The 57,108-nt window shown below is 38.0% G+C and carries 63 protein-coding genes (1 of these 63 only partly in view); 41 read left to right on the plus strand and 22 right to left on the minus strand.

The window, feature by feature from the left end; genetic code table 11:
• Nucleotides 1-95: 95 nt before the first annotated feature.
• Nucleotides 96-1,058 carry a helix-turn-helix domain-containing protein gene (locus OMU_RS01090; protein WP_016178125.1) on the minus strand — a complete coding sequence of 321 codons (963 nt, stop codon included), beginning with the start codon at nt 1,056-1,058 and terminating at the stop codon, nt 96-98.
• A 116-nt stretch (nt 1,059-1,174) separates the two neighbouring features.
• Between OMU_RS01090 and OMU_RS01095 the strand changes: the two genes are divergently transcribed.
• The 22 genes from OMU_RS01095 (at nt 1,175) to OMU_RS01210 (ending at nt 24,303) form a co-directional block, all read left to right on the plus strand.
• Nucleotides 1,175-3,568: a glycoside hydrolase family 2 TIM barrel-domain containing protein gene (locus OMU_RS01095; RefSeq protein WP_016178126.1), complete on the plus strand. Its 2,394-nt coding sequence runs from the start codon at nt 1,175-1,177 to the stop codon at nt 3,566-3,568.
• 136 nt (nt 3,569-3,704) lie between these two features.
• Nucleotides 3,705-4,928, plus strand: coding sequence for an MFS transporter (locus OMU_RS01100; protein WP_016178127.1), 1,224 nt, complete (start codon nt 3,705-3,707; stop codon nt 4,926-4,928).
• A 215-nt stretch (nt 4,929-5,143) separates the two neighbouring features.
• On the plus strand, nt 5,144-7,453 hold the full coding sequence (locus OMU_RS01105; RefSeq protein WP_016178128.1) for a GH39 family glycosyl hydrolase: 2,310 nt from the start codon (nt 5,144-5,146) through the stop codon (nt 7,451-7,453).
• A gap of 163 nt (nt 7,454-7,616) precedes the next feature.
• Nucleotides 7,617-8,531, plus strand: coding sequence for a sugar phosphate isomerase/epimerase family protein (locus tag OMU_RS01110; protein ID WP_016178129.1), 915 nt, complete (start codon nt 7,617-7,619; stop codon nt 8,529-8,531).
• 18 nt (nt 8,532-8,549) lie between these two features.
• Nucleotides 8,550-8,981, plus strand: coding sequence for a C-glycoside deglycosidase beta subunit domain-containing protein (locus tag OMU_RS01115; RefSeq protein ID WP_016178130.1), 432 nt, complete (start codon nt 8,550-8,552; stop codon nt 8,979-8,981).
• Between the two features lies 1 nt (nt 8,982).
• Nucleotides 8,983-9,969 (plus strand): sugar phosphate isomerase/epimerase family protein, encoded by a 987-nt coding sequence (locus OMU_RS01120; RefSeq protein WP_016178131.1) that lies wholly within the window; start codon nt 8,983-8,985, stop codon nt 9,967-9,969.
• Between the two features lie 11 nt (nt 9,970-9,980).
• A complete protein-coding gene (locus OMU_RS01125; RefSeq protein ID WP_016178132.1) occupies nt 9,981-10,328 on the plus strand; it encodes a nuclear transport factor 2 family protein in 348 nt (115 codons plus the stop codon).
• The gene (locus tag OMU_RS01130; protein WP_016178133.1) at nt 10,325-11,407 is read left to right on the plus strand and encodes a Gfo/Idh/MocA family protein; all 1,083 of its coding nucleotides are present in this window, start codon (nt 10,325-10,327) and stop codon (nt 11,405-11,407) included. The genes OMU_RS01125 and OMU_RS01130 overlap by 4 nt, the downstream gene beginning before the upstream one ends.
• Nucleotides 11,408-11,435: 28 nt before the next feature.
• Nucleotides 11,436-12,539, plus strand: a complete 1,104-nt coding sequence (locus OMU_RS01135; protein ID WP_016178134.1) for a Gfo/Idh/MocA family protein — start codon at nt 11,436-11,438, stop codon at nt 12,537-12,539.
• A 57-nt stretch (nt 12,540-12,596) separates the two neighbouring features.
• The gene (locus OMU_RS01140) at nt 12,597-12,989 is read left to right on the plus strand and encodes a C-glycoside deglycosidase beta subunit domain-containing protein (RefSeq protein ID WP_016178135.1); all 393 of its coding nucleotides are present in this window, start codon (nt 12,597-12,599) and stop codon (nt 12,987-12,989) included.
• A 13-nt stretch (nt 12,990-13,002) separates the two neighbouring features.
• The gene (locus OMU_RS01145) at nt 13,003-13,980 is read left to right on the plus strand and encodes a sugar phosphate isomerase/epimerase family protein (RefSeq protein ID WP_233421608.1); all 978 of its coding nucleotides are present in this window, start codon (nt 13,003-13,005) and stop codon (nt 13,978-13,980) included.
• Between the two features lie 11 nt (nt 13,981-13,991).
• Nucleotides 13,992-14,849, plus strand: a complete 858-nt coding sequence (locus tag OMU_RS01150) for a Cof-type HAD-IIB family hydrolase (protein WP_016178137.1) — start codon at nt 13,992-13,994, stop codon at nt 14,847-14,849.
• Nucleotides 14,850-14,878: 29 nt separating this feature from the next.
• Nucleotides 14,879-16,225 carry a PTS sugar transporter subunit IIC gene (locus OMU_RS01155; RefSeq protein WP_016178138.1) on the plus strand — a complete coding sequence of 449 codons (1,347 nt, stop codon included), beginning with the start codon at nt 14,879-14,881 and terminating at the stop codon, nt 16,223-16,225.
• Nucleotides 16,226-16,243: 18 nt separating this feature from the next.
• On the plus strand, nt 16,244-16,555 hold the full coding sequence (locus OMU_RS01160) for a PTS sugar transporter subunit IIB (protein WP_016178139.1): 312 nt from the start codon (nt 16,244-16,246) through the stop codon (nt 16,553-16,555).
• 101 nt (nt 16,556-16,656) lie between these two features.
• The gene (locus tag OMU_RS01165) at nt 16,657-18,084 is read left to right on the plus strand and encodes a DHA2 family efflux MFS transporter permease subunit (RefSeq protein ID WP_016178140.1); all 1,428 of its coding nucleotides are present in this window, start codon (nt 16,657-16,659) and stop codon (nt 18,082-18,084) included.
• A 22-nt stretch (nt 18,085-18,106) separates the two neighbouring features.
• The gene (locus OMU_RS01170; RefSeq protein WP_016178141.1) at nt 18,107-19,039 is read left to right on the plus strand and encodes an ROK family protein; all 933 of its coding nucleotides are present in this window, start codon (nt 18,107-18,109) and stop codon (nt 19,037-19,039) included.
• 51 nt (nt 19,040-19,090) lie between these two features.
• The gene (locus OMU_RS01175) at nt 19,091-19,411 is read left to right on the plus strand and encodes a PTS lactose/cellobiose transporter subunit IIA (RefSeq protein WP_016178142.1); all 321 of its coding nucleotides are present in this window, start codon (nt 19,091-19,093) and stop codon (nt 19,409-19,411) included.
• A 667-nt stretch (nt 19,412-20,078) separates the two neighbouring features.
• Nucleotides 20,079-20,486, plus strand: coding sequence for a DUF4430 domain-containing protein (locus OMU_RS01185; protein ID WP_016178143.1), 408 nt, complete (start codon nt 20,079-20,081; stop codon nt 20,484-20,486).
• The gene (locus OMU_RS01190; protein WP_016178144.1) at nt 20,473-21,033 is read left to right on the plus strand and encodes an ECF transporter S component; all 561 of its coding nucleotides are present in this window, start codon (nt 20,473-20,475) and stop codon (nt 21,031-21,033) included. The genes OMU_RS01185 and OMU_RS01190 overlap by 14 nt, the downstream gene beginning before the upstream one ends.
• Before the next feature lie 178 nt (nt 21,034-21,211).
• Nucleotides 21,212-22,570: an FAD-dependent oxidoreductase gene (locus OMU_RS01200; RefSeq protein ID WP_227131901.1), complete on the plus strand. Its 1,359-nt coding sequence runs from the start codon at nt 21,212-21,214 to the stop codon at nt 22,568-22,570.
• A gap of 504 nt (nt 22,571-23,074) precedes the next feature.
• A complete protein-coding gene (spx, locus tag OMU_RS01205) occupies nt 23,075-23,500 on the plus strand; it encodes a transcriptional regulator Spx (RefSeq protein ID WP_016178147.1) in 426 nt (141 codons plus the stop codon).
• A gap of 191 nt (nt 23,501-23,691) precedes the next feature.
• Entirely contained in the window at nt 23,692-24,303 is a 612-nt protein-coding gene (locus OMU_RS01210; RefSeq protein ID WP_016178148.1) for a hypothetical protein, read from the plus strand.
• Nucleotides 24,304-24,346: 43 nt separating this feature from the next.
• Here the strand turns inward: OMU_RS01210 and OMU_RS01215 are convergent, their stop codons facing one another.
• Together OMU_RS01215 and OMU_RS01220 are read right to left on the minus strand one after the other, a co-directional pair.
• On the minus strand, nt 24,347-24,979 hold the full coding sequence (locus OMU_RS01215) for a pentapeptide repeat-containing protein (protein WP_016178149.1): 633 nt from the start codon (nt 24,977-24,979) through the stop codon (nt 24,347-24,349).
• A gap of 86 nt (nt 24,980-25,065) precedes the next feature.
• The gene (locus OMU_RS01220) at nt 25,066-25,593 is read right to left on the minus strand and encodes a GNAT family N-acetyltransferase (protein ID WP_016178150.1); all 528 of its coding nucleotides are present in this window, start codon (nt 25,591-25,593) and stop codon (nt 25,066-25,068) included.
• 138 nt (nt 25,594-25,731) lie between these two features.
• On the opposite strand from OMU_RS01220, the gene OMU_RS01225 reads away from it, so the two are divergent.
• Both OMU_RS01225 and OMU_RS01230 read left to right on the plus strand, forming a co-directional pair.
• Nucleotides 25,732-26,160, plus strand: coding sequence for a MerR family transcriptional regulator (locus OMU_RS01225; RefSeq protein ID WP_016178151.1), 429 nt, complete (start codon nt 25,732-25,734; stop codon nt 26,158-26,160).
• Nucleotides 26,161-26,173: 13 nt separating this feature from the next.
• Nucleotides 26,174-26,572, plus strand: coding sequence for an FMN-binding protein (locus tag OMU_RS01230; protein ID WP_016178152.1), 399 nt, complete (start codon nt 26,174-26,176; stop codon nt 26,570-26,572).
• 89 nt (nt 26,573-26,661) lie between these two features.
• On the opposite strand, the gene OMU_RS23270 is transcribed toward OMU_RS01230, so the two are convergent.
• From OMU_RS23270 to OMU_RS01245, 4 genes are all read right to left on the minus strand, one after another.
• A complete protein-coding gene (locus OMU_RS23270) occupies nt 26,662-26,826 on the minus strand; it encodes a hypothetical protein (RefSeq protein ID WP_016178153.1) in 165 nt (54 codons plus the stop codon).
• The gene (locus OMU_RS01235) at nt 26,823-27,407 is read right to left on the minus strand and encodes a DUF1700 domain-containing protein (RefSeq protein WP_016178154.1); all 585 of its coding nucleotides are present in this window, start codon (nt 27,405-27,407) and stop codon (nt 26,823-26,825) included. Before OMU_RS01235 ends, OMU_RS23270 begins: the two co-directional genes overlap by 4 nt.
• Nucleotides 27,404-27,718 (minus strand): PadR family transcriptional regulator, encoded by a 315-nt coding sequence (locus OMU_RS01240; RefSeq protein WP_016178155.1) that lies wholly within the window; start codon nt 27,716-27,718, stop codon nt 27,404-27,406. The genes OMU_RS01235 and OMU_RS01240 overlap by 4 nt, the downstream gene beginning before the upstream one ends.
• Before the next feature lie 137 nt (nt 27,719-27,855).
• Nucleotides 27,856-28,224 (minus strand): DUF6713 family protein, encoded by a 369-nt coding sequence (locus OMU_RS01245; protein ID WP_016178156.1) that lies wholly within the window; start codon nt 28,222-28,224, stop codon nt 27,856-27,858.
• A 180-nt stretch (nt 28,225-28,404) separates the two neighbouring features.
• Between OMU_RS01245 and OMU_RS01250 the strand changes: the two genes are divergently transcribed.
• The 5 genes from OMU_RS01250 to OMU_RS01270 all read left to right on the plus strand — a co-directional run bounded on the left by OMU_RS01250 (nt 28,405) and on the right by OMU_RS01270 (nt 33,753).
• Nucleotides 28,405-29,085: a response regulator transcription factor gene (locus OMU_RS01250; RefSeq protein WP_016178157.1), complete on the plus strand. Its 681-nt coding sequence runs from the start codon at nt 28,405-28,407 to the stop codon at nt 29,083-29,085.
• Nucleotides 29,078-30,067 carry a sensor histidine kinase gene (locus OMU_RS01255; protein ID WP_016178158.1) on the plus strand — a complete coding sequence of 330 codons (990 nt, stop codon included), beginning with the start codon at nt 29,078-29,080 and terminating at the stop codon, nt 30,065-30,067. The genes OMU_RS01250 and OMU_RS01255 overlap by 8 nt, the downstream gene beginning before the upstream one ends.
• Before the next feature lie 82 nt (nt 30,068-30,149).
• On the plus strand, nt 30,150-30,836 hold the full coding sequence (locus OMU_RS01260; RefSeq protein ID WP_016178159.1) for an ABC transporter ATP-binding protein: 687 nt from the start codon (nt 30,150-30,152) through the stop codon (nt 30,834-30,836).
• On the plus strand, nt 30,833-33,400 hold the full coding sequence (locus OMU_RS01265; protein WP_016178160.1) for an ABC transporter permease: 2,568 nt from the start codon (nt 30,833-30,835) through the stop codon (nt 33,398-33,400). Before OMU_RS01260 ends, OMU_RS01265 begins: the two co-directional genes overlap by 4 nt.
• A 44-nt stretch (nt 33,401-33,444) precedes the next feature.
• Nucleotides 33,445-33,753 carry a carboxymuconolactone decarboxylase family protein gene (locus tag OMU_RS01270; RefSeq protein WP_016178161.1) on the plus strand — a complete coding sequence of 103 codons (309 nt, stop codon included), beginning with the start codon at nt 33,445-33,447 and terminating at the stop codon, nt 33,751-33,753.
• 33 nt (nt 33,754-33,786) lie between these two features.
• On the opposite strand, the gene OMU_RS01275 is transcribed toward OMU_RS01270, so the two are convergent.
• Nucleotides 33,787-34,158 (minus strand): YxeA family protein, encoded by a 372-nt coding sequence (locus OMU_RS01275; protein WP_016178162.1) that lies wholly within the window; start codon nt 34,156-34,158, stop codon nt 33,787-33,789.
• 217 nt (nt 34,159-34,375) lie between these two features.
• Between OMU_RS01275 and fsa the strand changes: the two genes are divergently transcribed.
• Nucleotides 34,376-35,029, plus strand: a complete 654-nt coding sequence (fsa, locus tag OMU_RS01280) for a fructose-6-phosphate aldolase (RefSeq protein ID WP_016178163.1) — start codon at nt 34,376-34,378, stop codon at nt 35,027-35,029.
• A 50-nt stretch (nt 35,030-35,079) separates the two neighbouring features.
• Here fsa and OMU_RS01285 read toward each other — a convergent pair whose 3' ends face one another.
• From OMU_RS01285 to OMU_RS01295, 3 genes are all read right to left on the minus strand, one after another.
• Complete coding sequence (locus tag OMU_RS01285) at nt 35,080-36,090, minus strand: LPXTG cell wall anchor domain-containing protein (protein ID WP_016178164.1); 1,011 nt, start codon at nt 36,088-36,090, stop codon at nt 35,080-35,082.
• Between the two features lie 93 nt (nt 36,091-36,183).
• Nucleotides 36,184-37,107 carry a DNA/RNA non-specific endonuclease gene (locus OMU_RS01290; RefSeq protein WP_016178165.1) on the minus strand — a complete coding sequence of 308 codons (924 nt, stop codon included), beginning with the start codon at nt 37,105-37,107 and terminating at the stop codon, nt 36,184-36,186.
• Nucleotides 37,108-37,153: 46 nt separating this feature from the next.
• Nucleotides 37,154-37,423, minus strand: coding sequence for a hypothetical protein (locus OMU_RS01295; protein ID WP_016178166.1), 270 nt, complete (start codon nt 37,421-37,423; stop codon nt 37,154-37,156).
• 205 nt (nt 37,424-37,628) lie between these two features.
• Here OMU_RS01295 and OMU_RS01300 point away from each other — a divergent pair, with 205 nt between their 5' ends.
• From OMU_RS01300 to OMU_RS01320, 5 genes are all read left to right on the plus strand, one after another.
• Nucleotides 37,629-39,668 carry a BglG family transcription antiterminator gene (locus tag OMU_RS01300; protein ID WP_016178167.1) on the plus strand — a complete coding sequence of 680 codons (2,040 nt, stop codon included), beginning with the start codon at nt 37,629-37,631 and terminating at the stop codon, nt 39,666-39,668.
• The gene (locus OMU_RS01305) at nt 39,662-39,934 is read left to right on the plus strand and encodes a PTS sugar transporter subunit IIB (protein WP_016178168.1); all 273 of its coding nucleotides are present in this window, start codon (nt 39,662-39,664) and stop codon (nt 39,932-39,934) included. Before OMU_RS01300 ends, OMU_RS01305 begins: the two co-directional genes overlap by 7 nt.
• A gap of 11 nt (nt 39,935-39,945) precedes the next feature.
• Entirely contained in the window at nt 39,946-41,226 is a 1,281-nt protein-coding gene (gene ulaA / locus OMU_RS01310; protein ID WP_016178169.1) for a PTS ascorbate transporter subunit IIC, read from the plus strand.
• Nucleotides 41,226-41,918 (plus strand): tryptophan synthase subunit alpha, encoded by a 693-nt coding sequence (locus tag OMU_RS01315; protein ID WP_016178170.1) that lies wholly within the window; start codon nt 41,226-41,228, stop codon nt 41,916-41,918. Before ulaA ends, OMU_RS01315 begins: the two co-directional genes overlap by 1 nt.
• 115 nt (nt 41,919-42,033) lie before the next feature.
• Complete coding sequence (locus OMU_RS01320) at nt 42,034-42,750, plus strand: DUF5131 family protein (protein ID WP_016178171.1); 717 nt, start codon at nt 42,034-42,036, stop codon at nt 42,748-42,750.
• A gap of 35 nt (nt 42,751-42,785) precedes the next feature.
• Here the strand turns inward: OMU_RS01320 and OMU_RS01325 are convergent, their stop codons facing one another.
• Nucleotides 42,786-44,357 carry an Nramp family divalent metal transporter gene (locus OMU_RS01325; RefSeq protein ID WP_016178172.1) on the minus strand — a complete coding sequence of 524 codons (1,572 nt, stop codon included), beginning with the start codon at nt 44,355-44,357 and terminating at the stop codon, nt 42,786-42,788.
• A 163-nt stretch (nt 44,358-44,520) separates the two neighbouring features.
• On the opposite strand from OMU_RS01325, the gene OMU_RS01330 reads away from it, so the two are divergent.
• Nucleotides 44,521-44,961, plus strand: a complete 441-nt coding sequence (locus OMU_RS01330) for a hypothetical protein (RefSeq protein WP_016178173.1) — start codon at nt 44,521-44,523, stop codon at nt 44,959-44,961.
• Nucleotides 44,962-45,066: 105 nt separating this feature from the next.
• Here OMU_RS01330 and OMU_RS01335 read toward each other — a convergent pair whose 3' ends face one another.
• A complete protein-coding gene (locus OMU_RS01335) occupies nt 45,067-46,596 on the minus strand; it encodes an ABC-F family ATP-binding cassette domain-containing protein (RefSeq protein WP_016178174.1) in 1,530 nt (509 codons plus the stop codon).
• 504 nt (nt 46,597-47,100) lie between these two features.
• Nucleotides 47,101-47,247: a hypothetical protein gene (locus OMU_RS23275; protein ID WP_016178177.1), complete on the minus strand. Its 147-nt coding sequence runs from the start codon at nt 47,245-47,247 to the stop codon at nt 47,101-47,103.
• Between the two features lie 130 nt (nt 47,248-47,377).
• On the opposite strand from OMU_RS23275, the gene OMU_RS01340 reads away from it, so the two are divergent.
• Together OMU_RS01340 and OMU_RS01345 are read left to right on the plus strand one after the other, a co-directional pair.
• A complete protein-coding gene (locus OMU_RS01340) occupies nt 47,378-47,782 on the plus strand; it encodes a nuclear transport factor 2 family protein (RefSeq protein WP_016178178.1) in 405 nt (134 codons plus the stop codon).
• A 101-nt stretch (nt 47,783-47,883) separates the two neighbouring features.
• Nucleotides 47,884-48,549 carry a helix-turn-helix domain-containing protein gene (locus tag OMU_RS01345; protein WP_016178179.1) on the plus strand — a complete coding sequence of 222 codons (666 nt, stop codon included), beginning with the start codon at nt 47,884-47,886 and terminating at the stop codon, nt 48,547-48,549.
• Nucleotides 48,550-48,633: 84 nt separating this feature from the next.
• Here the strand turns inward: OMU_RS01345 and OMU_RS01350 are convergent, their stop codons facing one another.
• From OMU_RS01350 to OMU_RS01360, 3 genes are all read right to left on the minus strand, one after another.
• The gene (locus OMU_RS01350) at nt 48,634-49,182 is read right to left on the minus strand and encodes an ECF transporter S component (RefSeq protein ID WP_016178180.1); all 549 of its coding nucleotides are present in this window, start codon (nt 49,180-49,182) and stop codon (nt 48,634-48,636) included.
• Nucleotides 49,172-49,990, minus strand: coding sequence for a bifunctional hydroxymethylpyrimidine kinase/phosphomethylpyrimidine kinase (thiD, locus tag OMU_RS01355; protein ID WP_016178181.1), 819 nt, complete (start codon nt 49,988-49,990; stop codon nt 49,172-49,174). Before thiD ends, OMU_RS01350 begins: the two co-directional genes overlap by 11 nt.
• 109 nt (nt 49,991-50,099) lie before the next feature.
• Nucleotides 50,100-50,636: a PadR family transcriptional regulator gene (locus OMU_RS01360; RefSeq protein WP_034876033.1), complete on the minus strand. Its 537-nt coding sequence runs from the start codon at nt 50,634-50,636 to the stop codon at nt 50,100-50,102.
• Between the two features lie 107 nt (nt 50,637-50,743).
• Here OMU_RS01360 and OMU_RS01365 point away from each other — a divergent pair, with 107 nt between their 5' ends.
• Nucleotides 50,744-51,277: a phenolic acid decarboxylase gene (locus OMU_RS01365; RefSeq protein ID WP_016178183.1), complete on the plus strand. Its 534-nt coding sequence runs from the start codon at nt 50,744-50,746 to the stop codon at nt 51,275-51,277.
• 42 nt (nt 51,278-51,319) lie between these two features.
• Here OMU_RS01365 and aspD read toward each other — a convergent pair whose 3' ends face one another.
• Nucleotides 51,320-52,915: an aspartate 4-decarboxylase gene (gene aspD, locus OMU_RS01370; protein WP_016178184.1), complete on the minus strand. Its 1,596-nt coding sequence runs from the start codon at nt 52,913-52,915 to the stop codon at nt 51,320-51,322.
• A 335-nt stretch (nt 52,916-53,250) separates the two neighbouring features.
• Here aspD and OMU_RS01375 point away from each other — a divergent pair, with 335 nt between their 5' ends.
• Nucleotides 53,251-53,505 carry a hypothetical protein gene (locus OMU_RS01375; protein WP_016178185.1) on the plus strand — a complete coding sequence of 85 codons (255 nt, stop codon included), beginning with the start codon at nt 53,251-53,253 and terminating at the stop codon, nt 53,503-53,505.
• A gap of 160 nt (nt 53,506-53,665) precedes the next feature.
• On the opposite strand, the gene OMU_RS01380 is transcribed toward OMU_RS01375, so the two are convergent.
• On the minus strand, nt 53,666-54,400 hold the full coding sequence (locus tag OMU_RS01380) for a YdcF family protein (RefSeq protein ID WP_016178186.1): 735 nt from the start codon (nt 54,398-54,400) through the stop codon (nt 53,666-53,668).
• 99 nt (nt 54,401-54,499) lie between these two features.
• Nucleotides 54,500-54,760 carry a DUF6442 family protein gene (locus tag OMU_RS01385; protein ID WP_016178187.1) on the minus strand — a complete coding sequence of 87 codons (261 nt, stop codon included), beginning with the start codon at nt 54,758-54,760 and terminating at the stop codon, nt 54,500-54,502.
• 327 nt (nt 54,761-55,087) lie between these two features.
• Between OMU_RS01385 and OMU_RS01390 the strand changes: the two genes are divergently transcribed.
• The gene (locus OMU_RS01390; RefSeq protein WP_227131908.1) at nt 55,088-55,702 is read left to right on the plus strand and encodes a histidine phosphatase family protein; all 615 of its coding nucleotides are present in this window, start codon (nt 55,088-55,090) and stop codon (nt 55,700-55,702) included.
• A 503-nt stretch (nt 55,703-56,205) separates the two neighbouring features.
• On the opposite strand, the gene OMU_RS01395 is transcribed toward OMU_RS01390, so the two are convergent.
• Nucleotides 56,206-56,700 (minus strand): GyrI-like domain-containing protein, encoded by a 495-nt coding sequence (locus OMU_RS01395; RefSeq protein WP_016178190.1) that lies wholly within the window; start codon nt 56,698-56,700, stop codon nt 56,206-56,208.
• Nucleotides 56,701-56,776: 76 nt separating this feature from the next.
• Nucleotides 56,777-57,108, minus strand: partial view of a GIY-YIG nuclease family protein gene (locus OMU_RS01400; RefSeq protein ID WP_016178191.1) — the 3' portion only. It continues 625 nt past the right edge of the window; only the last 332 of its 957 coding nucleotides appear in the window; the start codon falls outside the window, past its right edge — the gene reads right to left on this strand; the stop codon is at nt 56,777-56,779.

The raw sequence follows: 57,108 nt of genomic DNA on the forward strand, positions 1-57,108 counted from the left end.
TCGGCAATAAGCAAAAATATTTCGAAATTTGAGAAGCAATTTAGAAATATTTTGGTCTTATTGCTCAAAAGCTGAGCGAGTTCGCGAAGCCTTTCTTAGAGCTTAAATTTTTGTCGATACTGATTGGGTGAACATCCAGTTTGCTTTTTAAAGAAATGATAGAAATATGCCTCACTAGAAAAGCCTAGTCGTTCTGCAATAAGCTGAATGGTCAAATCAGTCGTATTTAATAGCTGTTGAGCTTTCTGAGTTCGAATCATTTGAGCATAATTGGCCAGAGTCATTTTTGTTTGCCGTTTTAAGAGTCGATTCAGGTATTCAGGATTGTAGTGCAGTGTGGCTTCGATTTCTTTTCGAGAAATATTACCAAAGCGGCTTTCAATCAGATGAATCACGCGATTAACAAGATAATCTTCTTTGGATAAATCCAGATCAATCCGCTGAAGTGAAAATTGGTTGGTGTTTTCCAATGCATCCAACAGGCGTAAAATCAATCCTCGTTGAAAATAAGCACGACCGATTTTGGAGGTAGCTACCTCCAGCTGCAAAGAATCAATAATGACATGAAAGCCTTCGCTTTGATAAGGCAAGCAGGGAGTAAACTCAATATAGCTGCGTTTCCACTGCGCATCAGATTGAAGATTTTGCTGTAAAAATTGAAAGATCGGACCTTCGCCAGAATCAATAGACAGTAATTCCTGAAGCAGCGCAGGCGATAAATTTAGAAAGACGACATTGCAGCCATCTGAAAGAATCTCCCGATGCAGAATCTGTGTATTCAATAGACAGCCTTCTCCTGCTTGAAAAGTGTATTCCTTCTCCTCAATATAATTTGTTAGTTCTCCCTTTAAAACATACATTAATTCAAAGTTTTGATTTTTATGCAACGCTTGATATTCTTCATTTTCAAAGGCGATGATTTTACCATCCTGCACTTTGGTATAAAGAATTTTTTCACCGATTTTTTGTTTATAGAAGATGGCGATTGGTGAATGGGTTCTGATTTGCGGAATGTCGGCATCGCCAGAATGGAGCTCAGAAAAAGGATCTTTTGCCATAAAGTACCTCCGAAAGGTCGGGAAATTGTAGTAAACGGTTTCTTGAAGTCGGTATTTTTCATTATATCACAGAGACAAACGAACTAGAATAATGGATATCAGAGGAGGAAAGGCAGATGCGAGAAAAGAAAAAAATAAATCAGCAATGGCTGTTTCATTATGGAGAAATCGGTATGCCTAAAAAAACAGCTAAAAAAGCCCACGCTTTAGGTGGATTGACCGCACCGCTAATAGAAGAGGCTGGAGAATCTGTAACATACGGTGCAGGAGGTGAGCATTTTTTAAAACTGATTGCTAGAGGAGATGAGATTCAAGGATTAAAAAATTTAGCCGGAACCGATTTTGATTCTGGATTGGATCAAGAATGGCAAACTATTACGATTCCCCACGACTGGAAAATCAGCCAACCCTATAAACAAGCTCCAGAATTACTTATGTCTGGATCAAAGGAAGATGGAGTTGGTTATTATCGGAAAACATTTTCTTTAAACGATGAGCTGATGAATCAAAAGCGCGTTATTCTACATTTCGATGGAGTGATGCGTTCAGCAGATGTTTGGCTAAATGGTGCCTATCTAGGTCAGAACACTAGTGGATACACAAGTTTTTCTTATGATATCTCTGAGATGGCTAGATATGGCAATGAAGGAACTAATGTATTGCTGGTAAGAGTGGATACAACGACAGGAGCAGAAGGCTGGTGGTATGAAGGCGCTGGAATTTATCGTGACGTTTGGTTAGAGTTTGTACCATTGATTGCTTTTGATAGAGAAAATGCTTACGTCTATACACAGGAGCTTCAAGAAACACAAGCAGTTATGGGAGCTGAGGTTTGTATCGAGAATTACTCACAGGAGATAGTCGAGGTCTCGCCAGTAATCAGAATCAGTGAACAGCTGATCACGTTAGAAAAACAAACGTTACAGCCTTTTGAAAAGCGTGTTCTTAAAGAAACATTTATTTTTCCTGCTCCAATACCCTGGTCACCTGAAAATCCTCATTTGTATGAAGCAGTTTTTCAAATGGAAACGGATGAGTGCCGTAAAAGTTTTGGCATTCGAACGTTCGCTTATGATTCACAAGGTTTTTATTTAAATGGGAATTTGTATGAACTGCGAGGTGTTTGCGAGCATCAAGATTTTGCTGGAGTAGGTGTAGCACTGAATCAGGATATCGTTGATTATAAAATTAAAACGATGAAGGAAATGGGTGTCAATGCCTGGCGCAGTGCTCATCATTATGCTTCTGAGGAACTTATGGAGGCTTGCGATCGTTTTGGCATTCTTTTAATGAATGAGAATCGGTTGTTAGAGAGCACACCTTGGCGAATTGCTGATTTGGAAAAAATGGTTCGAAAAAGCAGGATGCATGCTTCGATTGCGTTTTGGTCAGTAGCGAATGAGGAGGTCATCGGGAATACCAATCTCGGGAGCCGCATCGCTTATAAATTAGTTCGGTGTATCAAACAAAATAACTATGAATGTCTAGTTGTTTCAGCAGAACTACTAAATCCTGATGGTATAGTTAATGAAAGCTATCTAGCAAATTATGACGTGCTTGGAGTAAACTATCCAGAAGCGGATGCAATGGGACCTGGTGCGATTAAAATCAAAGAGCAGTATCCAGAGCTTGCGATCATGAGTACGGAAAGTGCCTCTTATTTTTCAACACGAGGAATTTACAAAGATAATGAAGAAAATTGTCAGTGCTCCAATTTTGGTTCGTTATTTTCAATGATTTTACCTGGAAAGCGTCAACCTGGTGATCCCGGAGCAGGAGGTACCGCAACACCTGAAAAAGTTTTAAATTATTTGACTAAGCACCAGTATATGGGGGGAGTTTTTCTTTGGACAGCGTTTGATTACTATGGCGAACCTTCTCCTTTTGGTTGGCCAGCTATTTCTTCTCAATTCGGTATCGCTGATTTGTGCGGCTTTCCTAAGGATTATTATTACTATTATCAAGCGAATTGGAAAAAAGAACCTGTACTTCATATCCTGCCTCATTGGAATGAAGAAGGCCTCGAAATCAATACGGATGGGATGATTGCTGTTCGTGTCTTCAGTAATGCCGATGAAGTTGAGATTTTTGTCAATGGAATAAGTTTTGGTAAGAAAATTATTATTGGTTGTATCGCTAATTGGGAAATTCCGTATCAAGCTGGGGAATTAAAGGCTGTAGCCTATGATGGAAACCAAATCATTACCGAAGCCAAGCATCAAACCAGTTCAACGATTCACGCGATTCGAAGTAAAAGAATTTTTGAAGGAAAAGAATACAGTCTTTTTGCCCTAGAAGCAGTCGATGATCATCAACGATTTGTTCCTACGGCAAATAATCAGGTAACAATTTCTGTCGAAAATGGAGAAATCGTTGGATTAGCAAATGGAAATCCAACGAATCAAGCTGCGTACAGTCTAGATCATGTTCGATTGTTCCAAGGAAAAGCATTGGCTATCGTTCGAACAAGTGAAGCAAGTGTTCAAATCAAAGTGATCATTCAAAAATAAAGTCAAGGCAGAAAAAGTATCTATGAAAAGACCACAAAGCGCATGAATTTTGCATATGGCTGTAGTACTTTTTCTAGCCTATACTTTAACTATCATTTGAAAGCGGAAACAAAAAATATAAAGGAGCGCAATTATTATGAATAAGAAAAAATTATCTCTAGCCTTAGGTATTTTAAGTATGAATCTTTTGTTGATGTCAGGCTCGGTTGTGGGTGCAGCAATTGCCGCAATTTCAAAATCATTCCCTCAAGAACCTATTTCTAAGGTACAAATGCTTAGTTCCATTCCTCAGCTTGGTCAGCTGATAGCCACGTTACTTTTTACTTGGTTAACCTATAAAATGACCAGAAAAAATATTGGGGTCGTTTCAGTAGCTATCGTAGCAATCAGCGGTTTACTGCCAGTTTTTTATAACAGCAGTCTGAATATTATTTTAGCATGTATGATCGCTCTAGGTTTTGGGTTAGGATTAATCAGTAATGTTGGACCAGTTTTACTGCAAGAACATTTTGATGGTGAAGAGCGTGCGGCGGTCATGGGTTGGGCGGTAGGCTTTAACAATTTAGGAATGATGGGCTTTACTGCGATCGGCGGTGTGTTAGGCAGTACGAATTGGCAAAATCTATTCTGGGTTTATGGGGCAGCGATTCTTATTTTAGTCGTTGTGTTAGTTTTAGTGCCCAAAGATCGAAAATTATCTGAAGAGGAAGTCTCTAACCAACGTTCAATCAGTTTTGGTAAAACGGTAAAAAGCTTGAATGGCTATGTTTATGTGATGCTGATCGTGACTTTTGTGACTTCGCTTTGCTTAATGATCTTTATGGCAAATCAATCAATTCTGCTAGCTTCAAAAGGGAACGGTACAGCGTATACGGCAATGGTCACAGCATTAGGAAATGTCGGAGGAATTTGTACCGCTTTTGGATTGAAATATATCCGCAAAATTACTAAAACAGATACGATGGCCTGGGGCTTTGTGGCTTTCGCTTTATCTTATATTTGTATCGTCTTTTTCAATAATCCTGCGTTGCATATTGCTGGAAATATGTTCTCAGGAATGGGGATTGTTATGGTCAATGCGACGATTCCATTTGAATTATCCATTTTAGCTAATCATCAACAATTTCCGGTCGCTATTGCGATGAATACACTGATTTCTTCTTTAGCCGGTTTCGCAGCACCGATGCTGCTTGCGGCAACCAAGATTTCAGCAGGGGCAAACTCTTATCTGGCTGGGATTGCCATCAGCGGCTTGATGGCTATCGTATTATTGATTACTCGCTTAGGAAACCGCATCGAAAAAAAGTCCGGTGAGGCAACAGTAAGCAATGTACAAAATGAAGGGGTGCAAGAAGCTTAAAAATATTTGTTCTCAAAATAAGTATAAGAATAAACAGACTTTATTCGTAAGAAGAGGTCTGTTTTTTTAGTGTCTAAAATACTGATCAAAATCCAAGAAAGAGCGCAAAACAGATTTTTTAAAAAATATAGGCTCTCTTTTTGTGGTACCATCAAAAGAAAGGGCTATCAATAAAGCTATTGTTCTTAAAAACGACTATAAGGAGGGATGTTGTTATGGGAAAAATAATCAATTATCTGGATACGCAAAGTGATATTCAGTTGGTGACTACTTTGCACTTTTTTAATAATGATTTGAGAACAATTGAACTGTTTTTCTTGCTTAAAGGAAAGGCAGAGGTTCGAATAGATGACCAATCATACATAATGAAAAGAGACGATATTCTTGTTGTTAATAAGCATGAATGCTGTTTTATCGAAACAACAGGAAATGAAGACTTGCTTTTTCATTTTTCAATTTCTGATTTTTTACTATCTCAGGCACTCGAGGCTGAATATGTTGGATTTAATTGCAATTCAGTTGCGAATCCGAATATGAATTATAGTCCACTTCGGCAAATTATTATTGAGATTATTGATTTATTTTTATTTGAAAATGCTAAAACGAACTTTTTACAGATAAGCAAAGTCTATCAACTATTAAACGAACTGAGCAGTTTTTATCTTGAGCAGAGTGCACAAATGAGGAATCAGGATGAACGAATCCGAGACATTACAAGAGAAATAAAAGAACGCTATTATGAAAATATCACATTGTCAGAAATGGCGGATTTGGTTCATATGGATACGGCTTATTTTTCCAAATTTTTTAAAAAGAATTTAGGGATGAATTTTAAAGACTATTTAAGTGAGATAAGAATGAACCACGCAATCCGTGATCTGTTGACTTCAGACAAAACGATTACAAGAATCGCGGTGGATAATGGTTTCTTTAATACGAATAGTTTCAATAAAAAATTCAAAGAGAATTATGCTATGACACCATCAGTGTATCGAAAACAAAATAGTATGGAGAAAACTGAAAGGAATAGCCAGTCGACTTCTCACGTGAAAGCTACCTTTACGAAATATAAGGAGAATCAATCGGAACAAGAGGTATCAAAAAGGACTTCTCTTCAAATAGATGTAAGTAAAAAAGAAGTGATCCCAATCAAGGAAACTTGGAATGCAATATTAAATGTCGGAGAAGCTGAGATTGTTTTGAACAATAATCTCAGGCAGCATCTTACCTATTTGCAAGAAAACCTTGATTTTAAGTATGGCAGGATTTGGGGAGTCTTTACGAAAGGAATTCTCGAGGACTCTTTGATGGAATACGAAGCAATAGATGAAATTCTTGATTTTCTGTTGGAGATAGGTGTGCTTCCATGGATTAGTGTGAATAAGCTGATTGGTAAATTTAAGGAAAGTCATTATTCCATAGAGGATTGGGAAAAAATTATTGAAGGCTTTTGTCGCCATATTTTAAATCGGTACGGAAAACAAAATGTGGAGCAGTGGAAGATCGAGCTTGTCGCAAATGATCTAAAAGATTCTGAGCTGGTTACTAGATACATCACTTTTTACAAATCTACTTATGCGATCTTGAAGCGAATGATTCCCAATATTTCAGTTGGTGGTGGGAACTTTGTGGTTACAAATGAAATGGATCTGGCATCCTTTTTTCACAACGAACTTGCTGAATGTAAGTTTGATTTCTATTCCTTTGTTCTGTTTCCTTATTCTGATCGATTAGTTCGAGAAAAGCGAAATTTTCAACGTGTGACTGACGCGCATTTTTTAATAAATCAATTAAAAAATATAAAAAAAATCGGTATTTCAAAGCCTTTATACATTTCTGAATGGAGTAATACAGTTTCGCGAAGCAATCTCCTAAATGACACGTTGTACAAAGGAGCGTTTATTATAAAAAGTTTGAAGGATCTTTTTGACCAAGTAGATGGATTAGGATATTGGTTAGGAACGGATCTTTCGCAAAAAGGCCCGAAGCATCACGCATTTTTGAGTGGGGGAAATGGGCTGATCAACAAAAACGGTTTGTCGAAGCCGGCCATGCATGCGATGAAGTTTTTTAATCAATTAAAAGGATTGGACATGCTCTTTAAAGATGAGCGGCACCTCGTTGCTTTTTCAACGAATGATGAATTTTTTATCTTGGGTCATCAGTATGTACATCCGAATAGTCTTTATTTTTTAAAAGATGAAGCACATTTAAAATTAGTAGAGGTGGATAATTTTTTTGAAGAGCATGACTCTGAAGAACAACTGATTCTTTCTGGAATTTCTAACGGTGATTACGAGTTGAGAGTATTTTCTTGTTTGGAGGGCTATGGCGATCTCTTTAACGAATGGAAAAAGTTCTTTTTCACAAAGCATCTTCGTGATTCAGATTTAGTTTATTTAAATAAACGGAATACACCGCTCCAAAATTTGGAGGAAATCCATGTCTCCAATCATCAGCTTAAGATCAAGAAGAAGCTGACAACAAACGAATTCTATGTGATAAACATTAAAAAAAGGCAGTAATAATTCTATCGGAAGACAAAAATGAACTTATCATTTTTGTCTTTTTTTGTTTGGTAATTTCTAAACAGCAAAAAGAGACAGAGAAGTTCACAAATATTTGAAGTTTTATTTTCAGAAAGCGCTTTATACTGCAAGTGTAGATAAAAGAAATAGAGGTGGAATCATGAAACTAGGAATTGTTAGTGCAATTTTGGATCAAAGCGATTTTAAAGAAATGATCGATATCGTCGCAGATAACGGGTTAGATTGCGTGGAAGTGGCATGTTGGCCAAAGGAAAAAGCGGCTCGCAGATATGCGGGAGTTTCCCATATTGATGTAAACAATCTAAACCAAGAAAGTGCGCAAGAAATTCTTTCCTATGCAGCGAGCAAACAAATTGAGATTTCCGCACTGGCGTATTATCCGAATCCATTAGATGAGGATTTGGAAAAAAGAGAAAAAGCTATTAAGCATTTGTATCGGCTGATTGATGCTGCCAAATTATTGAAGGTGAATCTAGTAACCACTTTTATTGGACGGATGCAGACAAAATCTCTTTCAGAAAATCTCGAGGAGATGGAAATTGTCTGGAAACCGATTTTAGCCTATGCGGAAGAAGCTGGTGTAAGGATTGGGATTGAAAATTGTCCCATGCTATTTACCGATGATGAATGGCCCGGCGGTCAAAATCTAATGACTACTCCTGCTGTTTGGCGAGAAGTTTTCAAACGCTTAGACAGTAAAGCGCTAGGGTTGAATTATGATCCTTCTCATTTTGTCTGGCAGCAGATTGATTACATCAGTCCACTTTACGAATTTAAAGACAAAATTTTTCATGTTCATTATAAGGACATCAAGTTGTATCCAGAAAAGCTGAAGGACGTAGGAGTAATGGCTACACCTTTGCAATATATGTCGCCTAAACTTCCAGGTCTAGGAGATGTTGATTGGAGTAAATACGTTTCTGCTTTGACCGACATTGGGTTTGGGGGATATAGCTGCATCGAAGTAGAAGATAAATCTTTTGAAGAAACATACGAAGACGTAAAAAAATCAGTGAGTTTAAGTACCAGATATTTGAGAAATTACGTTATTTAGGTGAAGGAGAAAAAGAAAATGTTTGCAATGCGAATGAAGCTCAACGACCAAATAATTAAAAAAGATTCTATTAAAGAGATCTACATCAATGGGAAAAAGAACGGTTTTAGCTTTGAGGTTCAACTGGCTTATTATCGTGGCCATTATTTGTCTGATATTGACTTGCTTGAAGTCTATGTAGATGGCGAGAAAATTTCTGATGAATCAGTGACCTTTGAGTTACATGGAAAAGAGCTGCCGATTTACAAATTGAAACATGCGATCACAGAATTTTGGAGTCAAGTTGATTTAGCAAAAGTCCATGTGTTGAAGCCAGGTGGTTTAATCGGAGAGCATGAGGTTGAGTTGAAATTATTGCTTCGCATTCCTTACATGCAGATCGGACCGGAACATGACTTTATGCCGTTGGATTCAGGTGAGAAAGTTACAATCAGCTTTGGAGGAGAGTAAGATGGGCAACTTAAAATTAGGCGCAACATTATTTTGTTACGGAACGGAATATGCACGGTATCAGTATGATTTTGAGGAGTGTGTGAAGCAGGCATACTTAGCTGGAGCTGAAGGATATGAGATTGTCGGTACTCAAATGATTCCGTCATATCCTAACGTCAGTGATGATTTTCTAGGATTGATTCAGCGATTAAAAGCCAAATATGGGATTGGACCTGTTGGGTATGGGGCTAACAACGACAAAGGGATGATGCATGATCGAAATCTATCCGACAATGAGATGCTGGCAGACGCCGTCATTGATTTAAAAGCAGCTCATAAATTGGGCTGTAAGGTTATGCGTGTTCAATATATGCTATCACCGGCTGCATTTGAAAAACTCGCATTCTATGCAGAACTTTTCGATATCAAAGTTGGCATTGAGATCCATAATCCAGAGTCACCCGCGTCACCGTTGATGCAAGATTATCTGGAAGTAATTAAAAAGACTGGTTCAAAACATCTTGGATTTATTCCCGATTTTGGCTGTTTCGCAATTGCTCCGAATAAACCCCATTGGATGAAAGCTTTAAAGGCAGGAGTAGAGGAAAGTCATTTAGAATTGGCGGCGAATTTGCGCAGACAAGGAGTTCCATTGGAAAAAGCACGTGAAGAATTATTGAGCTTAGGTGCTCATCCAGCGATCAATGCTACTTTGCAAGGAATGTATGGCTTTGTTCAATTTAAATCAAAAGATGAGTTGCCGAAAATGTTGGAAGAATTGAAAACGATTCTGCCTTATTGCTTCGAATTTCATGGGAAGTTCCATTATTTAGATGAGGATCTAGTGGAGCCTAGTATTCCATATGCGGAAATATTATCAATTATTAAAAATTCAGATTTCGATGGTTACTTAATTAGTGAATATGAAGATGAATTGTATTGCGGCGGTACAGAATTTACTCGAAGACAGCTCCAAATGACTAAGCAGCTACTAGGGAAAGAATAGAAGGGAAAACAATGGCTATTACCAAACAACAGATAGTTGATTTCTATGAGGGATTTTTTAATCAGCAGCAGTTAGAAAGAGCAAATCAATTAATCGCAGTTGATTATTGTCAACACAATCCTGGCGTTGAGCAGGGGAGAAACGGATTGGTGAAGGCCTTTTCTGCAAAATTCTCTTCGGATGAGTATTTTCGATTAGCTGTTGATCGCGTCGTTCTAGATGAAGAATACGCAGTAGTCTTTTCACGAAGCATTGATAGCAAAGAAGAAACAAAGGCTCATGTTGTTGATTTGTATCGGATAAAGGATGAACAATTTGTAGAGCATTGGGATTATTTTGATAGGAGGAAACTAGGATGAGCAAGAAATTAACTATTGGAATTCTTGGGTTCGGCTTTATGGGTCAGACCCATGCAGAAACCATCAAGAAACTTGATTATGCGCAGTTAGCAGCAGTTTGTGATGTGAATGAAGCGCAATTGAAATACGCTCCGCAAGGGGTCAGCACATACCTAATAGCCGAGGAGCTATTAGCAGATACTTCGATTGATACGGTTATTATCGCGGTTCCAAATCAACTTCATTTGGAAATGGTAACTAAAGCAGCCGAAGCAAAGAAGGATATTATCTGTGAGAAGCCTCTTGCTATGAACGCCGCTGAAGTAGAGCAGATGTTAGAAATCGTAGAAAAAGAACAGGTTCGTTTTACCGTCCATCATCAACGTCGTTGGGATCACGACTATCGTGTAGCCAAGGAAGTCTATGATCAAAAACTGATAGGAGAGATGTATACCATCAAAAGCTCTCTTTACGGCTTTAATGGAAATATGCATGATTGGCATATTTATCCGGAATTTGGCGGTGGAATGCTTTATGACTGGGGTGTTCATTTGATTGACCAGATTCTGTGGATGGTATCCTCACCATTAAAAACTGTTTATGCCAATGTGCGTAACGTCATTAACGAGCAGGTGGATGATTATTTTAACATCCAGCTGTATTTTGAAAATGGTGTAAACGCTCAGATTGAATTAGGAACGTATTTTTTAAATAGTTCAGAAAACTGGTTTGAGCGTCATTGGTTTATTGGTGGCAATCAAGGAAGTGCCAAAATAGACGGTTTCAATCCTAAAGGCGAAATCACCAGAACATCGGCCTTGTTGAGCAATGTGCCAGGGCAGATCACAATGACTCATGCCGGACCGACGCGCAGTTTTGGACCGGCTCCAGAAGGCAGAATTTTGAAGGAAGAATTACCTGAGGTTTCTGTCAACCATCAAATGTTTTTCGATAACTACTATCAATATGTTCAAGGAAAAGCGGAATTAGTGGTTCAGCCGGAGCAAATTTTCGACTTGATGAAGGTCTTAGATGCCATCCGTATTTCAGCGAGATATCACCAAAGTGTCAACTTGGATATTGATTATTCAAGTAACTAATAGAAAGAAATGGAGAGGAAGAACAGACATGAAAAAAGTAAGAATCGGAATTATCGGGTGCGGTGGGATTGCGAACAATAAACATTTTCCAGCACTAAAAAGTCAAAGTGATAAATGCGAGATTGTCGCATTTTGTGACACTAAGATAGATCGGGCAAAAAAAGCGGCGGAAGAGTTCGGCTCTGCTGATGCAAAATATTATGAAGATTACAATGAGCTGTTGAAAGACGGATCAATCGATATCGTACATGTTTGTACCCCAAATGTCAGTCACAGTCCTATTACTGTAGCAGCTTTTGAAGCTGGTAAGCACGTGCTTTGTGAAAAACCAATGGCTCATACACCAGAAGCCGCACAATTAATGATGGATGCCTGGAAAAAATCCGGCAAGAAATTTACCATCGGCTATCAAAATCGTTTTAGAAGTGAAGTTACAGCCCTTCACGAAGCCTGTGCAAATGGCGAACTAGGAGAAATCTATTTTGCCAAAGCCCATGCGATCAGACGAAAAGCAGTTCCTACTTGGGGTGTTTTCCCAGATAAGTCACAGCAGGGCGGTGGTCCATTAATTGATATCGGGACTCATGCGCTAGATATTACCTTGTGGATGATGGACAACTATGAGGTTGAATCGGTAACTGGTTCTGTCTTCAATAAATTAGGAAACCTTCCTGGCGCAGAGGCAGGGAACTTGTTTGGACCTTGGGATACTGAAAGCTTTGAAGTAGAAGATTCGGCTTTTGGGTTCATTAAGATGAAGGACGGTTCGACAATTTTCCTAGAAGCCTCTTGGGCATTAAATGTCTTGGAATCAAAGGAAGCGGCAACAACCTTATGCGGAACCAAAGCCGGTGCACAAATCGACGCGGGTATGAGTTATCCAGTTAATCAATTGACCTACAATCGTTCGAAAAATGGCTTGTTGACGGAAGAAAATATCAGTACTGCCGGCAACATCGCATTCTTTGAAGGCGGCGACTCTGATCCAGAAAAAATCGAAGCCAAACAATGGTTGGAGGCGGTCATCAATGATACTGAACCATTGGTAAAACCGGAACAAGCATTTAAAGTAACGCAGATTTTAGATGCCATCTATAAAGCTGCTGAAACAGGCAACGAAGTAAAACTATAAATCAAATGTCCTGCTGTAAGACCAATTTACGGCAGGACTTATAAAGGAGGCAAAAGAATGTTTGAAAAATATTTAGTGAATCCTGAAGGGTTTCGAAACGTGCGCGAGAATAATCAAATCACCGGGTACGAGGTTCAATTAAGAGTTCCTTATTACCGAGGGATTCCCATGAGTTGTGTGGAAGTTTTGGATCTAACAGTTGATGATGAAAAAGTCGCTAACGAAGATATGCTGATTACAGTAAAAGGTGAAACCTTTACATTTGAAGAATTGCCGACGGTCATCAATCATCGTTGGGAAATGATTGAGACGATCACTGTTTTTGTGAAAAAGCCCGGTGGTTTATCGGAGGGCGAGCACAAGGTACATGCCTTTGTAAGTTTGAGGATTTCTTACTTACCATTTAATAATACCGGCGATGATGAAAAAGTATTGGTGCTAGAAGCATAGAGGAGATGAAATGATGAGTACAATCAAACGCGGAGTATCACTTTACAGTTACCAAGATGAGTTTTATACCGGCAAAATGACCCTTGAGGATTGTATCCGGGAAGCCGCAAAAACAGGTGCTACAGGAATTGAATTTTTGCCAGAACAAATGCTGCCGACTTTCCCGAATATTTCTGATGATTTTGTCAAACAATGGCACGAATGGCTTGAAAAGTACGGAGTAGAGCCGGTCGCCTATGATGCTTTTTTAGATAATAAATTATTTGCCAATCGGATGTTGACGACTTCGGAAAATGTTGACATGATGAAGAGAGACTTAAAAATTGCGAATCGTTTAGGCTGTAAAATACTAAGAACCTTAGTATCAACTCCTTTAGAAGTGGTAAAACAAAGCTTGCCTTATGCAGAGGAAGCCAATGTCAAGATTGCCTTAGAGGTTCACGCACCCTTTACCTTTGGCACTCCTTGGTTTGAAGAACGCTTGGATTACATTAAGGAAAGCGGAACGAAATGGTTCAGCATTATGCCGGACTTTGGCATCTTCACGAAACGGATCGGATCGATTTTCCAAGATGCTTATATTCGTAAAGGCGGGACACCAGAAATTATCAAATTAGTGAGCGATAACTATGAAAAAGGTATTCATCGCGATGAAACTTTTGAAAGCGTATCAAAAATGAAAAATGCGACGGAAGCTGACAAAGCCTTCGCAGAGTTCTGCCGACACTTTGTATATACAGACCCAGAAATTCTAGTGAACAATATGCCATATATTTCTCACATTCACGGAAAATTCTACGATATTACAGAGGACCTTCAAGAAACTAGCATTCCTTACCATGACGTAATTACTACATTGAAAAATGCCGGGTATAACGGCTATATCTGCAGCGAGTATGAAGGCAATCGTCACATTCAGGATTACATGGAAGTGGACAGTATCGAACAGGTCAAAAGACATCAAGCATTATTAAAGAATGTGATCGGATAGCAGGTGAGAAGATGATTAAACTGATCGCATCTGATATGGATGGCACACTGGTCAGCAACGATCACGCTATTTCTGAAGCTAATTCTAAAGCAATCAAAATGGCTCAGAATAAAGGGATCGAGTTCATCATCACTACAGGAAGGTCCTACGAGGATGCGCATTCGCAAGTAGCAGAGGCAGGAATTGAGTGCAACTACCTGGTGATGAACGGTAGCGAGTTGCGAAATGCTCAAGGAGAAATCGTTCAGAGCTTGTATCTTGATAATTTCGTCGTAAAACAGATTGTTGAAGAATTGATGAGTAATGGATTATTTGTCGAATTATACACAACAGGCGGCTCTTTTTCCTTAAGTGATGAAGAAATATGTAAAGATGCAGTAGCGACAAAAATCATTAATTTTCATCCTGAGATTTCCTATGAAGAAGCTTATGCAAGTGCAGAGGATCATTTCCTATACAAAGAAATAAAACGTATTGAATCAGTAGATGATTTAATTGAGAAAAACTACAAGGTTGGAAAAATCATCAGTTTTTCAACGAAGAGAGAACTCATTGCAGACCTGCGGATGAAGCTGGAAAAAAAATATCCAGTGAATGCTACCGGTTCTTTTGATATTAATCTGGAGATTACTAATCCACTAGCTGACAAGGGAAAAGCAATTATGCAGTATGCCACTAGTAAGGGAATCAATTTGGATGAAGTGATGACAATCGGAGATAGCTACAATGATTTGGGAATGTTGAGTGATTCGTTTGGCTATACAGTTGCAATGGGGAACGCGATTGAAGCAGTAAAGGCACAAGCGAAATATATGACAGACACGAATGACGCAAATGGTGTTGGGAAGGCAATCGCACGCTTTGTATAGGACAAACTAAATGAAAAGGAGACTTGATTATGAGTTTTATCGACAACCTTGGGAAATTACAGTTGGCAGCTGAAAAGGTTTCTGATAATCGCTATTTGAAAGCAGTAAGTAAAGGGATGGTTATGACAATCCCTGCAAGTATCACTGGCGCAATGTGCACACTAATCGCTAATTTACCCTTTGCTGGGTATCAAAGCTTCATTGAAGGTAATGGATTGAAGACATTGTTGTTACTACCGGGAGTATTCACAAGCAATATCATGGGGTTAATCGTCGTTTACTTTATTGCTTACAATTTGGCGAAATCCTACGATATTGAGGGCATGTTTCCAGGAGTATTAGGAATCATCTCATTCCTATTGTTGACTCCGCTTTCGACAATTGAGCAGCAGGTTCATGATACTGTTCGTCCCGTTGATTTTATTAGTTTCGATTATATTGGTTCCAAGGGAATGTTTGTTGGGATTATTGTTGGGCTGCTAGTAGCGAAAATTTATAGTTGGTTTATTAAAAATAATATCACTATTCATATGCCGGACAGTGTTCCTAGCTTTGTAGAAAAATCTTTTAGTTCTATTATTCCATTTTTTGTTATTACTTTTATTATGTCATTGATTTCATGGGGCTTTACCTTCACTAGTTTTGGTAGCGTTCATAATTTAGTTTATAGTGTTCTCCAGGTACCGATCCAACAAATCGGCGGTTCTGTTGGAGGAGTCATGCTGGCATATGCCTTGATCGGTTTATTCTGGTGGTTCGGTATCCACGGCAAGGCGATCATTTTCGGAGTGTATGCACCAATCCTTCAGACAATGACGATTGAGAATATGAATGCCGCAGCAGCGGGAACAACACCGCCTAATTTGGTTGATTTTGGTTTTACTTCTGTCTTTTTAGAAATTGGTGGGGGCGGCTGCGTCTTAGGACTCGCTATCTGCTTTATCTTTTTCGCTAAGAGCGATCAGTACAAGAATATTGGTCGAATTACAAGTGTACCGACCTTTTTTGGAATCAATGAGCCAATTACTTTTGGAACGCCGATTTGTTTGAATCCAACTTTCTTGATTCCAACAGTTGTGACACCTTTGGTTACAGGATTAATAGGTTATTTAGCGATTACAACTGGATTTGTTCCACGCATGATTGGCGCGCAGCTACCAACGGGAACACCGACTTTTGTTAACGCAATTATTGCAGGTGGTTGGCGTATGATGCTGGCGCAACTTCTGTGTGTCGTTGTAGCCACAGGTATTTATTTCCCATTCTTCAAAATGGCTGACAATCTTGAATATAAACGCGAACAAGAAACGCTTCAAGCCAAAGAAGAGCATGTAGAAGAAATCGATATCGAGAACCAAACTTCGATTGTAGAATAGTGTAAAGGAGAACGAATAATGAAGAAAATCAATATTCTGTTAGTTTGTAATGCTGGAATGAGTACAAGTCTTCTAATTGAAAAAATTGAAAAGGCCGGTGCTGAGCAAGCAATCGAAGCAACCGTGGATGCGCGACCTGTAGATGATCTGAAAAATCATCTAGCAGACAAAGATGTGGTTTTATTAGGTCCTCAAGTCCGTTTCAAGGAAAAGCAGGTGAAAGAAATGGTTGAGGGGAAAATTCCTGTTTCCATTATTGATATGTCGGCTTATGGAACAATGAACGGTGTGAAAGTGCTGCAGCAGGCAATTTCATTAGTGGAAAATTAAGTAAAGCGGCGACTGGATCAGTCGTCGTTTTTATAAATGTATTTTTTAGTAAGCTATCTTTCAAATAGATGTTTTACTGATTTTTAGAAATGGAGAAAAAAATGAAACAACAGAAATTAACAGCAAAAGTCGTTGGTGCTGTCATCTCTACAGGAATTTTATCCTTTTGCGGGGTTTTGGTAGAAACTGCAATGAATGTGTCGTTTCCAACATTAAGTCGAGAGTTCAACGTAAATACTGCGACAGTTCAATGGATGATTACTATTTACTTATTAGTTCTTGCTATCGTCATTCCCTTATCTGGATTTTTGAAGCGCTCCTTCAAAAATAGAACTTTATTTTTAATGGCCCTTTGCTTTTTTACGGTTGGGATAATCATTGATGCGGCAGCACCAACTTTCTCAGTATTGCTGATCGGACGTGTGCTGCAAGGAATTGGTACAGGAATCGGCTTACCATTAATGTTCAATATTATTTTGGAGCAAGTTCCAGCTTCAAGAATGGGCACGATGATGGGCGTAGGCACGATGATTCCAGCAATTGCACCAGCGATTGGCCCTACGTTTGGCGGTTTAGTCGTTACAGGACTAGGTTGGCGATTTATTTTTATCCTGATCATTCCCGTTATGATTCTCACTCTTATTGTAGGAATAATGACAATCGAACAAAAAAGCGAAGTCAGACGATCTTCTTTTGATTTTTTCAGTTTGATCGCGATTGCAGTCTTCTTTATCGGTTCAATTCTCGGTTTTAGCAATATGGGAAATTACAGCTTCTTAACTATTCAAGTTATCGGAGCCTTCATTATGAGTATTTGCGGCTTAACTGGTTTAATTATACGCTCGAGAAAAATTACGAATCCGATTTTGGATTTTAGTTTACTTAATAATCTGTCTTATTCTATGCATGTCATCTGTTTTTTCATTATGCAATTAGTATTGATGGGCTTAGTCTTTATTTTGCCTAATTATATACAAGTGGTAAATGGAAGTAGTGCACAGGTTTCCGGCTTTGTTGTTTTTCCAGGAGCGATCCTAGGTTCATTATTCACCCCTTTAGGCGGACGCCTTTTAGACAGATTCGGGCCAAAAAAACCAATTTTATTTGGATGTATCATTATTACTTTGTCTTTGATACTCTTTACAGTTCTTTGTGACTCGCTGAGTAATTTGGCAATCGGCGGACTTTATTTTCTTTTTACGATCGGAATTGGCTTTTCATTTGGCAATCTGATGACAAATGGGCTGAGACAGTTAAGTGATGATTATCAAGCAAATGGCAATGCCATCATTATGACGTTTCAACAATTTGCCGGAGCCGCAGGAACTTCGATTATTGCTGCGATTATCTCAAAAAGTCAATCTCAATATTCTGATGATATTGTCCGAGCAGTAATAAATGGATCGAAATCCGGGTTCATTTTCTTGTTGGCTCTATTTTTAGTCGAAATGGTCTTGATCACACGGTTGTTTTTGTTCAACCGGAAGACAGAAGCTGATTACAAAATCAGTAACGAAATTGATTCATAAAAAAGATATAGGAGGATGTCCCATGCCGAATAAAATAATTGGTATTGATATTGGTGGAACAGCAATAAAATTAGCTTTATTGGATATGGCAGGAGTTCTAATTGAAAAATGGTCGATTTCCACGAATATTAGTGATAACGGTAGTCATATTCCTTATGAAATAGTGAATAGTATAAAAGGTAAGTTCAGCCAAGCAGGAGAATCACTTGAAAATCTCATGGGGATTGGTATAGGTGTTCCTGGCCCAGTAGATGATGTTCATGTAAAACGCGCGGTAAATTTAGGCTGGAGCAATTTTCCGCTAAAAAACATCATTGAACAAGCGTTACATGTACCTGTCGTTTTACTGAATGATGCGAATGCGGCCGCACTAGGAGAATTTTGGAAAGGCACAGATGTGCCATTGAATGATATCGTATTTATCACGATTGGAACAGGGGTTGGTGGCGGGATTATAGTTAATGGGCAAATCATCAATGGTCATCACTCTTCTGGAGGTGAAATCGGGCATATTCCAGTTGTTTCCACTGAAAAAAGAGTTTGCGGGTGCGGAAATGTCAACTGTCTCGAGTGCTATGGGTCAGCCAATGGTATGGTAAAAACCTTCAATCAATTAGCAAATAGAACAATTGTTAGCAACGCAAAGGAAATTTTTGAATTGCTTGAAACAGGAGATCAATTTGCTCAAGAAACACTGAAAATAACAATCAATTATTTAGCTAAAGCTATTTCAGGTATCGTAAATACGTTGGACCCAGAAGAAATAGTAATTGGAGGCGGTGTTTCTGAAGCAGATCAGCTCTTTATTGTTCCTTTAAGAGAAGCCCTTGAGAAATCTGTTTTTCCTCAGATCAGAGAGTCCATTCAGATTAGAAAGGCGAGTCTAGGAAATGATGCAGGGATATATGGTGCAGCTTATCAAGTAATCGAAGTATTAAAAATGATGACAGTTTGACAGCTCTTACCGATATTGTCTAAATGAAATAATGGATGGAGGAAAAACAAAATGAACAACCAGGAGCAATTGGAAACGGTAATGAACTTAATTATTCATAGCGGGAATGCCAAAAGTGATGCGATGGAAGCGATCCAAGCAGCAAAAGCAGGGAATATGAGTCAAGCAGAGTCAAAGATTCACGATGCCGAGCAAGCCATCGTTGAAGCGCATCATTCTCAAACAGACATGTTAACGAAAGAAGCTCAAGGAGAAAAAACAGAGATCACATTGTTGACTGTACATAGTCAGGATCATTTAATGACCTCTATTGCTTTTTGTGATTTGGCTAAAGAGGTTATTGGACTGTATGATTATTTGCAAAGAAGCTAAAAATGAGTAATTTAGTAAACGATTTTTGAAGCTAAGGAAATAGTTTAAAAAAACAGGGAACTGAGTCAGAAGTCTTTAAACTTTTGACTCAGTTCCCTTTTCATGAATAAACGACGACTCTCATAAATAGCTAAGAGTTTCTTCTAAAGGAGTAATGATACAGATTGATATAGGCACTTGTTATCTCTTTTAACTGGACGTGGAGTAAGTCACTTCCAATTATAGTTATTGTTCTAGAAAGCAATTTTGTCCTATTTAGTATTACTTATTTGTTTTGTCTTCAAATAGCAGTTATAGATTGTCCCAATAGTGTTTATTTTATAGGAGAAATCTGTTATTTTGAATATAGAAGACAATGCTTTTTTATTTGTTCAGAATGGTTTTTTAGTATTTTTTAATGCTTGGGAAATAAATTTGATAAGCAGCCATGAAGAATCAATTAAAAAGAATAATCGACTTTTAAAACTTAATATCCTTCAATCAACAACTAGGAAAAAGGTGAAATTCCTTTACAGTCCCTTTCTACTGTAATGCGCAATGCAAAGTCAGACACTAGTGTGGATTGATTCGAACAAGCAATATCAGGGTCGTTTGTTTCATTTGTTTTTTTGGACACCCATGCTTTCCGGGTGTCTTTTTATTTAATAAAGTCAAGGGGGATATGGAAATGAAGAAAAGAAATTTATTTTTTGCACTTTTTGTAAGTTTAATGCTGTTTAGCGGATGTACAACGAAACAAGCAGAGTCTACAGATAGCAGTGTGGCGGAAGAAAAAGTGTCAAGCAGCGAAAGATCAGAAGCAAAAGCAAGTATCACTTTATTAGATGGTGACAAAGAATTATCTAAAAAGGACGTTTCATTCAAGGAGGGTCAAAGCTTATTTGACGTCTTAAAAGAGAATTACTCAGTAGAAGATGATGATGGGATGATTACTTCACTTGACGGACATTCACAGGATGCTAAAAATAATAAGTATTGGGTTTTTACAATTAATGATGAACAAGTAAATTCAGGAGCAAAGGACGTTACGCTGAAAAAAGACGATCGAGTGGTGTTCAAGCTTGAACAATTCTAGTCGAACTGTTTACTCCGTATTTTCACTAGGGGTAAAGGAATTAAGCCTGCTATCTATGCTTGTCGCATTGTGTGTCGTCAGTCGTACTTTTTTTCAATTCATTGTCAATGTACAGCCAGTCACGGCGATATTATTAATTATCACTATTTATTGGGGAACCTATCAAGGATTATTAGTCAGCTTGCTTTCTATTCTCATTACAAATTTTTATATGGGGATGGGGGTATGGACAATTGCTCAAGTAGTGACCTACTTTTTAATTATTTTATTGACAGGTTTACTAAAAAAAGTTCCTCAATTTAAAAAGAGCATTTTATTACAAGCAGTTTATGCAGGAATCACAGGAATACTGTTTGGTTTTTTCATATCGGCAGTTCAAGCGCCATTTTTAGGCATTTCAGCGTTTTTACCTTATTATTTAGCTGGAATTCCGGTTGATACAATGCATGCTGTTGGAAATGTTGTTTTCTATGTACTACTAACACCTATTTTGAAAAAATTATTAACACAAACGATTCAAAAATGGCATAGAGTGAATAACAAATGAATGAGATAACTACAAAAGGATAAATCTATGATGATTCATCAGCATAGATTTATCCTTTTTGCACTTTAGAGACTTGCAAGATCCTTACTGTATAATCGTGAGCTAAATGATGTCTTTATCTATAGAGAGTGAGCTACAATGTAAGTGTATCAAATAAATTATACAGGAGGGATTTTTGATGAAGGTTATTGTTTTAGGATCTTCACACGGCGGCTATGAAGCAGTCGAAGAGTTACTGTTGACTCATCCCAAAGCGGAAGTGCAATGGTACGAAAAAGGTGACTTTATCTCATTTATGGGCTGAGGCACACAAATGTATCTCGAAGGAGTCGTGAAAGACGTAAATTCAATTCGTTACATGACAGCCGAAGAGATGGAACAACGCGGGGTTCGCGTTTTTACCAATACTGAAATTACCAAAGTAATACCTGACAAGCATGAAGTTGAAGTGTTGGATCACGTTAGCGGTCAAACACGTAAGGAAACCTATGATAAATTGATTTTAAGCCCGGGGGCAAATCCATTTATTTTGCCGGTTCCTGGTCATGAGTTGCAGAATATAGAAACCATGCGCGGTCGTCAAGATACGATTGATTTGAAGCTTCATTCTGTTGATCCCGATATTCAAAATGTCGTGGTTGTCGGTGGCGGATATATCGGAATAGAAGCGGCAGAAGCCTTTGTGAAGGCTGGAAAAAATGTAACGCTGGTGGATATTATCACTCGACCATTAGGACTCTATCTTGATCAAGAATTTACCGATATTTTAGAAAAAGAAATGACGAATAATGGTATGAATTTAGCAATGGAAGAAAAGGTCGTTGAATTTGTCGGTAAGGATGGAAAAGTCAGCAAAGTTGTGACCGATAAGGGAGAATACCCAGCTGAGTTAGTTGTAATGTCTGCAGGTGTTAGACCGAATACCGCTTGGTTACAAGGGGCTGTGGATATGCATTCAAATGGCATGATCAAAACCGATGAGTACATGCGAACAAGCGCTGAGGATGTTTTTGCGGTGGGAGATGCGACTTTGATTCAGTACAATCCAGGTCAAACAACAGTCAATATTGCTCTTGCAACCAATGCGCGTCGTCAAGGTCGCTATGCAGTGAAAAACTTAGAGGAAGCAAACTATCCATTCCCTGGTGTGCAGGGCTCATCGGCCTTGCGTGTATTTGATTACAAGTTCGCATCAACTGGATTGAATGATCAAATGGCGGATCGCCTGAAGATCGAGACGAAATCTGTCTTACTAGATCAAGACACCCTGATGGACTTTGTGCCAGCAAATATGAAAGACCGGATGCTGTTTAAATTGGTTTATGATCCAAAGACGCATGCGATTCTAGGTGCACAAATTATGTCTAAAAAAGACTTAACTGCAAACATCAATGCGATTTCGATCGCAATCCAAACAAAATTTACGATCGAGCAGTTAGCTTATGCGGATTTCTTCTTCCAACCAGAGTTTGATACGCCTTGGAACTTACTTAATATGGCGGGCTTAAAAGCTCTTCATCAGGAAAATGAATCGTAATGTACAGGTATTTTTTTAAATAGATATCCTATAAAATAGGTCACTGAAAAGATGGGAAATCATTTTTTCAGTGGCTTTTTTTCTGTACAAGAGAGAATTTCTTCAACTGTTTATAACTATTGCTCGGTAACCAAGCAAGAAAATTTATGTGCAGATGGATCAAAACAAAAAACAAATGAGAGTTCGAAAAGCATATTATCATATTTTGCTTTTAAGAAGAAATAAATGATTCAACCTTCGAGTGCGAATTACTTGTGTTTTTTAAACAGATGATTTTTTGGTTGAATAAATCAAACAAACAATGAGGATTACTAGGGTTTTATAGACGAATCCTAATAATAATTATTCTATTTTAGAGTTATTATATGTGGTTTTTTTGAATATTACAAAGTCATATTTTTAAGCACTTTTAAAAATTATATTAACAACAAATGATATGTCCTGTATCGTAATAGGTGTAGATAACAGTGGATAGAAAATATTTTTCAGAAAGGTGTTTATAATATGATTAAATTATTTAGCTCATCTAGTTGTGCTTCTTGTAGAAAAGCAAAGACTTGGTTGAAGAATCAAGGATTGGAGTTTGAAGAGAGGAATATCTTGACTGAACCATTAACGAGAGATGAAATCAAAGAAATTTTATCTCTAACAGAAACGGGTACAGAAGACATTATTTCGACACGTTCAAAAGTTTATTCAAAATTAGATATTGATTTTGATACTATCACCTTTAATGAGTTGGTAGCAATCGTTGAGAAACATCCTAGTTTATTAAGACGTCCAATTATCACGGATGGCTTGAGGCTGCAAATCGGCTTCAATGAAGATGAAATTCATCAGTTTATTCCACGCGAAGTTCGAAGAGTCGCATCGAGAAGAATGACTGAGACCTTAATTCAGATGGATTTAGAAAACAAACGTTACGCATAGACAACTGTTTTTCATAAATGAGTCAACTTAACTGGCACCTGCGACTGTAATTGTTGTGGGTGTTATCATTTCATTCTTATCTTATTTGAACTTGAGATTTCTGAATTCAGTGTAGTTTTAACTAAATGAGAATAATAAGAAGCTGATTATAAAGTGATAAAATAATTTTTCCAATGTAGGGGAGGGTAGAGATGACTACAAATTTTGAAGAAAAGGCGATTAATCGTATGTTGAAAGCTGGAATTAGTTTACAGCACATCCAATTGCAAAAGAGAAATTTCTTTCAAGATACGGAAATAGAAAATTATTACGACAAAGTAGAAAATAGTGAGAACTTAAGCAAAAATATTCCCGTACAAAAAATTGTCGCGATAAAATCAAATTGGACCATCGAAGGAACATCCGTTTATGATTTTTTTATGGGAATAGCGACTGAGGGTAGAGAAAGTGAGAAGATTGAGGAGAACTTACGATCTTTAGAAGAACATGGGCTCGAATCCCAACAAGCTTTTTATTCTGGACAAGTTAATCTTGAGGGCACTGATCGTATAAAATTTAACCATTATCAGGAAGATGATTGTTATATTCTCCAAAATGATGGGATTCATCGAGTAGTCTCTGCTAAGATGTTTAACGCTCCGATTATGTCAGGGATTGTTACCACCTATAAGTTGAATGAAGAAAAGAAAAAATTGTATGACGAGTATAATTCTTTAAAAGATATCCTGCGACTTACAGATATTAAAGGATTTACCCTCGATTTATTTCAAGAAAAAAAGAATCCTAAAAAGAAAAATGAATGAAGAAGCCGATCTTACCATTAGAACAATGGCGAGATCGGCTTTTTTACATATAACCCTCGGCTTCTTTTCGTGTCAGCCAAAAATGAATGCCGCCAGTGGAATCAGCCCAGCGATTGGGGTTGAAATTTTCAGCAACTACGTACTCTCCAACTCGATAAACAAAATTTCCATCCACATATGAGACAGCTTCATCATAATCTTCGTTCGTATACATATCCTTAATTGTCAGCACCTTAGCCTTATCGCAGCGGCAGCAGGTATTTGTCGCAGAGGTCCTGCGGGCATCAGCAGGGATCAGTAATTGAACGATCCGAAAATCAAAGCACTTTTTGTAGCCGATGAATGGTCCTTCTGCGGGACAATAAAGGTCAAAAAATTTTGTCCGTTTATCATGAATGATACCAGTCAAATCTGCGTGCTCCAACATCGCAAAGTAGAGATTCGCACCAGAAATATCCGCTTCGCATAAACGGCTGTTTTGAAAATCGGTTCCTTGTAAAGACGCATCTTTCAGAATGGCTTCTGAAAAATCACAATCAATGCATAAACAGTTGCTCAAATTTGCGCCAGTCAGATCTGCGTTTGAAAAATCTACTTGTTCAAAGGTCATGTCATGAAAATTAGCCTGTTGCAGCTTACGAAATGAGTAATCATGATTTTTCAGCGTAGCATTCATGAAAATCCCGTCCTTTCTCAGCGGTCGTGTCTATCACTATTCTAGCATCTCCTCAGATTGGAGACTATCGATTCAAACCGATTCTTTTATAAATTGATCCAATATACTTGGATTTCTTTTCCATCATCGTGAATAAATTCTCTCTCCAAAACACCGCCATTTTTTCGAATGGTTTTGGCTGAAGGGGTATTCTCTTTGTAGCAGGCGATCATCACTTTTTCAAGTCCTAATATTTTGCAGTATTTTAACCCTAGGCGCAAAATTTCTGTAGCATAGCCTTTTCCACGTTCGGTAGGTCGTACACCAAAGCCGATATGTCCGCCAAATTCGCGTAGAAATTCATTTAGTTCATGACGAATATCGATCGTTCCTATGATTTTTTGATCATTTTCTCGTATGGCAATCAAGGTAGTCGAGACAACCCAATCGGAAGTAACCGTAGCTTTGTCGGATTGCTTAGCTAAATGAGTTAACCAGGCACTATAACTTTCCATTTCTGTTAGCAATGACGAACCATGTAGTGAATCTTCGCCAACCGAAAGATGTTCTTCTACATATTTTTGAATAGCTGTTTCATGCTCTTTTTGTGGTTGGATCAACTTAATTTTTTCCATGAACTTCACCTCTTTAGCTTTGTTGCTTGTGGTTAGTGTAGCATGATTCAGCGGTCTGAAATAGTCCATTTTATAATGAAAATCACTTGACCTTCACCTGAAGTTGAATGTTAGGATGATATAAAAGGAGGGAGCGGCATGTGGACGATTAAGGAATTTTCAAAACTGACTGGAGTTTCACCAGTTGCACTGCGTTATTATGACAAAAAAGGAATTTTGTCCTCTCGACGTATGGAGAATGGGTATCGTTATTACGATCAAGAGGATTTGCTGATCGTAAAAAATTTAGTTTTACTGAAGTTTGCAGATTTTTCATTAGAGGATATCCGAATAGTCACTTCCTTATATAACGAACCTGAAGGGCAAGAGTGCAATGATAAGGCGAATGAGGTGTTGCAACGCAATTTGAAAGAAATGAAGGAACGAATCAGACTGACTCACCAAATTATCGAAATCTTGGAGGATGTTATGCCGCTTTTCGAAAATCACGAACTGTATAAACTAAATCAAGCAGTGCTCAATCAAAGAATTGAACTGATTTTTGAACAAATCCAGACTAGGAAATAAGGAGAGGGAGCCAATGTCAAAGAAGGTGAGAATGATACTGTTGATAGGTTTAGTCGTACTTGTGCTAGTAGGCGGGTTTGGTATATTCTATTACAAGCGATTTCTTGATTATAAGCAGGCTATACAAGCAATCACCATCCGTGAACCTGATCTGACTCAGCTTGAGGACGGCGAGTACGTCGGAATACACGATGTAGATTTTATTCGCGCCAAGGTTAAAGTCGAAGTGAAGGATCATCGTTTTCAAACGATAAAGATCCTGGAGCATTACAATGACCGTGGAAAAAAGGCAGATGTATTACCAGAAAAAATAGTGGAACAGCAGAGGGTCACAATCGATGCTGTTTCTGGAGCGACCAACTCGAGCAAAGTCATTCAGAAGGCAGTTGAAAAAGCATTAAACAATAACTAAAAAGATCGAATCCAGGCGGATTCGATCTTTCAGACTGTAGACAAAATCCATTTTATGGATGCTGTCTATACAGTCTTTTCTTTTATAATTTAATCAATATTGAAGCCTACGACATTGTACCAATGACGATCATCATAATCTATATGATAGCGGTCATAGGAAAATCCGGATAACGCATAGCCTAGCATCATTAATATAATACCGGCACCTATCAGATAAGTAGCAAGCTTTGGAATTAAGTGCTTAGATTTCATACTTGGACCACCTTTCTTTGGAAAATGTTGCGGCGAATGATCCGCATTAAGCTGCGATGCATGTTCATGAACACAGCACTAAATTTGTAGGTCAACCACATGCACAATAGACCAAAGCCAAATAGGAACATTCCTGCACCAAGCTGAGTAACACCCATAAAGAATGAATCGAAAAGAACAAATGGACTAGTGAAAGCCGCAGCGACACCACCAATGATCGTTCCGCCTGCTAAACAAGCTCCTGTAAAGGGAATACACCAGATAACGATATCGATACTTAAAAGTATAAGAAATGCTGCGAGTGCCAAACTGCCCCATAATGGAAATCCCAGGACTAACAAAGTGATCCATAGCCAATTAAATTTACGAGGAACGTGAACTTCTGTCGGAATACCGGCCGCTTCGTAAGCTAGTTGCTTAGGATCGCCCAATTTTTTGACAGCGGCTCGTTCAGAGTACCCATCCTCCATTAAATCCAAAATCATTTCATCGTAATATTCAATCAAGCGATGGACTTCGCTAGGTCTGACTTCATAAGCTAAATGATTGCTCAATTCCTTTATAAATTCCACTCGATTCATTCTTCAACACTCCTTTTAATATAGTTGTGAACGGCTTCTACGTCGTTCCATTCCTGTAAAAATTTCTGAATACTAGCAAAACCTAGATCTGTTAAGTGGTAATACTTTCTCAAACGTCCATTATGGACTTTTGAATAAGTCGATACTTTTTTATTCGTTTCCAGCCTTTTCAAGATTGGGTAAAGCGTCGATTCGGTAATCTCAAGCTGTGGATGGATCTCCTTAACGATTTGATAGCCGTAGGAATCAATCTCCACTAATGAGGCCAAAACACAATACTCAATCAAACCTTTTTTCAATTGACTATCCATCAACAACACCTCTCTATACGTTATACTATACATTACATAGTATAGAGGGACTATAGGACTTTAGGCGTATTTTGTAAAAAATTAATACAAAAAATTGAAATGCTAGGTTAAATGAAAGTCTCATGGGAATAGAGGTTTTAACGTTCAGCCGCCATCAAAATCAAATGAACCGCAGCGATGATTCCGGCTAAGTTAATTATTACTAATGACCAAAAGCCAGTCAGCTGATTATTCGGGTGCCTCCTAAAAATGAAATGTATAAAAAGGTGGCAAATGACGAAAATATCAACAACATACAGAATAGTTATATTATTTAATAGAAGAAAAAAGAGTACGAGTGCATACAGCAGAATGTGGGGCAAGGTAAAGACCAAATAGGCAGTATTTTCAGGAAGATCTTTTAAAAAGATAAACATTTCCCATTCTTTATGACGAATGGCATCCATTTCATGGGTTAGCAACAAACCTAGTTCAAGTGCAAAAAAACCATTTATTAAGTTTGTCATGATTTTACCTCGTTTTCATTTCTTATACTTTGTCTTTATCACTATAGCATAAAGGTGACCGGGAAAAAGAAAGAAAATAAATCCAAGTTATAGCTCTTCCAAGTATTTAAGGTAAAATAAATGAAACGAAAGAGCATTTAGCTTCACTTATTTCCGAGGCTGTTAGAAAGGGATGTTCAAATGACACATTTATTTTTAGTTGAAGATGATCAGGCAATCGCCAAAAATTTAATGATTCTGCTGCAGATGGAAGGATTTATTGTGACTCATGCTGTAAATAAAAGAGAAGCATTCACTTTGTTGAGTAAAAATAAGTTTGACGTAGCCTTAGTGGATATTTCATTACCAGATGGCAATGGGTTTACTGTTTGTACAGAAATCAAATCGAAGCAAGCAATACCCGTCATATTTTTAACGGCTTCAGACGATGAAGCTAGTGTGGTGACTGGATTGGATATGGGGGCAGACGATTACGTTATCAAACCGTTTCGTCCGAGGGAATTATTAGCACGCATAAGAAATGCGCTGAGAAAAAGCGGGCATGGGCAAACCACTTTTGAGGTTTCAGGACTTTATGTAGATATCGCAGGTGGAGTGGTACGCAAGAACGGCAAAGAAGTTTTTCTGTCGGCTTTAGAATACCGTCTTTTGCTGGTATTTGTGAACAATCCTAAAAACATTCTCACTCGAGAACGCTTGTTGGATGAACTATGGGATGCGGCAGGAGAATTTGTAAATGATAATACTCTGACCGTTTATATCAAACGTTTACGAGAAAAAATAGAGGAAGATCCGACACATCCAGAGATGATTTTAACAGTTCGAGGCATAGGTTACCGATTAGGAGGCAGTAATGTTTAGAAATCCAGAATTTCGTAGGCCTTCTTGGCTTTTTTCAGCAGTCACGGTCATTTTGACAGTTGTTGGCTTCAGCTTGAGCCAGACATCAGGTATATTAGTCTTCCTTTCTGCAATAATTTTTGCTGGAATTTTCTATTTTTCTACAAAGGTTCGTTATCAGAAAATTGCACAACTAACTGATCAAATTGACTTGGTTTTGCATAATGAGGAGCATCTGATTATTGAGGAGCTGGAGGAAGGCGAGTTGTCGATCTTGCAAAGTGAGATCGCTAAAATGACTTTACGTATTCGTGAACAAAATGTAGCTTTGAAAAAGGAAAAAGAGAATCTGGCGGATTCATTAGCGGATATTGCTCATCAGCTGCGAACTCCCTTGACTTCAGTCAATCTGCTTCTTTCACTAGCAAAAGCAACACCAGATGAAAAGGAGTGTAAGAAAAATTTACGAGAAATAGAGGAGATGCTTCAGCAGATGGACAGCCTAATTACGGCCCTATTGAAATTATCACGTCTAGATGCTGGAGTCGTAGATTTTAAAAATGTTCCGATCAGCGTTGAAGAACTGATAGCTACTTCCCTACGGCCATTCTCGATATCTTTGGAGTTACATGATATTCAGGTAGAAACAACTATTTCTCCAAGTACAACGATCCAAGGCGATAGAATTTGGCTTTCAGAAGCTCTGCAAAATATTCTAAGAAATTGTATCGAGAGCATTGGTGAAAAAGGGAAAATCGAGGTTCAAGGAGAGGACAATCCTTTGTTCACGGAAATAACTATTCATGATAGTGGGAAGGGATTTGAAGAGACAGAGCTTCCTCGGTTGTTTGAACGGTTTTATCGGGGGATAAATAGTAGTACGACGGGTTTTGGGATTGGAATGTCATTGAGTCAATCAATCATTCACCGTCAAGGGGGAACAATTGTAGCCAGAAATCATCCAAATGGGGGCGCATTATTTGTTATTCGTTTTCCAAAGTGACGAATCTCTCACTTAGAAGTCACCGAGCTGAAAGGTAAAGCTTCTATTATAGAGGTGAACCATTAGGAAGGGGGCTCATATAATGGAGCTGTTGAAAATCGAGCATCTTAGTAAGGTTTATGGAAAAGGAGAGAATAAGGTCGTTGCTCTAAATGATGTGTCGTTGACGATTGAAAAAGGCGAATTTACGGCGATTATTGGGGCGTCTGGCTCAGGAAAATCAACTCTTCTGCATATGATCGGCGGTGTGGATGTGCCTACGAGTGGAAAAGTGTATTTAGATGGGCAGGATGTGTATGCTCAAAATAATGAGAAGTTGGCAATTTTTCGCCGGCGTCAGGTCGGGCTGATTTATCAATTTCACAATTTGATTCCGACATTGAATGTAGTGGAAAACATCACACTGCCGGTTTTGATGGATAAGCGCAAGGTTAACCAAGAGTGGTTGAGTGAATTGTTAGAGCTTTTAGGACTGAACCAGCGAAAAAATCATTTACCAAATCAATTGTCCGGTGGTCAACAGCAGCGGGTCTCAGTTGGGCGAGCCTTAATGAATGCTCCAGCAGTTTTGTTGGCGGATGAGCCAACGGGTAGTTTAGATAGTAAAAATGGACATGAAATCATCAAACTGTTGAAAATGAGCAATCGCAAATATGGACAAACGTTGATTGTCGTGACCCATGATGAGGATATTGCTTTGCAAGCGGATCGGATCATTGGTATTTCTGATGGGCGTGTGACTCGTGATGAGAGGATGATTCAATCATGAACATCTTCCATAAAGTAACAATGCAAAATATGTTGAAAAATCGTACACGAACACTAGTTACAATTATTGGCGTCATTTTGTCGACTGCGATGATTATGGCGGTCGCAACCTTTGCTATTTCGTTGCAAAATTTTATGGTGAAAGGCTCTGAACAAAAATATGGGGATTGGCATGTTGCAGTTTTGGATGCCCCTTCTGGTTTTGCTGAAAAACAAAGCAAGAATAAGGATGTATCAGAAACGACTAAATTTTCCAATATTGGTTACGGAAGGTTATCTGGTGGGAAGAATCCTAATAAACCTTATCTTTTTGTTGCTGGCTTCAACCAAAAGACCTTTGAAACATTACCGGTCAAGCTGCTTTCTGGGAGATTGCCGAAAAATAGTCATGAGGTCGTCATTCCTGCACACATTGCTGCAAATGGCGGAGTAAAGTATACGATTGGCGAGACGCTTTCATTATCGCTGGGTGAACGAATGCAGGGAAGGAAGCAGCTTAATCAACATGACGGTTATGATCACACACAGAATAATCAAGAAAGTTTAACTGAGGAAAAGAAAAAAAGCTATACGATTGTTGGGATTTGTGAGCGCCCAGGTTTTGAAGAGCAAAGCTCTCCGGGCTACACCTTGATAACATGTGCTGATAACACTGAAAAAATAAATACCTTCAGTGTCTTTGTTACACTAAAAAATCCAAGAAAGGCGAGAAGCTATGCCAATGACATAGCAAAAAATCGATCATATAGCTTAAATGACGATGTCTTACGTTTTCTGGGAGCATCTGATGATAAGGTATTTAATCTGTTATTGTATTCGATAGGGACGATTTTGGTTGCCTTGATCATGTTGGGATCGATCTTCTTAATTTACAATTCCTTTACGATTTCATTGAATGAACGAATGCAACAATTTGGAATTCTTTCATCTGTGGGAGCGACACCGAAGCAGTTGAAAAATTCTGTTTTGTTTGAAGGCTTATGTATCGGGGTGTTGGGTATTCCGTTCGGGATCTTGTTGGGGATTGGAAGTATCAAACTCATCATTGCAATTGTGGCAAAAAACTTCAGCAATCTTCTTTATGGAAATACTCCGTTAGTTTTAGTGTTTTCTCTACCGGTGATGTTTGCTGCCATAATGATTAGTTTAATCACGATTTTGATCTCAGCTTCAATTCCAGCGAAAAAAGCGGCTAATACACCAGTGATGGAAAGTATTCGTCAATCGAATGAGATTAAAATTGTCTCAAAGGATGTGCGAATAACGCAATTTTCTAAACGAATTTATGGCTTGGAAGGGACATTGGCTTTAAAAAATTTTAAACGGAATAAGAAGCGTTATCGGACAATCATTTTTTCGCTGGCTTTAAGCGTGGTTTTGTTCGTCTCGGCACGTGCATTTGGCAGCTATTTGCAGGATATAGCAAAACAATCGGTGGTTGATACGGATTATGACATCGTTTTTTCTAGCTCAGAAATGGGTGAGGATGAGTTATTCCGACTTTACGAGAGGTTTCAAAAGGTTGAGGGCATTACCAGTAGCTCTTACCAAGCAATTATCCAGTATGCCACCCAAGTGAGAATAAATGATTTTTCTTCTCACTATCAGAAGCTGTTAAGTCCGAAATCCACTAAGAAACAACTATTTATGGATATCCAATTTATTGAGGATAAAGAATACTTGAAATTTATCAAAAGTCTGAATTTGCCGGTCGAGGAATATACGGGCGAAAACGGTAAACTGATCGCAGTGGCAAAACAGCGAGTTAAGAAGGTAGATGGGAAAAAAGAGCTGATTGATTTGTTTGCTAAGGATGATTTGACATTGACTGCTGCACCAGAAATTTCTGGAAAACCTGCTTGGGATCAGCAGCGAAATATTAAGGTAACTTTTGCAGATACTTATCCAATGGACACCTTGCCTAGACAATCATCCGAAACGAAATCTTACGTTTTTATGCTGGTTGCACCCTATCAAATGAAAAGCCGATTTTCTACAAAGGGGATTACTCAAGACCTCGGTTTAACTTTTCTGTCTAAAAAATCTACACGGTCAACCACTGAAATGAAAGAAATCATTGAACAGGAGGGAATTACCACTCAATATGATCTTTATAACGTCAATGAAATCTTTGAACAGAACCGTAATACTATTTTTGTAGTGAATATTTTTAGCTATGTTTTTATAGCAATGATTTCATTAATCGCAATCGCAAATGTTTTTAATACCATTTCGACAAATATTAAACTGCGAAGAAGAGAACTAGCGATGCTACGCTCAGTAGGAATGACAGATCGAGAATTTAATAAAATGATGATTTTTGAGTGTATCTTTTATGGCTCACGTTCATTGCTACTAGGAATTCCAATAGCGAGCATTCTTTCATGGCTAATCTATCAAGGTATGACGAAAGGCGGGGCGGAAATTGCTTTTTATTTTCCCTGGGGAAGCCTGTGGATCAGTATCTTGGGTGTATTTCTGATCGTTGTAATTACGATGTTTTACGCTATCGAGAAAATAAAAAAAGAAAATATAATCGAAGCATTACGAGATGACCTAACCTAAGAGCATCAGAATTTGATACACTTATAAAAAAGGAGTGTGCCTAGATGACAATAAGTAATTCTTTTGAAACATTTGCCAAAGAAGCAACAGAATATCAAAAAGCTTTTAATGAAATGATCCATTCATGGGGCGAAATCAGTGTATTAGATGATAAAACACAGCATTTATCGTATCTCGCAGTTTTAGCAGCGACAGGGAAAACTAGTGGATTGCCGTTTCATGTCATGCTTGCCAAAAAAGCAGGAGCATCACGAGAAGAAATAATCAGTGCAATTATGGTTGGCTTACCAGCAGTAGGAAATGAAGTGATCAATGCTTTGCCCGCAGCACTGGAAGCATTTGACAAAAATTAGAAAAACTGGGATGGCAAATGCCTTCCCAGTTTTTTATCGAGGATCAATTTCCTTTAATGCTTTTTCTGGAACCTGATCACGGCGCACTTCTTCATAGGTTTCAACATGAGCGCCTTTATTGGTCAATTTCAAGTAGCGATTTATTTTTAACTCGGAGATTCCATTAAATTGAATCGTTCGTGTTTTTCCGTTTTTGTCCGCTGCGAGTTGTTCATAGCTGGCTGTTCCATAATCATTGACAGAGTGAGGTTTAGTTGTTTTCACATAAAGCTCACTTTTAGGAACTAAAGGATTTAACTGGTCAAGGGTACCAGCAACTTCGCTGGAAGAATTCTTTGAGTAAAGCATCGCCCCAAATAAAAGAATGAAGATTCCTATAATAATTCCAAGTAATTTTTTTATCATAAATTGATTGATCGTCCTTTCAAACTTGATACATTTAGCTTATCAAGTTTTTCAGATACAAAAATCAGACGAGGGACCTATCTGGAACTAACAAAATTGTCACAACAGTCGAAGATTGAAGAAGTTCGATTGAGTGAGTATACTTAAGTAAAGAAGAAATGTCGGTAAAAGTTCAAGTGCTGTTGCGATGGAATACACAATTAATTAGGAGGATAAGATGAAGTTTTTTCTAGACACAGCGAATATTGAAGAGATTGAACGGATCAATCAGCTCGGCTTGGTAGACGGTGTCACAACGAATCCCACGATCATTGCAAAAGAGGGGAAAGATTTCGAAACGGTCATCAAAGAAATTTGCAAAATTGTCAGCGGACCAGTCAGCGCAGAAGTTACCTCGTTGGATAGCGAAGGAATGATTAACGAAGCATGTGAAATCCATCAATGGGCAGAAAACATTGTTGTAAAAATTCCAATGACAGAAGCTGGACTAAAGGCTGTTCACACGATTTCGCAGGAAGGGATTAAAACCAACGTTACCCTGATCTTCTCAGCGGCTCAAGGATTGATAGCTGCCAAAGCAGGCGCTACCTATGTTAGTCCTTTCATCGGTCGGTTAGATGATATTGCTTCTGACGGCATTCAGCTAGTGAGTGATTTAAGAGAAATTTTTGATAATTATGATTTTGATACGGAGATCATCGCAGCCAGCGTTCGAAATCTTGGACACGTTGAAGCGGCTGCCTTAGCAGGCTCAGACATTGCGACGATTCCTGGAAATCTGTTTCCAAAGTTATGGAGCCATCCATTAACAACGAATGGGATTGCACAGTTTGAAGCTGATTGGCAAGCGTATCAGGAAAAACAAAATTAAAAAAATCAGTGAGCGGAAGAATGTTGAATTTCTCGCTCACTGATTTTTTATTATTTTTTACGATTGCGGCGAATCATGATAAACGCGATGATTACCAAGATGATGACACCGGCTACAGTAAGCCAGGTCCTTCTTTCTTCACCAGTTTTTGGTAAGAAACCGCCCTTATCGTCTTTTTTGTCGTTATCGTTTTTTGCTGGGGCGTTGTTTTCAGCACTTTGCGTTGTTGAAGTAGTTGTTGAACTCTCTGTCGTTGGTGTTTCAGTTGTACTAGAGCTGGTTGCCCCATTACGCACATCATCTTTTTCTGCATATCGACTGATCCAAGCGATGATACCTGGGAAGAAGTCGCCTTCAGTACCGATCATTTTTTCTTGGATTGGTGAAATGTATTTTAAGACATTCGTCAATTCCTGATTGCTCATTTGGCGAATCGGCATGAAAGAACTATTGCTAGGATACAATGCTGCTAAATAGGCTTGCAGACTGTCAATCTGATCGATCATTTCAAGAGCATTCGTGTAATTACTCGGATTGTAATTCATAATATTTTCGATTTTATCCCAAGACAGGCTTTTATCCTTATACAAAGCTTGCAGGATACGTGCATAGCCACCAACATCTAACCCGTAAGTATCGGTACCAATTCGATCACAAAGTGTCATGGCATTCAATAGCTGCTGATCGGTGTAACCATCTACTTCACTAGATGAGATGATGCTTTTCATTGATTCACCTTTTAACATTTCACGAATCTTATTAGTATCGTGCTCGCTGCCAATCGGATCACTGCTTTTCTTTACGCCCGTTTCTTTTTCAATTTGGTCAATCGTATCATCTTTCGCTTGCTGAATATCTTTTACCTCACTGTTTTCAGTGGCACTAGCCGAAGTTGATTCTGTAGCATTTTCAGAGTCGACCGTTGCACTATTTTCAGCGGGAGTTGTTTGCTCAGTTGCAGCTGCTGGGGTGTTGTCCGCTGCAGTAGTACTTTCAGTTTCGGTATTTGCACTAATGGGGAAGAGAATGAATAACGATAAAGCAAAAAAAAGTTTTTTCAAAGTGATCACTCCTAATAATTTGTCTATATTTCGTAATATTATTGTAACATAAGAAATATATCTGTAAAGAAAAAGTTCGGAACTTTGGCAAATTTATTTTGCAGGGCGATAACCTGCCTTTTTCGCTTCTTCGATGGTTTTAAACCAAGCTCGTGGATTGGTTGTATTGTCATAATATTTACTGCCAGGTAGGTGATAGACACCACTTTTCGAACCTTTGATCAGGCCTTTTCCATTTTTATCGACATATTCCTTAGCGGTAGAGACGCTTGTTGATGTTGAGGATTGTGATTTTCCTTCTATGGTACTGGTTCCGTCTGCGTAATTTAGAGATACACCATTTTGTACATTAAAAATATAAACATTGAAGCGCACCTCATCGCTACCGATTGATTGAGCCATCATGTGAACGCCGCGGGCTAAAAGTTCATCACCGCGAAAAACGGGAATGACGGAATAGCGGATATAATTCTTGTTGCTTTTTTCTAAATAGTATTTGATATCCATCTCGAAACGCAGCATTTCCGGGCTGTTCAATTGGCGCGTTCCGGTAATCAAATTTTTCCAGTTGGCATTTTGTCCAGTCAGTTGATAACCGATTAAATGTGACCGATTGAATAGGTATTGACCATTGATTTTTTTGTTATGCCAACCGGTGGGTGTTACACTGGAGATTTCACCGCGTTTCTCCGTTGGCATCAGTTTCTTGTTTAGTAATGCCTCAGCATCTGTTGCACGATTTAAATGATCTAAGTCGCCATATCTTTCCCATGGTCCATTTTCGATCGAGAGCTCCTCTTTAGAAAAGGTTGGATTATTTTGATTGATCTCGATTGTCTGAGTGCCTTCATAATTAAGCTGAGCCAAATCCTGCTGAGGCGGAACAACTTGAGTTTGCTTTTGTGTTGTTTGTGGGGGATTCGATGTTGGTTGTTGAAGCTGTTCTTTTGCGCTGTACACAGCGAAACTAGCTGCCGCAATCACGATCGCAGCAACTAGTTTAGTTTTCTTTGACAAGGGAATTGCTCCTATTCTTTCTGTAAATTAAGTAATGTAGCTTTGCTTATTCAGGTGCACCGATGATTTTAATGTATTCATCCGGATTCATAATCTCAAAATGTTTGGCAACAAGTTGATTCCGTTTATTGCGGCGGCCTTCAATGTGGATCATATATTTATTTTCCGGTAAACGAAAAACGTAACTGGATAGATAACGATCTTTGATTAAAACTTCCGTCTTGTTTTCACCATCGCTCATAATCAATAAGGACATCATGATCGGCTTTTCTTGCAGTAAAATCGTCTTTTCTAATAAGCCACGATATTCTTCCAAAAAATCACTTCCTTTTTATTTAATTGGATAATCTGATTTTAGCATTTTTAAGCAATTAATGCTTTGATAACGAAATGATTAAAAGTGAAGAGAGTCAAAAGCTTTTTTAGTTCACTCCAGAACAGTTTGCTTCAAAAATTCTGAAGTGAACTGTTCTTTTTCATGATGCTTGTGATACCTTATACTAAATTTAGGAGGAATACTTATGGATAATCGATTATCAAATTTATATTCTTTGCTGGCAAAACAAGGAAAAACTTTTGAAATCCCCTATTTGGCCAAAAGATTTCAAGTGAGTACCCGAACAATCTACAACGATATAAAAAAACTGAATGAAACACTCATGGCGGCCTCTGAAGAGATAATCGCCATTGAAAAGGGGCGTGTCTATTATAGCGTTGATAATCCTGTAGAGATTGAAAAATTATTGCTCAAAAATAGTGATTTTATTAGTGGTGATAAAAGCATCAGAAGAGTTCGTCTATTAGAGACAATTTTATTGTTACCTGATTATTTCAGTTCAGAAGAGCTATTACGAAAAACACTAGTTTCAAAAAATACTTTATTGAGTGATCTGCAAGAAGTGCGCAAAATTCTACAGAAAAATAAAATTACGCTAGAATCTTTACCATTTCGCGGTTATCAAGTGATCGGAGATGAAATAGATATTCGTAATTTATTAGCCGCTACACTTGAACAGGACCCATTATTATTTGAGACGGAGCATTATGAAATGGAACAGCCGTTATTAGCAGAAATCGAGTCATTCATTGAAAAAATCTGTGGGCAGTTGGGGATTCAATTGAGTGATGAATCCTTCCAAAAGGTAATATTGCACTTTTGGATCACTAAAAAAAGGAGCGCATTAGGAAAGACACTTGCTGCTTCAAATAAAGAGGATATTTTGAGCAAAGAGGAAAAAGCTCTACATGAGCGGTGTAGAGAATTGACTGAATTATTCAGACAGTCAATTAACTTGGCGGAACAATTATACTTGGCAAATAAAATATCTGAGGCGTCTATTACTAAATACCAAGAATTACTTTCAGATAAATGGGTAACTTTTAACTTAGTTATTGAAAGATTTATTTCAGCGGTGAATATGCAACTTCCAGAATTGGATTTTAAAGGGGACAAAAAGCTATATGAAGGATTAATCAATCATTTACGACCAGCATATAAACGAGCTTTAGCGAATGAGACGTTGGAAAACCCTATGTATGAGCATGTTTTAGAGCATTATCGTGAGTTGCATTTGATTGTTCAGAAACAAATTTCGGTGATTGAAAGAATGCTTGAGATTGAATTTACTGATCATGAAACAAGTTTTTTCACACTTTTCTTTGCAGCTTCAGTGGAACGAAGTAAGTTTTATGTTCCCCATAAAGCAAAAGTTGTTATTATATGCAATGCAGGAATTAGCACTTCTGAAATTTTAAAAAGTAAAATAAAAAGTATTTTTAGTGTAGATGTTATCGGAACCTTTGGAGCTAGAGAAGGTGTTCGTTGGATAGCAGAGCATAAAGTAGATTTAGTAATCACTACAATACCCTTAGATTTAAAGCGAGTACCGTTTGTTCAAGTAAATCCATATTTATCAGAAGAAGACATTCAAATTATTAGTGAATTCATTAAACCAGTTTTCCATGAAATTAATGTAGATGACTTGTTGCGAATGGTAAATAAGTATGTGAAGTTATCTACGCAGCAAATTCACAACTTAACAGAAGAATTTAAAGAGTATTTGAATATTAGATCGAGTGAAAATTTAAAAAGGGAGTATCAGCCTATGCTTAAGGAAATATTATCAGAAGATTTAATTGATCTTCACTATCATGCTGAAAATCGTGATGAAGCCGTTAAACGTAGTGGGGAACTATTAGTAAATAAAGGTCTAGCTTCAGCGAATTATATTGAGGGGATGATTAGGAATGTTGAGATTAATGGAACTTATATTGTGATTGCACCTGGAATCGCTATGCCACATGCACGCCCTGAAGAAGGTGCTTTGGCTATTGGTTTCAGCATTGTTACTTTAGAAGAACCCGTTGTATTCGGTCATCCTAAGAATGATCCGGTAAATATTGTTATCGGGTTATGTGCGGTGGATCATCAAACCCATTTAAAGGCATTAGCCGAATTAGTAGAAATACTTTCTCATGAACAAAATGTAGAAAATTTTTTGAAGGCCACAAATGCTTCGGAAATATTAGCAATGGTAAAAGGAGGAAATGAATCATGTTAAAAATTGTAACGGTTTGCGGTGCAGGGGTTGGTAGCAGCATGATGATGCGATTATTCACACAACAAATTTTGGATGATGAGCACATTGAAGCAACTGTTGATGCGGCGGATATTGGTTCTGTTGATCCAAATAGTTTTGACATTTTAATCACAACATCAGATTTTGCCGATACACTGCGTGATTCATCAGCTAAGATTATTCGGATTGACAATATGATGGATAAAGAATATTTGAAAGAACAACTATTAAAGACAATCAATGAATAGGAGGCAAAAACATGGCAATCTTTTTATATATTGTAAATAATGTACTGAGCCAGGCAGTATTTATTATTGGAATGGTAGTCGTTGTTGGGATGGTTGCTCAAAAGAAAAGCTGGGATCAAATTTTGCCTAGTACACTTAAAACAATGATTGGTTTTACTATGATCAATGTTGGTGGTCAAACATTAGGTGGAGCTTTATTGCCGCTTCAACAAATGATCTCTAAAATATTTGATATGAAGGCATTTTCTTCAGATATTGGAGCTGCTCAGGCTGAAAGCTTTGCAGATATTGGAACAGAAATGGCGTTGATTTTTGCTTTTGGTTTTTTAATTAATTTGTTGTTAGCACGTTTTACCCGCTTTAAATATGTTCATTTATCGGCGCATGTTTCATTTTTCTTCGCAGGATTGATCGCTGCATTACTAAAGTTCAATACAACATTGCCCTTTACAGGGATTGTTACGGTGGGTTCCATTATGTTAGGGCTATATATGACGCTTAGTTGTGCTTATGTAGCAGTATGCATAAAAGGAGTTAAAGGAGGCGAAGGATTTACTTTAGCACACTCCAGTTCTTCGGGATTATTGGTAGCGACACTGTTAGCAAAAGTATTTGGAAATAAAGAACATGATCTTGAGAATATGGAGATTCCTAAGAAATTGAATTTTCTTAGAGAAATGACGATCGCATTGACTTTGGTGATGACTGTTCTATTTTTACTAGTGAGTCTTTTTGCGACACCTAGTTGGACAATGGAGAATATTACTGGTGGTCAGGATATTATCGTCTTTTCACTATTACGAGGTGTTGAGTTCGGAATGTGGATCACAGTAATTATCACCGGCGTGCGCATGATGCTGTCAGAGATCATACCAGCATTTCATGGGATTGCAAATAAAATTATTCCTAATTCGAAACCTGGTTTGGATATCCCGTTACTATTTCCAAATTATCCTACTTCAGTGATCGTCGGTTTCCTATGTAGTTTAGTCGCTGGTTTAGCAGGTATGCTGATTCTTGGTGCGTTAAATTATCCAGTTGTTGTTTTTCCAGCATTAATTCCGACTTTCTTCACTGGAGCTGCTACTGCTATTTTCGGTAATGCACATGGTGGGCGTAGAGGAGCAATATTGGGATCATTGACAAATGGTTTTCTATTGATTTTTGGTCAAGCATTATTGCTTCCAATGGTTGGAAGCTATGCTCCTATTATGCGAATCCTAAGTGAAACAGATTATACCGTATACGGTCCCATTTTAGGTTGGATTTTACAATTACTTGGAGGTGCTTAATGAAAAATCTAGTTCTGTATTTGACTATCAACTATCCAACAAGAGAAAAATTTTTTGAGATCTTAGATATTGTCGAAGAATTTCAAATAGGGTACGTTGAAATTGGTATTCCAGTTTCTGATCCATATATTGATGGTTCAATAGTTAGAGAATCACAAGAAAAAGTTTTTTCAACACTGAGTATCAAGGAAATTGATTCTGTCCTGCAAGAGATACGCGAACGGTACACCTTTAAAGTGATCCTGATGACTTATAATGAGGGTGTTGAAGAATTTAAATTAGGACAGCTTTCCAAAACGCGTTATGATGCCATTTTGTGTGTTGATAAAAAATTGCCTGAAGATAACTTCTCTGGTCTTGTTCATACATTTACGAAAAATATGGATAAGGAAGCGATAAACAATCAATTAGCCAAAAGTTCTCAGTTTGTTTATTTGGTTTCTGGGGAAGGAAAAACAGGTGAGTTTATACAACTTCCTAAAGATTATGTAGATATTGTTCCTTATTTGAAAGCTAATACGCAGCTGCCAGTTTTTGTTGGTTTTGGAGTTAAAAATTCAACTGATATTGCCAGCATTTTAGCAAATGGTGCGGATGGAGCTATTATTGGTTCTGAATTTATCAAAAGATTTAATGAGGGAGGAATTTCTAGCATCAAAGAGTATTTATCAAAAATCCGTTCGGTTTACTAAAACAGGATTCGCTTCATTCATTCGTGAAGCGAATCCTGTTTTTATTTTTATAACGAAATAGCTCGCATTACCCTCAGCAAATTTGATAAGATAAAAGAAAAAAGCAGGTGAATAAATGGGGATGTGGAATCCGTGGCGTGGCTGTCGTCGTGTCAGCGAGGGTTGTAAATATTGCTTTATTCATGAGGGGGATAAAAAGCGAGCAGTAGATACAAGCAAGATTGAAAAGACAGCTCAATTTGACGCGCCTATTAAAAAAACAAAGAATGGTTATAAAATGAAGGGCGGACAGCTCGTCTTTGTTTGTTTTTCTAGTGATTTTTTAATTGAAGAGGCAGATTCTTGGCGCGCTGAGTGCTGGCAAATGATCAAAGAGCGCAGTGATTTGCATTTTATGTTCTTAACTAAGCGGATCGAGCGTTTAATGGATTGTGTGCCCGAGGATTGGGGCGACGGGTACGATAATGTTACGATTGGTGTTTCAGTTGAAAATCAGGTCCGAGCGGATCAACGATTATCGTTATTACAAGCGTTACCAATCAAGCATAAAAAAATTGCTTGTCAGCCACTAATTGAAGAAATTTCCATTGCTGAGTATCTGACGGACATCGAGTCAGTTGTTGCGGGTGGGGAATACCATAAAAATGCGCGCCCGTTAAATTATGAATGGATCTTGAAGCTGCGGGAAGAAGCAATCTCGCAAGGAGTTGCATTTGAATTTCGTCAATGTGGGACGCATTTTATTAAGGATCAGCAGGAGTATCAATTGAGTTACCGCCAATTATTTTCACAAGCAAAAAAAGCGGGGATCAATTGGTATCCAAGTAAATAAAGAAGCAGAAATCACTCGGATTTCTGCTTCTTTATTTATTCGGATAAATCTTCATTTAGTTCTTTCGCAGCAAGTGCCACACGCTTATTCCCTTGATGCAGTTCAACGATTGTCCAGACTAACAAAGCAAGAACAGCAACAATCAAAACATAAGCGATACTATCGGCTGTTGTGATTTCCCATGCAGAAGGACTGTCTCCAAAGAAGCCTTCGATTTGACTAGGCAAACCAATTAAGTTCAAATAAGTCAGACCAATAACTGAGATCCAACCCAACAGTTGAATGATTCGTTTATTTTTGAATCGTTCCCCCATTTCTGCGCTGCTATTTGTCATCATTAATAAGGGAAGCATAGAAAATGGTAAGGCAAAGGCCAAGAAAACTTGCGAATTATTCATCAAATTATTTAATGCTTCATGTTCTTCAACGACTGTATCGCCGCGCGTTAGCAGGACGCAAATCAATACTGGAACAACCGAAATCAACCGAGTGACTAGACGACGCAACCAGATCGGCATCCGCATGTGAACAAAGCCCTCCATAATTACTTGCCCAGTCAAAGTACCAGTAATTGTAGAGTTTTGACCAGAAGCTAGAAGCGCTACAGCGAATAAGGTTGATAGAGCACCAGTTTTTGCGACATTCATCAGGATTCCGTTGCTCATCGTAGCTGGATTTGATAAGGCTTCATACAGTCCAAAGAAGGATGGGTCTTTGACAGTGCCTGTTTTAAAGACGGCAACACCCATAATCAAAAGTAGTGCATTAACAAGAAAGGCTAATGACAATTGAATATTTGAATCCCAAGTTGTAAAGCGGACGGCATTTGCGACATCCTCTTCATCATCATGATCAACTTCGCGAGTTTGAGAAACCGCAGAATGAAGGTAAAGATTATGCGGCATTACCGTTGCACCAATGATTCCAAGCGCACCAGTCAGCGGTGTTTGACCACCAATGGCAGGACTATTTGCGAACGTTTCGCTAGTTGGAACAAATCCTTTTAAAACGTCACCCCAATTAGGATCGGACAAAGCAACTTGGTAAATAAAGACGAAGAGAATCACAAAAATTAAACAAACAACAATGGCTTCGATTTTACGGAATCCGACTTTGGTTAATAATAATAGTAGAAAGACATCGAATACAGTAATGAAAACAGCGATAACCAAGGGAATATTAAACAATAGATACAAAGCGATGGCTGCACCGATGACTTCCGCAATATCGGTTGCCATGATGGCTAATTCAGTCAAGATCCAAAGGACGATCCCCAAGGATTTACTTGTCCTAGCACGAATAGCTTGTGCCAAATCCATTCGAGTAACAATTCCCAGCTTTGCTGCCATATATTGTAAAAGCATAGCTACTAAGCTGGAAATTAAGATGATGGACATTAATAAATATTGGAAATTTTGTCCGCCAGTGATGGAGGTCGACCAGTTTCCTGGGTCCATATATCCGACAGCGACTAATGCTCCCGGACCTGAATAGGCGAGGAGTGTTCGCCAGAAGCTTTTTCCTTTTGGTACTTTAATCGTACCGTTGACTTCCTCTAAAGAAAGTCCATTCGTATGTTCTAAAATGGGATGTTTATTCGTACTCAAGAAGCTCCCACCTTTCTGTAAACTTTTCTACGATGCAATCATACACCTAAAATCAGGAAATGAAAAGAAAAAGATTCGGTATGCCTAAAATTTTCAAAAAGCATATTTCTTTGGCATAATTCGAATTTGTTTTACACTAAATAGAAGAAAATGAGGTGAGCGTATGGTCGATTGGTACACACAATTAGATGGTACGTGGGAAATCAAAGGAACGAATTTTCCAATGTGGTTGACAGATAAAAGAAAAAATCCCCGAATTACCTATAAGAGAACAGAGAAAAATGCTGTGGAATTACTCGATTTGGTAGAATATGAAGCAAACGGCAAAACCAAGCAAATCAGAGGAATGGACCGTTTAGTCGGTGGACAGTTTATCTGGCGAGGAATAGGAATAATGAAAATTTTGAGTAGTCGTTGGCAGGTAGTGACAATCAAAGGGGATGTATTAGTGATTCGTTTTGAAAAAACCTTCGTCACACCAGCTGGGGTAGATATTTTAATAAGAAGGGGATCTCGGAGTCCTAATTTGCGCGAACGTGTCTTAGAACATTACAAAAGTTTTGGTTTGACGGATAAAGAAAGAGATACACTTCAATGGAAGTAGAGCCATCAAGTAAAGCTAAAAATATTTTATAAAAGAAAAGCCAAATGGGCACTTGCTTTCTTGATGCAAAGCAGCTAACCAGTTGGCTTTTTTAGTGTTTTTCGTTTATTGACTAATCTCAATTACTCGATCAGTCCAGTCTTGATAAAAGCTCTCTTCGTGAGAAACGACGATGACAGTTCCAGCGAAATTAGCTAAACTTTCACGTAAGCTGTCTTTTGTTGCCTGATCGATGTGATTTGTTGGTTCATCGAGAATCAGCAAATTTCCCTTTTGCATTGTCATTTGACAAAGCTTAACTTTGGTTTGCTCACCACCACTTAAGGTACTAAGTGGTTCTTGAGCTAATTGATTCGGCAACCCTGCTTTAGCGAGATGTTTCCGCAGCTCCTTAACAGTTTCTTTCGGAAAATGTTCACTCAAATACTGTAGGGGAGTCTGATAGGGATTTTCCCATTGCAGATCTTGCTCGAAATAATTAATTTTCGTATTTGCAGGAAAGTGAAATTCACCTGCAATTTTAGGAATCGCCTCGATCAAGGTCTTCAGTAAGGTTGATTTACCGATGCCGTTGAACCCACGAATAGCGACTTTTTCGCCATATCGTAATGTGATATTGATTGGCGGAAGCAGTGGTCGTTGATAACCAATTTCCAAATCTGTTGTCTCCATTGCTAACGTTGTAACGATCGGTGCATATGGGAACTCAAAGTGAGCGACCGCATTAGAAGAAGGCGGCGTTAAGCGTTCTACTTTGTCTAGCTGCTTTTGACGGCTTTTCGCCATAGTCGAACGTGAGCCTGCTTTGTATTTACGAATGTAGGCTTCTGTTTTCTCAATCTGACGTTTTTGAGCAGCATATTGCTTCATATATGTTTCCTGGAATTGTTCCTTTTGTTTCAAGGCCTTTGTCAAATTACCAGTATACTTGGTCAATTTCCCAAACTCGATATCAGCGATGTGGGTGGTAATTTGGTTCAAGAAATCGCGATCATGAGAAATGACTACGAAAGTGCCGGAAAAATCCTGCAAAAATTGACTCAACCAGGCTACGTGTTCATCATCCAAATGATTCGTCGGTTCATCCAAAATCAGCACGTCCGGTTTTTCTAATAATAATTTTGCCAAAATTAATTTTGAACGCTGGCCACCGCTTAAATCCTCCAATGGCGTATCCATACCCAAAACATCTAATCCCAAACCACTGCTCATTTCAGCAATTAACGTATCAATCTGATAAAAATCACCTTGATCTAATTCTGTCTGTAGCTTTCCAGCCTTATCTAGCAATTTATCATCCATCGATTCACTGTATTCCATATACAGTTCGCCAATTTTCGCTTCTTTAACAAAATCTGCGGCATAGGCAGTTTTTAGAAAATCTTTGATAGATAAGGTTGGATCGACTTCGACATACTGATCCAAATAGCCCACGTGGATATTCTTCTGCCAAGCAATCGTGCCTTCATCCGGTAATTGTTCGCCGGTGATAATTTTTATTAGGGTACTTTTTCCAGCGCCATTTTGTCCGATCAGGCCTAGGTGTTCCCCTTTGTTCAAATGTAATTCTAAATCTTCATACAGGATTTTATCGCCAAATTGTTGCGCGATTCCTGTTAAATCTAAGATACTCATGTTTCTCCTACTTTCTTACTCAAATTCCCATCATCTAACAAAAGAAGCGGATAGTCAAGAAAAAAAGAGCCCTTTTTCAGGACTCTTCAATTTATTATAGTTGAGCAGAGAACAAATAAAGAACAATGTCAGCAATCACATCAATGACCTGACAGAACAAATCTGTTAGATTTTTAAAGAATTGTATGATTATTTCAAGCATATTTTACCTCCGCTTAGTTAAATAAACCGGACAACCAGTCGATTGGATAAAGAGACAGATGTAAGGTGATATGGGCTAGCAAATAACTTATTGCGAAGAATGGAAATAACACTTTTTTCATAAAACTTCTACCTCCATATTTTTCGTTTCTTCAGTATAACGTAAAATTCATAGAGGAAGACATGGATTTACCTTATCTTTAACGAACAAATATGTAAGCTGAGTATATAAAAAAGCCTCTGCTTTCTAATTCTAAGCAGAGGCTTTTAATTATAGGCTTCATTCATTGAGATACACGCTCCTTAGGCAGATTTTTTGAAGTCGTAGATCGCTTGTTCAATGGTGATTCCAGTTCCTTGTTGACCAGTGATTGTTGAGTAAACAACAAAAACATTTTGTTCTAAATCAAAAGTCACACGATAAGGTTTTTCTTGATCATAAAAAGTCATTCTATTTCCTCCTTTCATTTAATAACATCATTGTAAATAAAAGTATAACACATTAAAACAAAATAATAAAACAATTTTGCATTCATAAAGTATTCTAATTATTTAAAATTTGGAGTATGAAGATTTTCTCTTGTTATACCTAAGAAAACAAACTTCCGGGAGGAATAAAAAAAGAATCATCAAGCAATTTGTTAAAGCTATTAATCAGCAAAATTTACCAAAGATTATCCAAATGATGTCAGAGGATTTCCAGTTCATTGATACGTATGGCAACTGTGAAAATAAAGAAGCGATGAAGACTGGTTGGCAGGGGTATTTTGATTGGTTTCCTGATTATTTTGTTGAAGTTGAAGAATGGATTGGAAATGATGATTTTACGATGATTATTGGCAAAGTAAGTGGATCTTATTTAGGAAAAATGGACAAGCATTGGGAAATTCCAGCTGCTTGGAAAGTAGTTGTCGGGCAAGGTCGGCAGATAGCGATTTGGCAGGTTTTCTGCAATTCAAAAAAGCAGCTAGATTCATTGAAATAGCGATTCTACAAAATATAGACCTTAATATAGAGGGATTCTACAATGTTTAGGTAGAAAAATCATTTCTTTCATTTATGATGAAATTAAAAGGAGGACGTAAAGTGGAGATCGGAAAGCAAATCAAAGAACACCGAAAAAGAATGGAATGGACACAAAAGGGACTAGCAGCAAAGCTCAATGTTTCTGACAAAACAATATCGAGTTGGGAAACAGGCAGAACCTATCCGGAATTGTCGCTTCTGGTGGAATTAAGCGAACTGTTTAACACATCGCTGGATGAGCTTTTAAAAGGAGATGAAGAGGTTGTGAAACGGATCGATAAAGATGTCAAATTGAAAAAGGTATATAAATATGGATTGATCGCGACTTTACTAATCGTTTTCTCCGGAATCATCTTTCTTACCCAATACCAGAACCAAAATCAATGGGTGGATCGTTTCAATCCATTTATGGAAATGAAGATCGGCTACGCGACACTACCAACTTCGGTTACTTATAATGATGGAAAAAAATACAAAGAGGATGGGAAGAAAGAACAGTATCCTGATCCATATAAGAATATTTGGGTAGCAGATGATCCATTTGGAGAGGGGATGCTGCTGGATTTTCAAGGTGGACAGGCTCCAGAAGGCAAGAATTATGCGTTGGTGCAGCACAAAGGCACCTATGTAAGAAGAATCTCATTCATTTCATGGAAATCCATTCCAGGGGTTTATCGTGATATTATGAGTAAAGACTATTTTGAAGTACCATCAATGAAAGAATAAAAGAGAGATCAACAAATCAATTGATTTGTTGGTCTCTCTTTTATAAGCTTTCGCCCCTGCCAAGGACGTTTATTATAGCACAACTTAAGCGGGTTGATTATGAAAAATTATCTGCATTGCATGTCTTAGTGGAAAATAGACCAGGCTGACGATCAAAATTGTTGAAAAAATATTGATTACCGTTGCGGGCATTGTAGCTAAAGCCGCGAAGAAAGCGGGTTTCAATTGAGCACCAGCGATCATTGACATAACGGTTGCTTTGATTACAGACATAATAAACTTGGCAATGCCAGCACAGATTCCGATAATGATGATTTGACGAATCCGAGTTGGCTTGCGCTTGAAAAATGAGAAGGCGAGATAGGCAGCGGCACCCACAATAAAGCTTTCGACTAAAAAGTAGGGGGCTTCAGCAGCAAAGCCATTTAGGATGTCAAAAATAAAGAAGCCAATTCCACCAGCTAAGGCTCCTTGCCAATAACCAATCAACAGCACTGCTAGAAGAACCACCGCATTTCCAAAATGTAGAAAGGCACCGGTTGGCAAAGGGATCTTGATCATTGTTCCCATTAAGGTAAGTGCTGCAAATAAGGCAATTAATACCAGGTTTTGAATTCGTTTATTACTTTTCATCTGAATACTCCAATCGTTTTTCTCCGTGGGTGTAGGCACCGTGCCAGACATGACCAACATACGGGTTGATTTGTTCTCCCATAGAAATGGCTGCCTGAACAAAATCAATCGCTAATTTGATAGCTTGTTCCACCGGATAATTTTTTGCCACTGCCGCAGTAATGGCTGCTGCAAAGGTGCATCCGGCCCCATGATTGTAAGGAGTATCAATTACAGGATGCGGATAGCTTTGGAAGCTTTTTCCATCATAATGAAGGTCGAGTGTCTCTTTCGTATCTAACCGTGCGCCGCCTTTGATGACTACATGTTTCACACCTAGCAGAGCGATCTTTTTAGCAGCTTCCTGCATTTGCTTTTTAGAAGTCAGTTCTCCTAGTTCAGATAAAATACCCGCTTCTCGTAGATTCGGTGTTACGATCATCGCGCGAGGAATTAATTTTTCTCGCAAGTCTCGAACTTGATTGCTTTTGATGAAATCTTGGGTTCCTTTGCCACCAATCACTGGGTCAACGATCAGCGGAATCCCTTTAGGAATTAGTGTACTAACCAATTCGATCATTTCTTGAGAAGGTAACAATCCTGTTTTTAAGGCATCGATTGTTCCTGCGAAGATTGACACAAGTTGTTCCTGCAGTATTTCCAAAGGAAGTATCCGTAAATGGTGAGAGCCATTATTCGGATCTAAATTAACGATCGAAGTAATTGCGGTAAACCCAAACGTTCCGAATTCTTGAAAGGTTTTCAAATCAGCTTCTAATCCACCGCCGCCAGTCGCATCTGAACCGGCGATTGTTGCAACTTTTTTCATATAGTAATGCTCCATTTGTTTTTTATTAGCATATCTTTTTGTCTTACCTATGAAAACAGCCAATTGGATTTGTTTTCCCTCATCCAATTTTTATTTGGAGATTGAATACTCAGGCTCTTTTTGTCAAGCTTTCCAGCCAGCTTAAATATTCCTCCTCGCGATGAATCGCATGCATCAGGATAAGGTAATGGCCATAGTTTTCTTTAATCTTTTTATCAGGAAAAACGGCTATTTTTCTGTCTTCTAGATGCTCCAATTTTTTTTGATGCAAGTCGATTTGCTGTTGAATCATTTCCGGTAGGCGCTCATCATCAATACTTTTTATAAAATATAATTTCAAAACAAACTCGTCTTTATTGGTTGGTAATTCTGTTAAGGGTTCATTAATCCATTCGAGTAAGGCCATTCTTCCTGTTTTTGTCAAGGAGTAAACTTTCTTTTCAAGTTTTGTTCCCACAATCTCAGTTTGAAAATCAATCCAGCCTTTTTTTGTAAGCTTAGATAACTCAGGATAAATTTGACTGTGCTTCGCTTGCCAAAATTCACCAATTTCTGTAGTAAACGCCGTTTTTATATCGTATCCAGTTTTTTTATCGTCTTGCAGCATTCCTAGAATAATGTATTGTAATGTATTTTTTTGTGCGATGTTAAACATCTCCCTTGACAATTGAATAAAATCATTTTATCATAATCACGTAATCTAAAACATGTAAATAATTACATGTTGTCAATTGACTGTTTGGAGGGATTAATTTGAAACAATTTAAAACATTGGAAGATTTTGTCGGCACACACTTTATTTATACGTATGATAATGGTTGGGAATACGAATGGTACGCTAAAAATGACCACACTGTGGATTATCGGATTCATGGAGGAATGGTCGCAGGACGCTGGGTGAAAGATCAAGAGGTGCAAATGGATCTTTTAACTGAAGGTGTTTATAAAATTACTTGGACAGAACCAACTGGAACTGACGTAGCGCTTGATTTTGTGCCAAACGAAAAGAAACTTCATGGTACCATTTTCTTCCCAAAATGGGTAGAGGAACATCCAGAAATCACTGTTACATTCCAAAATGAACACATCGATGAAATGCTGGAAGCTAGAGAGAAATATGAAACCTATCCTAAGCTAGTTGTTCCAGAATTTGCGAACATTACTTATATTGGTGAGGCAGGGGAAGACAACGAAGATGTGATCAGTGAAACGCCTTATGAAGGAATGCCAGATGATATCCGAAATGGCAAATATTTTGATGAAAACTATCACCGAATCAATAAATAGCAAAAAAAGTTCAACATTCTAAAAGAGTGTTGAACTTTTTTGCTATTTTGTTTTCATCCATTGGTCGCGAATTTCATCGGTCAAGCGGATGATTCGTTTTCCAACTTCGGGGTATTGATTCGTGGCTAGGTTAGCTAAGGAAACGCGTACCGCCCACTCGCCGCTGCCAAAGGCGTTAGCCTTCAGTAACATCAATTGTTCTTTTTCAGCTAGAGAAGTTAGAACTTTTGTGACTGTCCACTTATTTTTTAGATAATCAGCAAAGGCATTACCGTACCGCTTACGGGTCCAATCTTCGTAATTGATCTCGCAGTAATAAGCAGTGTCTAGATCTTCAAGTGGTTCCTGCAGACCTAAAGTATTGAAGAGCAGCTTTTCCCGTTGGCGGCAAATATCCATTACTTCGGCTTTATAAGCTTTTCCTTCATCTAATAAGCTGTACAAACTGAACATCACCATCATCACTTGTTGTGGAGCGGACAAACCAGCAGCATGATTTAAAGCAACGTCACGGCTGTCAGCTACAATTCGATCAATAAAGGTGATTGTTGTCGGATCAGCGGTCAGTGAAGCGTAACGTTCATTTAATTTTTCAAGCTTTTCTTGTGGCAAGTTAGCAATCAGTTCGTCAAATAAATTATGTTTAGCAACGGCGATTGTTCCTACACGCCAGCCTGTTGCGCCAAAATATTTCGAATAAGAATAAATGCAGGCTGTATTGTATGGAATCTCCGAAAACAGGGAAGTGAAGACAGGGACGAATGTGCCATACACATCATCAGTTAAAATCATTAATTCAGGATTATCGGTTGCAACAATTTCTTTCAGCAAATCAATAGTCGGTTGAGCTAGGGCATTTGCTGTCGGGTTGCTTGGATTTACTACAAAGACTGCTTTGATATCGGAATCACGCAGTTTATTGATTTCTTCATCTGGATATTGATACGTCATTTTGCCATCAATCATCGTTTGTTTGGCTTGAACTTTAACAATCTCAAACGCATATTTTGGCAATTCGGGAATTTCTAAATAAGGTGCGAAAGTTGGTAACATCAATGCGATCTTATCACCATGATTCAATAAAAAATTATTAAACAAAGTATCAAAAATATAACAGATCCCCGCAGTTCCACCTTCCACAGCGAAAATATCAAAGGGAATGGTGCTGTCAGAAAATAGCTCTTGATTTAGGTAAGCTTTGATCGGACCTTCGCAGGCACTTAAACAGCGTACTGGATTTGGGTAGTTATCTCCGATGATATGATCCAACATATCCGTTAACCAAGCTTCTTTTGGCATTCCTAAATAATTGTTGTCAGAAAACCAGATTTTTTTTAAGAAGTTGGCTCCTTTTCCCGGATGAGATTCTAAGAAATTAGTAAACCGTTGTCCACGTCCAGTATCTGATTGGATCATTCCCGCGGTTAATTCACCAGTACCATAAAGTGTTTCCTGTGTGGCAAATTGACCAAGTAAAAAGAAGGCTTCCCGCGGAGTAGGAGCGGTCCAGTTAGGATTTCCGCGTCCAGCATTCAGTAGGTTGGTAACATTTTTATTTTCATGAATCTTTTGTTCCAAAAAGAGACTTAATTCAAAGGGACTTAATTCTTCTAAGGCTTGTTCAGTAATTGTTGACACAAATACGACTCCTTCTACACTGTATTTTGATTCTATAGTAACGAGAATTGTTTTTAAAACAGCGTAAATACGCTTAGAGTTTATGAGAAAGTTTCTGTTAAAACACAAAGAAATAAAGTATGTTTTTTCTTCGAATTATCTTTTAAGGCTGGTATAATAGATAAGTTAACGCTTACGAAAATATTGGGATAATTTTCACGGTTTTCCCGATCAGATATCAGTCTTTCGCCCCATGTAAAACGGTAAAAAAAGAGGCATACTATTCCTATAAGTTAATTGTCGTGCAAATTGATGGATAATGAAGTATATATAAAGAGATTAAGGAGGGATCAGAGATGGATCAATTAATAGCTATTGCGTTCATCGCATTATTGGTTTTCTTTGTCGTAAAGGTGGGGTCAATCTTGTGGCGTATCGCTGGCGTATTGTTTTTACTATTTATCATTTACATGTATAAAGACCAAGTCATCACGCAAGTTCAGAATTTTATTGCTGACCCCAATTTTGGTGGATTATGGCAGAGTGTTTCAAGTTTCTTCGGAGATTTGTTTGATAAAGTCGCAGGATTTGTAAGTACAGTAATTGAATAGACTGAAAGAAGTTCTCAAGGTGAGGGCTTCTTTTTATTTTGGATTTAAATTTTTTAAAGATCGGATGGATCGAATCGAAAAAAATATTTGAAATTTTAAATCAGCTAAACAAGCTAGAACGAGTCTCTGCTTCCTAATGAAAGTAGAGACTCGTTCTAGCTTATTTTCTATCCACGTGAATTAAATACTTTTGACATCTTCGATAACTTGCTAAAACATTTTCGGGTACCTCGACATGAGGAATAAAATTCGTACCATTCGGACCGTAACCATGCTCATCATCATTTAATCGACGAATCTCACCAATGACTAGAGATAAGAAATAATCTGGCTTCCACCATGTGTCCATTAGCGGATTTTCGAAATGGGGGTAAGTATCAAAGTCTATCAGTTTTGGTTGCTCAAAGAAAAGCGGTTGAATCGCAGACAATTGTAGCTCCCATTCCTTACAAAAGGTAACATGGCTGCGCTTTTGTACCATAGGGTCTTGTACTAGCCAAAAGCTTTTCGGAGCATTCTGTTTAAATAGGTCACGAGAAAAGCGAGCATTTTCACCAGTATTTGTTGATTTCTTTTCTAATAGCAGCTCTAAATCACGTGAACAATAATGTAAGAAAATTTCTTGAGTGATCTCTGCTTCAGACAGATGTCGCCATTCTGGACGAACAAATTCTGGATACATTTTTTTGCAATTTTCAATCAAGGGTGCGGTACCGTGACCGATCCCGCCTACAAAAACGACACGTTGAATTGCAAGTTCCTCTTCACAAAACTTCGCAGCGGAAACAATCAAATGGGGCAAACTATTGCCGGCGATAATGAGAGTATCAGATTCAAAACGCGGATTATCTTGGATTGTTGTGAGAAAATTTACGAGTGTAGCAAAATCAGACATGGTGTCCTCCTTAATATTTCGTTGAATAATAGCTTATATAATAGTAGCAAAAAATTAGACAGAAAAAAACTGTTGGTGAATTTTACCAACAGCGAATAGCTAAAATAGATAGCGGATGAAAAAGAAAATACATAAAGCAAACAGGATGACGGATAAGGTCAACCATGATTTTTGCTTGATCCAAAGAAATTTTCCGTAACAAAATGACGCTGCAGCTCCTGTGACAAGACTGACTAGGTCCATTATTTCACGATCTTCGATAATACGGGCCATTAGTAAAATACTAAAAAGTATCATGCTAAATATCCCTGCCGTCGCTAGAGCTAAATCTGTACTCGTTTGTTTTCGATTTTTTTCCATCCGTTTCCCTCCAATCTATGGGGTTCATCTATCAAATTAATTTATTCGTTATTTTCGAGTTGAAATCATAGTTTATATAAGCTTTTTTAGGTCTAAATAAAGTGTAACTGAGGCGAAATGATGAGTATTGTTCTTTTTATTATAATTGAAGCCGATTACAATGTCACGTGTTTAAGAATTTACTATTTGATAAAAGAGCTGTTTTTTGATTTTATTGACGACGAATAAGTTTTTTGGTATCAAATACTGTATAGTAGTGTATACTTGATGGGTGAAATAGAACTAGATATATTAATGGAGAGTTATTAATGAATGGGGTGTGAACGCGTGACAACTTTTTATTTTGTAAGACATGGGAAAACTGAAAACAATGCGGAAGGACTTTTTAACGGGGGAACCGTTGATTCGCCCTTGATTCCGTCTGGAGTAGAAGCGACAAAGCGAATGGGGAAGCATTTAAAAACTGTTCAGTTTGATGTGGCGTTGTCCTCTCCGCAAAAACGTGCACAGACAACAGCGAAGCTTATTCTTGAGGAAAATCAAAATCCACCAGAGATGAAGATTATTGAGGATTTGCGAGAAATGCGTTTGGGAGATTGGGATGGCAAAAAGATTGATAAAATTACTGCTGCCTATCCTGAGGATTTGAAAAATTATCGCACCCGACCTGATTTGTTCGATGCGAAAAAATTTCATGCAGAATCTTATATTGATTTGATTGCGCGAAGTACAAGGGTAATCGAAGATGCAAAAAATGCGTTGCCTGATGGAAATGTTTTAGTAGTAAGTCATGGGATTTTATTGATGGCTTTACTAAATACGTTAAAAGGGGTACCTTTAGCAAAAATCCGCGAAAGTGGAATCGTAGATAACTCCAGCTTGACCATTCTAAATTATACGAATAACAACGTTCTTTTTGAGTTGTGGGGCCAATCATTTTAAATGAACAAATAATGAATAAGTAGCTTAGCAAAATCATTTCTAGCTTGCTATATACATTTTTTCAATATTTTGTTTATATGGAATATTTTCTGAGTAGAATTTGTTAATTGTTGATAGATGTGTTCGTTAAAAGTCTAAATGATAAAAACAGTTATTTGTGGCTTTTTTAATTGACATAAAATATGAGAAAATAACAGGGGTTTTTCAGGGATTTTCGAGATAAAACACTTAGTTTTTACTTATAAGTGATCACGTTAAGTATATTTTAGTAAAAAAATAGTTTGGACTCTCTCGTATTGAAGTATGAACATTAAAAATAACTTTTAAAAAACTCTTTAGCGTTCTATGCTAGAGTGTTTTTTTAATTTCAGTAGGAGTCATTCTTTTGTGGGTAAAAAAATGTTCTGTTAAACCTCGAGGAATTAAAAATATCAGAAAGAAAACCAAAAATCCCTTCGAAATTTTATTCGAAAGGATTCTCATTTAATTTTAATGTATAGAGTTTAATTAGTTAATAGGTCTTTTCGTTTTAGACGATAAGTCAACTCGATCATCGTTTCCTGGTCTTCCAACGGAACAGAAGCATCGGTCAAAAAGTACTCATAACTACGGAAGGTAAAGATGCCGTTTTCCTGCTTAATCGCTTCGATCAATTCTTTATAGGAATCTGTCAGATCGTCGTAGTCTCCCACATACAATGTACGAACGGCCTGATAGCTAGGTAATTCGTAGCTTTGAAATTTTTCAGTAGAGGGAATTTCCTTATTTATTGGAAAGCCGATTTCTACATCTAGCAGTTCGTCCTTCGGCTGTCCATCACTGTCGAGATTCAAATAGGAGATAAACGGTGTGCCTACCAGTTCGGCCCCATTTTTTTTGATGTATTCTAATAAATCTACAAAAGAAGTTCCGATGTAATTTGGCAAGTGCTCATGCGAAATGTGTGTAGACATCGAAACGATTGTTTTTGCTGGTTTGGTAATCTTCTCAATTTGCATTTTTATCCCCCGTTTCATAACACTTACGATGATTGTAACAAGGATTGAAATCGAATACAAATGGGAACTATCTATTTTACGCTTCAAAACCCAAAACTTGTCCGTGTTGATTTAAATAATTAAAGAAAATAGGGAACAGGTCTACATCCGCCTTTTCTAACCGTTCTTTAGAAGCAAGACGTTGCCAGGTTTTCTTTGAAATATCTTTTTCCAATCTTTTTTTCGCTTGTTGAAAGGTCGGTTTACGGTGATAGACCACTCGATTCAACAACTCTCCTTTAGCGTAGAGATAACAATAATAGACGCCATCTTCTTGTAGTATCCCAACAAACGTCTGATTTTGCATAATCTGGATCAGCTGCTTATTACGTCGCAAAAAGCGTTGTACAGTTAGATAATAATTCCACC

The organism is Enterococcus avium ATCC 14025 (assembly GCF_000406965.1).
In the GTDB taxonomy this organism is placed as follows: domain Bacteria; phylum Bacillota; class Bacilli; order Lactobacillales; family Enterococcaceae; genus Enterococcus_A; species Enterococcus_A avium.

Excerpts from the sequence above, each read along its gene's own strand:
- OMU_RS01320 (WP_016178171.1), top strand. The coding sequence starts at position 42,034 with ATGGGGATGTGGAATCCGTGGCGTGGCTGTCGTCGTGTCAGCGAGGGT.
- OMU_RS01170 (WP_016178141.1), top strand. The coding sequence starts at position 18,107 with ATGCCGAATAAAATAATTGGTATTGATATTGGTGGAACAGCAATAAAA.
- fsa (WP_016178163.1), top strand. The coding sequence starts at position 34,376 with ATGAAGTTTTTTCTAGACACAGCGAATATTGAAGAGATTGAACGGATC.
- OMU_RS01185 (WP_016178143.1), top strand. The coding sequence starts at position 20,079 with ATGAAGAAAAGAAATTTATTTTTTGCACTTTTTGTAAGTTTAATGCTG.
- OMU_RS01130 (WP_016178133.1), top strand. The coding sequence starts at position 10,325 with ATGAGCAAGAAATTAACTATTGGAATTCTTGGGTTCGGCTTTATGGGT.
- OMU_RS01260 (WP_016178159.1), top strand. The coding sequence starts at position 30,150 with ATGGAGCTGTTGAAAATCGAGCATCTTAGTAAGGTTTATGGAAAAGGA.
- OMU_RS01225 (WP_016178151.1), top strand. The coding sequence starts at position 25,732 with ATGTGGACGATTAAGGAATTTTCAAAACTGACTGGAGTTTCACCAGTT.
- OMU_RS01245 (WP_016178156.1), bottom strand. The coding sequence starts at position 28,224 with ATGACAAACTTAATAAATGGTTTTTTTGCACTTGAACTAGGTTTGTTG.
- OMU_RS01270 (WP_016178161.1), top strand. The coding sequence starts at position 33,445 with ATGACAATAAGTAATTCTTTTGAAACATTTGCCAAAGAAGCAACAGAA.
- OMU_RS01210 (WP_016178148.1), top strand. The coding sequence starts at position 23,692 with ATGACTACAAATTTTGAAGAAAAGGCGATTAATCGTATGTTGAAAGCT.
- OMU_RS01120 (WP_016178131.1), top strand. The coding sequence starts at position 8,983 with ATGGGCAACTTAAAATTAGGCGCAACATTATTTTGTTACGGAACGGAA.
- OMU_RS01300 (WP_016178167.1), top strand. The coding sequence starts at position 37,629 with ATGGATAATCGATTATCAAATTTATATTCTTTGCTGGCAAAACAAGGA.
- OMU_RS01265 (WP_016178160.1), top strand. The coding sequence starts at position 30,833 with ATGAACATCTTCCATAAAGTAACAATGCAAAATATGTTGAAAAATCGT.
- OMU_RS01125 (WP_016178132.1), top strand. The coding sequence starts at position 9,981 with ATGGCTATTACCAAACAACAGATAGTTGATTTCTATGAGGGATTTTTT.
- OMU_RS01230 (WP_016178152.1), top strand. The coding sequence starts at position 26,174 with ATGTCAAAGAAGGTGAGAATGATACTGTTGATAGGTTTAGTCGTACTT.
- OMU_RS01140 (WP_016178135.1), top strand. The coding sequence starts at position 12,597 with ATGTTTGAAAAATATTTAGTGAATCCTGAAGGGTTTCGAAACGTGCGC.
- OMU_RS23270 (WP_016178153.1), bottom strand. The coding sequence starts at position 26,826 with ATGAAATCTAAGCACTTAATTCCAAAGCTTGCTACTTATCTGATAGGT.
- OMU_RS01090 (WP_016178125.1), bottom strand. The coding sequence starts at position 1,058 with ATGGCAAAAGATCCTTTTTCTGAGCTCCATTCTGGCGATGCCGACATT.
- OMU_RS01305 (WP_016178168.1), top strand. The coding sequence starts at position 39,662 with ATGTTAAAAATTGTAACGGTTTGCGGTGCAGGGGTTGGTAGCAGCATG.
- thiD (WP_016178181.1), bottom strand. The coding sequence starts at position 49,990 with ATGAAAAAAGTTGCAACAATCGCCGGTTCAGATGCGACTGGCGGCGGT.
- OMU_RS01135 (WP_016178134.1), top strand. The coding sequence starts at position 11,436 with ATGAAAAAAGTAAGAATCGGAATTATCGGGTGCGGTGGGATTGCGAAC.
- OMU_RS01215 (WP_016178149.1), bottom strand. The coding sequence starts at position 24,979 with ATGAATGCTACGCTGAAAAATCATGATTACTCATTTCGTAAGCTGCAA.
- OMU_RS01100 (WP_016178127.1), top strand. The coding sequence starts at position 3,705 with ATGAATAAGAAAAAATTATCTCTAGCCTTAGGTATTTTAAGTATGAAT.
- OMU_RS01165 (WP_016178140.1), top strand. The coding sequence starts at position 16,657 with ATGAAACAACAGAAATTAACAGCAAAAGTCGTTGGTGCTGTCATCTCT.
- OMU_RS01380 (WP_016178186.1), bottom strand. The coding sequence starts at position 54,400 with ATGTCTGATTTTGCTACACTCGTAAATTTTCTCACAACAATCCAAGAT.
- OMU_RS01105 (WP_016178128.1), top strand. The coding sequence starts at position 5,144 with ATGGGAAAAATAATCAATTATCTGGATACGCAAAGTGATATTCAGTTG.
- OMU_RS01330 (WP_016178173.1), top strand. The coding sequence starts at position 44,521 with ATGGTCGATTGGTACACACAATTAGATGGTACGTGGGAAATCAAAGGA.
- OMU_RS01375 (WP_016178185.1), top strand. The coding sequence starts at position 53,251 with ATGGATCAATTAATAGCTATTGCGTTCATCGCATTATTGGTTTTCTTT.
- OMU_RS01115 (WP_016178130.1), top strand. The coding sequence starts at position 8,550 with ATGTTTGCAATGCGAATGAAGCTCAACGACCAAATAATTAAAAAAGAT.
- OMU_RS01395 (WP_016178190.1), bottom strand. The coding sequence starts at position 56,700 with ATGCAAATTGAGAAGATTACCAAACCAGCAAAAACAATCGTTTCGATG.
- OMU_RS01350 (WP_016178180.1), bottom strand. The coding sequence starts at position 49,182 with ATGAAAAGTAATAAACGAATTCAAAACCTGGTATTAATTGCCTTATTT.
- OMU_RS01240 (WP_016178155.1), bottom strand. The coding sequence starts at position 27,718 with ATGGATAGTCAATTGAAAAAAGGTTTGATTGAGTATTGTGTTTTGGCC.
- OMU_RS23275 (WP_016178177.1), bottom strand. The coding sequence starts at position 47,247 with ATGACTTTTTATGATCAAGAAAAACCTTATCGTGTGACTTTTGATTTA.
- OMU_RS01235 (WP_016178154.1), bottom strand. The coding sequence starts at position 27,407 with ATGAATCGAGTGGAATTTATAAAGGAATTGAGCAATCATTTAGCTTAT.
- OMU_RS01155 (WP_016178138.1), top strand. The coding sequence starts at position 14,879 with ATGAGTTTTATCGACAACCTTGGGAAATTACAGTTGGCAGCTGAAAAG.
- OMU_RS01315 (WP_016178170.1), top strand. The coding sequence starts at position 41,226 with ATGAAAAATCTAGTTCTGTATTTGACTATCAACTATCCAACAAGAGAA.
- ulaA (WP_016178169.1), top strand. The coding sequence starts at position 39,946 with ATGGCAATCTTTTTATATATTGTAAATAATGTACTGAGCCAGGCAGTA.
- OMU_RS01275 (WP_016178162.1), bottom strand. The coding sequence starts at position 34,158 with ATGATAAAAAAATTACTTGGAATTATTATAGGAATCTTCATTCTTTTA.
- OMU_RS01335 (WP_016178174.1), bottom strand. The coding sequence starts at position 46,596 with ATGAGTATCTTAGATTTAACAGGAATCGCGCAACAATTTGGCGATAAA.
- OMU_RS01150 (WP_016178137.1), top strand. The coding sequence starts at position 13,992 with ATGATTAAACTGATCGCATCTGATATGGATGGCACACTGGTCAGCAAC.
- OMU_RS01250 (WP_016178157.1), top strand. The coding sequence starts at position 28,405 with ATGACACATTTATTTTTAGTTGAAGATGATCAGGCAATCGCCAAAAAT.
- OMU_RS01160 (WP_016178139.1), top strand. The coding sequence starts at position 16,244 with ATGAAGAAAATCAATATTCTGTTAGTTTGTAATGCTGGAATGAGTACA.
- OMU_RS01110 (WP_016178129.1), top strand. The coding sequence starts at position 7,617 with ATGAAACTAGGAATTGTTAGTGCAATTTTGGATCAAAGCGATTTTAAA.
- OMU_RS01145 (WP_233421608.1), top strand. The coding sequence starts at position 13,003 with ATGAGTACAATCAAACGCGGAGTATCACTTTACAGTTACCAAGATGAG.
- OMU_RS01220 (WP_016178150.1), bottom strand. The coding sequence starts at position 25,593 with ATGGAAAAAATTAAGTTGATCCAACCACAAAAAGAGCATGAAACAGCT.
- OMU_RS01175 (WP_016178142.1), top strand. The coding sequence starts at position 19,091 with ATGAACAACCAGGAGCAATTGGAAACGGTAATGAACTTAATTATTCAT.
- spx (WP_016178147.1), top strand. The coding sequence starts at position 23,075 with ATGATTAAATTATTTAGCTCATCTAGTTGTGCTTCTTGTAGAAAAGCA.
- OMU_RS01255 (WP_016178158.1), top strand. The coding sequence starts at position 29,078 with ATGTTTAGAAATCCAGAATTTCGTAGGCCTTCTTGGCTTTTTTCAGCA.
- OMU_RS01095 (WP_016178126.1), top strand. The coding sequence starts at position 1,175 with ATGCGAGAAAAGAAAAAAATAAATCAGCAATGGCTGTTTCATTATGGA.
- OMU_RS01385 (WP_016178187.1), bottom strand. The coding sequence starts at position 54,760 with ATGGAAAAAAATCGAAAACAAACGAGTACAGATTTAGCTCTAGCGACG.